The sequence below is a fragment of the Bradyrhizobium sp. HKCCYLRH1034 genome, assembly GCF_051168375.1.
Lineage (GTDB): Bacteria > Pseudomonadota > Alphaproteobacteria > Rhizobiales > Xanthobacteraceae > Bradyrhizobium.
This window is the reverse complement of sequence record NZ_JBNPUW010000021.1, coordinates 1-55,382: the sequence shown is the minus strand read 5'-3', so window position 1 is coordinate 55,382 and position 55,382 is coordinate 1. Positions and strand designations below refer to the sequence as shown.

56 protein-coding genes and 1 riboswitch (1 of these 57 running past the window's edge) are annotated in these 55,382 nt (G+C 65.8%); of the genes, 20 read left to right on the top strand and 36 right to left on the bottom strand.

Translation table 11 applies throughout. From position 1 onward, the window contains the following. The 3 genes from ACQR0W_RS32335 to ACQR0W_RS32325 form a co-directional block, all read left to right on the top strand. Nucleotides 1-548, top strand: partial view of an alpha/beta fold hydrolase gene (locus ACQR0W_RS32335; RefSeq protein ID WP_316166952.1) — the 3' portion only. 235 nt of this gene lie to the left of the window's left edge; 548 of the gene's 783 nt are visible here — the last part of the coding sequence; its start codon lies off the left edge, out of view; its stop codon occupies nt 546-548. A gap of 123 nt (nt 549-671) precedes the next feature. Further along, a complete protein-coding gene (locus ACQR0W_RS32330; protein ID WP_316171932.1) occupies nt 672-1,076 on the top strand; it encodes a BA14K family protein in 405 nt (134 codons plus the stop codon). Between the two features lie 140 nt (nt 1,077-1,216). Next, nucleotides 1,217-1,723, top strand: coding sequence for a hypothetical protein (locus ACQR0W_RS32325; RefSeq protein ID WP_315754485.1), 507 nt, complete (start codon nt 1,217-1,219; stop codon nt 1,721-1,723). Between the two features lie 58 nt (nt 1,724-1,781). Here ACQR0W_RS32325 and cyoB read toward each other — a convergent pair whose 3' ends face one another. The 13 genes from cyoB to ACQR0W_RS32260 form a co-directional block, all read right to left on the bottom strand. Further along, entirely contained in the window at nt 1,782-3,785 is a 2,004-nt protein-coding gene (gene cyoB, locus ACQR0W_RS32320; RefSeq protein WP_316171931.1) for a cytochrome o ubiquinol oxidase subunit I, read from the bottom strand. 15 nt (nt 3,786-3,800) lie between these two features. Further along, on the bottom strand, nt 3,801-5,570 hold the full coding sequence (locus ACQR0W_RS32315) for an SDR family oxidoreductase (protein ID WP_315754489.1): 1,770 nt from the start codon (nt 5,568-5,570) through the stop codon (nt 3,801-3,803). 171 nt (nt 5,571-5,741) lie between these two features. Then, nucleotides 5,742-6,611: a flagellin gene (locus tag ACQR0W_RS32310; RefSeq protein ID WP_315754572.1), complete on the bottom strand. Its 870-nt coding sequence runs from the start codon at nt 6,609-6,611 to the stop codon at nt 5,742-5,744. A gap of 54 nt (nt 6,612-6,665) precedes the next feature. After that, nucleotides 6,666-8,423, bottom strand: coding sequence for a flagellar hook-associated protein FlgK (flgK, locus tag ACQR0W_RS32305; RefSeq protein ID WP_316171929.1), 1,758 nt, complete (start codon nt 8,421-8,423; stop codon nt 6,666-6,668). Between the two features lie 27 nt (nt 8,424-8,450). After that, nucleotides 8,451-8,903, bottom strand: a complete 453-nt coding sequence (locus tag ACQR0W_RS32300; protein ID WP_315718457.1) for a flagellar protein FlgN — start codon at nt 8,901-8,903, stop codon at nt 8,451-8,453. Nucleotides 8,904-8,918: 15 nt separating this feature from the next. Then, the gene (locus tag ACQR0W_RS32295) at nt 8,919-9,188 is read right to left on the bottom strand and encodes a hypothetical protein (protein WP_315754493.1); all 270 of its coding nucleotides are present in this window, start codon (nt 9,186-9,188) and stop codon (nt 8,919-8,921) included. A 2-nt stretch (nt 9,189-9,190) separates the two neighbouring features. Then, nucleotides 9,191-10,429, bottom strand: a complete 1,239-nt coding sequence (gene flgE, locus ACQR0W_RS32290; RefSeq protein ID WP_316171928.1) for a flagellar hook protein FlgE — start codon at nt 10,427-10,429, stop codon at nt 9,191-9,193. Between the two features lie 22 nt (nt 10,430-10,451). Further along, the gene (locus tag ACQR0W_RS32285; protein ID WP_315718454.1) at nt 10,452-11,117 is read right to left on the bottom strand and encodes a flagellar hook assembly protein FlgD; all 666 of its coding nucleotides are present in this window, start codon (nt 11,115-11,117) and stop codon (nt 10,452-10,454) included. Nucleotides 11,118-11,481: 364 nt separating this feature from the next. Next, nucleotides 11,482-11,754, bottom strand: a complete 273-nt coding sequence (locus ACQR0W_RS32280) for a hypothetical protein (protein WP_315754497.1) — start codon at nt 11,752-11,754, stop codon at nt 11,482-11,484. 231 nt (nt 11,755-11,985) lie between these two features. Further along, nucleotides 11,986-12,411 (bottom strand): flagellar export chaperone FliS, encoded by a 426-nt coding sequence (gene fliS, locus ACQR0W_RS32275; RefSeq protein WP_315828418.1) that lies wholly within the window; start codon nt 12,409-12,411, stop codon nt 11,986-11,988. Continuing rightward, complete coding sequence (gene fliD / locus ACQR0W_RS32270; RefSeq protein ID WP_315828419.1) at nt 12,411-14,126, bottom strand: flagellar filament capping protein FliD; 1,716 nt, start codon at nt 14,124-14,126, stop codon at nt 12,411-12,413. The genes fliS and fliD overlap by 1 nt, the downstream gene beginning before the upstream one ends. 61 nt (nt 14,127-14,187) lie before the next feature. Then, nucleotides 14,188-15,012, bottom strand: a complete 825-nt coding sequence (locus tag ACQR0W_RS32265) for a flagellin (RefSeq protein ID WP_315718450.1) — start codon at nt 15,010-15,012, stop codon at nt 14,188-14,190. Between the two features lie 138 nt (nt 15,013-15,150). After that, complete coding sequence (locus tag ACQR0W_RS32260; protein WP_315754502.1) at nt 15,151-15,855, bottom strand: RNA polymerase sigma factor; 705 nt, start codon at nt 15,853-15,855, stop codon at nt 15,151-15,153. 940 nt (nt 15,856-16,795) lie between these two features. Between ACQR0W_RS32260 and ACQR0W_RS32255 the strand changes: the two genes are divergently transcribed. Both ACQR0W_RS32255 and ACQR0W_RS32250 read left to right on the top strand, forming a co-directional pair. Beyond that, complete coding sequence (locus ACQR0W_RS32255) at nt 16,796-18,127, top strand: hypothetical protein (RefSeq protein WP_315828420.1); 1,332 nt, start codon at nt 16,796-16,798, stop codon at nt 18,125-18,127. A gap of 18 nt (nt 18,128-18,145) precedes the next feature. Continuing rightward, nucleotides 18,146-18,871, top strand: a complete 726-nt coding sequence (locus tag ACQR0W_RS32250; protein WP_315828421.1) for a formyltransferase family protein — start codon at nt 18,146-18,148, stop codon at nt 18,869-18,871. Here ACQR0W_RS32250 and bluB read toward each other — a convergent pair whose 3' ends face one another. Both bluB and ACQR0W_RS32240 read right to left on the bottom strand, forming a co-directional pair. Beyond that, a complete protein-coding gene (bluB, locus tag ACQR0W_RS32245; RefSeq protein ID WP_315754509.1) occupies nt 18,872-19,528 on the bottom strand; it encodes a 5,6-dimethylbenzimidazole synthase in 657 nt (218 codons plus the stop codon). Then, nucleotides 19,525-20,865: a cobyrinate a,c-diamide synthase gene (locus ACQR0W_RS32240; RefSeq protein ID WP_315828422.1), complete on the bottom strand. Its 1,341-nt coding sequence runs from the start codon at nt 20,863-20,865 to the stop codon at nt 19,525-19,527. The genes bluB and ACQR0W_RS32240 overlap by 4 nt, the downstream gene beginning before the upstream one ends. A gap of 47 nt (nt 20,866-20,912) precedes the next feature. On the opposite strand from ACQR0W_RS32240, the gene ACQR0W_RS32235 reads away from it, so the two are divergent. Further along, a complete protein-coding gene (locus ACQR0W_RS32235; protein WP_316171926.1) occupies nt 20,913-22,043 on the top strand; it encodes a cobalt-precorrin-5B (C(1))-methyltransferase in 1,131 nt (376 codons plus the stop codon). Here ACQR0W_RS32235 and cobM read toward each other — a convergent pair. From cobM to cbiE, 3 genes are read right to left on the bottom strand one after another with little or no spacing between them, the layout of a single operon-like run. Then, complete coding sequence (cobM, locus tag ACQR0W_RS32230; RefSeq protein WP_315718443.1) at nt 22,013-22,774, bottom strand: precorrin-4 C(11)-methyltransferase; 762 nt, start codon at nt 22,772-22,774, stop codon at nt 22,013-22,015. The genes ACQR0W_RS32235 and cobM overlap by 31 nt on opposite strands. Continuing rightward, nucleotides 22,771-23,175 (bottom strand): cobalamin biosynthesis protein, encoded by a 405-nt coding sequence (locus ACQR0W_RS32225; RefSeq protein ID WP_316171925.1) that lies wholly within the window; start codon nt 23,173-23,175, stop codon nt 22,771-22,773. The genes cobM and ACQR0W_RS32225 overlap by 4 nt, the downstream gene beginning before the upstream one ends. Further along, on the bottom strand, nt 23,172-24,407 hold the full coding sequence (cbiE, locus tag ACQR0W_RS32220) for a precorrin-6y C5,15-methyltransferase (decarboxylating) subunit CbiE (protein WP_315754517.1): 1,236 nt from the start codon (nt 24,405-24,407) through the stop codon (nt 23,172-23,174). The genes ACQR0W_RS32225 and cbiE overlap by 4 nt, the downstream gene beginning before the upstream one ends. A 14-nt stretch (nt 24,408-24,421) precedes the next feature. Here cbiE and ACQR0W_RS32215 point away from each other — a divergent pair, with 14 nt between their 5' ends. Further along, nucleotides 24,422-25,195, top strand: coding sequence for a cobalt-precorrin-6A reductase (locus ACQR0W_RS32215; RefSeq protein WP_316171924.1), 774 nt, complete (start codon nt 24,422-24,424; stop codon nt 25,193-25,195). On the opposite strand, the gene cobJ is transcribed toward ACQR0W_RS32215, so the two are convergent. The 8 genes from cobJ to ACQR0W_RS32175 are packed head-to-tail and all read right to left on the bottom strand — an operon-like array spanning nt 25,159 to nt 34,089. Then, nucleotides 25,159-25,926 carry a precorrin-3B C(17)-methyltransferase gene (cobJ, locus tag ACQR0W_RS32210; protein ID WP_316171923.1) on the bottom strand — a complete coding sequence of 256 codons (768 nt, stop codon included), beginning with the start codon at nt 25,924-25,926 and terminating at the stop codon, nt 25,159-25,161. The genes ACQR0W_RS32215 and cobJ overlap by 37 nt on opposite strands. Continuing rightward, nucleotides 25,923-26,681 carry a precorrin-2 C(20)-methyltransferase gene (locus ACQR0W_RS32205; protein WP_316171922.1) on the bottom strand — a complete coding sequence of 253 codons (759 nt, stop codon included), beginning with the start codon at nt 26,679-26,681 and terminating at the stop codon, nt 25,923-25,925. Before ACQR0W_RS32205 ends, cobJ begins: the two co-directional genes overlap by 4 nt. Then, on the bottom strand, nt 26,678-27,310 hold the full coding sequence (locus ACQR0W_RS32200; RefSeq protein WP_316171921.1) for a precorrin-8X methylmutase: 633 nt from the start codon (nt 27,308-27,310) through the stop codon (nt 26,678-26,680). The genes ACQR0W_RS32205 and ACQR0W_RS32200 overlap by 4 nt, the downstream gene beginning before the upstream one ends. Next, nucleotides 27,303-28,577: a precorrin-3B synthase gene (gene cobG, locus ACQR0W_RS32195; protein WP_316171920.1), complete on the bottom strand. Its 1,275-nt coding sequence runs from the start codon at nt 28,575-28,577 to the stop codon at nt 27,303-27,305. Before cobG ends, ACQR0W_RS32200 begins: the two co-directional genes overlap by 8 nt. Further along, complete coding sequence (cobN, locus tag ACQR0W_RS32190; protein WP_434840889.1) at nt 28,574-31,993, bottom strand: cobaltochelatase subunit CobN; 3,420 nt, start codon at nt 31,991-31,993, stop codon at nt 28,574-28,576. Before cobN ends, cobG begins: the two co-directional genes overlap by 4 nt. A gap of 6 nt (nt 31,994-31,999) precedes the next feature. Next, nucleotides 32,000-33,037: a cobalamin biosynthesis protein CobW gene (gene cobW / locus ACQR0W_RS32185; protein WP_315718434.1), complete on the bottom strand. Its 1,038-nt coding sequence runs from the start codon at nt 33,035-33,037 to the stop codon at nt 32,000-32,002. Between the two features lie 20 nt (nt 33,038-33,057). Continuing rightward, nucleotides 33,058-33,453: a DUF1636 domain-containing protein gene (locus ACQR0W_RS32180; RefSeq protein WP_316171918.1), complete on the bottom strand. Its 396-nt coding sequence runs from the start codon at nt 33,451-33,453 to the stop codon at nt 33,058-33,060. A 3-nt stretch (nt 33,454-33,456) separates the two neighbouring features. Continuing rightward, complete coding sequence (locus ACQR0W_RS32175) at nt 33,457-34,089, bottom strand: HupE/UreJ family protein (RefSeq protein WP_316166981.1); 633 nt, start codon at nt 34,087-34,089, stop codon at nt 33,457-33,459. 119 nt (nt 34,090-34,208) lie between these two features. Next, nucleotides 34,209-34,401, bottom strand: a riboswitch (cobalamin riboswitch). Between the two features lie 34 nt (nt 34,402-34,435). Between ACQR0W_RS32175 and cobU the strand changes: the two genes are divergently transcribed. Genes cobU through ACQR0W_RS32160 form a run of 3 tightly spaced genes read left to right on the top strand, consistent with a single transcriptional unit; the run spans nt 34,436 to nt 37,095 of the window. Continuing rightward, nucleotides 34,436-34,972, top strand: a complete 537-nt coding sequence (gene cobU / locus ACQR0W_RS32170; protein WP_316171917.1) for a bifunctional adenosylcobinamide kinase/adenosylcobinamide-phosphate guanylyltransferase — start codon at nt 34,436-34,438, stop codon at nt 34,970-34,972. 16 nt (nt 34,973-34,988) lie between these two features. After that, a complete protein-coding gene (gene cobO / locus ACQR0W_RS32165) occupies nt 34,989-35,597 on the top strand; it encodes a cob(I)yrinic acid a,c-diamide adenosyltransferase (protein WP_315718430.1) in 609 nt (202 codons plus the stop codon). A 4-nt stretch (nt 35,598-35,601) separates the two neighbouring features. Next, the gene (locus ACQR0W_RS32160) at nt 35,602-37,095 is read left to right on the top strand and encodes a cobyric acid synthase (protein WP_315718429.1); all 1,494 of its coding nucleotides are present in this window, start codon (nt 35,602-35,604) and stop codon (nt 37,093-37,095) included. Here ACQR0W_RS32160 and cbiB read toward each other — a convergent pair. Further along, entirely contained in the window at nt 37,082-38,053 is a 972-nt protein-coding gene (gene cbiB, locus ACQR0W_RS32155) for an adenosylcobinamide-phosphate synthase CbiB (RefSeq protein ID WP_315718428.1), read from the bottom strand. The genes ACQR0W_RS32160 and cbiB overlap by 14 nt on opposite strands. 37 nt (nt 38,054-38,090) lie before the next feature. On the opposite strand from cbiB, the gene cobD reads away from it, so the two are divergent. Beyond that, on the top strand, nt 38,091-39,122 hold the full coding sequence (gene cobD, locus ACQR0W_RS32150) for a threonine-phosphate decarboxylase CobD (RefSeq protein WP_316171916.1): 1,032 nt from the start codon (nt 38,091-38,093) through the stop codon (nt 39,120-39,122). On the opposite strand, the gene ACQR0W_RS32145 is transcribed toward cobD, so the two are convergent. The 3 genes from ACQR0W_RS32145 to cobT are packed head-to-tail and all read right to left on the bottom strand — an operon-like array spanning nt 39,119 to nt 41,483. After that, complete coding sequence (locus ACQR0W_RS32145) at nt 39,119-39,838, bottom strand: adenosylcobinamide-GDP ribazoletransferase (RefSeq protein ID WP_316171915.1); 720 nt, start codon at nt 39,836-39,838, stop codon at nt 39,119-39,121. The genes cobD and ACQR0W_RS32145 overlap by 4 nt on opposite strands. Next, a complete protein-coding gene (locus tag ACQR0W_RS32140) occupies nt 39,835-40,428 on the bottom strand; it encodes a histidine phosphatase family protein (protein WP_316171914.1) in 594 nt (197 codons plus the stop codon). The genes ACQR0W_RS32145 and ACQR0W_RS32140 overlap by 4 nt, the downstream gene beginning before the upstream one ends. Then, on the bottom strand, nt 40,428-41,483 hold the full coding sequence (gene cobT, locus ACQR0W_RS32135; RefSeq protein ID WP_316171939.1) for a nicotinate-nucleotide--dimethylbenzimidazole phosphoribosyltransferase: 1,056 nt from the start codon (nt 41,481-41,483) through the stop codon (nt 40,428-40,430). The genes ACQR0W_RS32140 and cobT overlap by 1 nt, the downstream gene beginning before the upstream one ends. A gap of 143 nt (nt 41,484-41,626) precedes the next feature. Between cobT and ACQR0W_RS32130 the strand changes: the two genes are divergently transcribed. Continuing rightward, complete coding sequence (locus ACQR0W_RS32130; protein ID WP_315828437.1) at nt 41,627-43,984, top strand: Orn/Lys/Arg decarboxylase N-terminal domain-containing protein; 2,358 nt, start codon at nt 41,627-41,629, stop codon at nt 43,982-43,984. A gap of 8 nt (nt 43,985-43,992) precedes the next feature. Beyond that, nucleotides 43,993-44,565, top strand: coding sequence for a GNAT family N-acetyltransferase (locus ACQR0W_RS32125; RefSeq protein ID WP_315828438.1), 573 nt, complete (start codon nt 43,993-43,995; stop codon nt 44,563-44,565). Nucleotides 44,566-44,574: 9 nt separating this feature from the next. Here ACQR0W_RS32125 and ACQR0W_RS32120 read toward each other — a convergent pair whose 3' ends face one another. After that, nucleotides 44,575-44,787: a hypothetical protein gene (locus tag ACQR0W_RS32120; RefSeq protein WP_315754543.1), complete on the bottom strand. Its 213-nt coding sequence runs from the start codon at nt 44,785-44,787 to the stop codon at nt 44,575-44,577. Nucleotides 44,788-45,218: 431 nt separating this feature from the next. Continuing rightward, the gene (locus tag ACQR0W_RS32115; protein ID WP_316171913.1) at nt 45,219-46,268 is read right to left on the bottom strand and encodes a hydroxyacid dehydrogenase; all 1,050 of its coding nucleotides are present in this window, start codon (nt 46,266-46,268) and stop codon (nt 45,219-45,221) included. A 149-nt stretch (nt 46,269-46,417) separates the two neighbouring features. Between ACQR0W_RS32115 and ACQR0W_RS32110 the strand changes: the two genes are divergently transcribed. From ACQR0W_RS32110 to ACQR0W_RS32100, 3 genes are all read left to right on the top strand, one after another. Further along, the gene (locus tag ACQR0W_RS32110) at nt 46,418-46,969 is read left to right on the top strand and encodes a thiamine pyrophosphate-binding protein (RefSeq protein ID WP_315754547.1); all 552 of its coding nucleotides are present in this window, start codon (nt 46,418-46,420) and stop codon (nt 46,967-46,969) included. After that, a complete protein-coding gene (locus tag ACQR0W_RS32105) occupies nt 46,966-47,565 on the top strand; it encodes a thiamine pyrophosphate-dependent enzyme (protein WP_316171912.1) in 600 nt (199 codons plus the stop codon). The genes ACQR0W_RS32110 and ACQR0W_RS32105 overlap by 4 nt, the downstream gene beginning before the upstream one ends. 130 nt (nt 47,566-47,695) lie before the next feature. Beyond that, nucleotides 47,696-48,049 carry a VanZ family protein gene (locus ACQR0W_RS32100; RefSeq protein ID WP_315718418.1) on the top strand — a complete coding sequence of 118 codons (354 nt, stop codon included), beginning with the start codon at nt 47,696-47,698 and terminating at the stop codon, nt 48,047-48,049. A gap of 52 nt (nt 48,050-48,101) precedes the next feature. Here the strand turns inward: ACQR0W_RS32100 and ACQR0W_RS32095 are convergent, their stop codons facing one another. Then, nucleotides 48,102-48,491 carry a DUF1236 domain-containing protein gene (locus tag ACQR0W_RS32095; RefSeq protein ID WP_315718467.1) on the bottom strand — a complete coding sequence of 130 codons (390 nt, stop codon included), beginning with the start codon at nt 48,489-48,491 and terminating at the stop codon, nt 48,102-48,104. Nucleotides 48,492-49,482: 991 nt separating this feature from the next. Here ACQR0W_RS32095 and ACQR0W_RS32090 point away from each other — a divergent pair. The 4 genes from ACQR0W_RS32090 (at nt 49,483) to ACQR0W_RS32075 (ending at nt 52,914) form a co-directional block, all read left to right on the top strand. Beyond that, nucleotides 49,483-49,947 carry a hypothetical protein gene (locus ACQR0W_RS32090; protein WP_315754551.1) on the top strand — a complete coding sequence of 155 codons (465 nt, stop codon included), beginning with the start codon at nt 49,483-49,485 and terminating at the stop codon, nt 49,945-49,947. Nucleotides 49,948-50,296: 349 nt separating this feature from the next. Next, nucleotides 50,297-50,716: a hypothetical protein gene (locus ACQR0W_RS32085; RefSeq protein WP_315754553.1), complete on the top strand. Its 420-nt coding sequence runs from the start codon at nt 50,297-50,299 to the stop codon at nt 50,714-50,716. A 103-nt stretch (nt 50,717-50,819) separates the two neighbouring features. Then, nucleotides 50,820-51,281 (top strand): hypothetical protein, encoded by a 462-nt coding sequence (locus ACQR0W_RS32080; protein WP_315754555.1) that lies wholly within the window; start codon nt 50,820-50,822, stop codon nt 51,279-51,281. 229 nt (nt 51,282-51,510) lie between these two features. Further along, nucleotides 51,511-52,914 (top strand): ABC transporter substrate-binding protein, encoded by a 1,404-nt coding sequence (locus tag ACQR0W_RS32075; protein WP_316171911.1) that lies wholly within the window; start codon nt 51,511-51,513, stop codon nt 52,912-52,914. Nucleotides 52,915-53,085: 171 nt separating this feature from the next. On the opposite strand, the gene arr is transcribed toward ACQR0W_RS32075, so the two are convergent. From arr to ACQR0W_RS32060, 3 genes are all read right to left on the bottom strand, one after another. Continuing rightward, nucleotides 53,086-53,499 (bottom strand): NAD(+)--rifampin ADP-ribosyltransferase, encoded by a 414-nt coding sequence (gene arr, locus ACQR0W_RS32070; RefSeq protein ID WP_316171910.1) that lies wholly within the window; start codon nt 53,497-53,499, stop codon nt 53,086-53,088. A gap of 122 nt (nt 53,500-53,621) precedes the next feature. After that, complete coding sequence (locus ACQR0W_RS32065; RefSeq protein ID WP_316171909.1) at nt 53,622-54,254, bottom strand: glutathione S-transferase family protein; 633 nt, start codon at nt 54,252-54,254, stop codon at nt 53,622-53,624. A 295-nt stretch (nt 54,255-54,549) separates the two neighbouring features. Further along, nucleotides 54,550-55,134: a HEAT repeat domain-containing protein gene (locus ACQR0W_RS32060; protein ID WP_316171908.1), complete on the bottom strand. Its 585-nt coding sequence runs from the start codon at nt 55,132-55,134 to the stop codon at nt 54,550-54,552. Between the last annotated feature and the right edge of the window lie 248 nt (nt 55,135-55,382).

Here is a 55,382-nt window from a genome sequence, read left to right as displayed (position 1 = left end):
TCGTCGCGCTGTTGCAGGCGGTGAACGCGAAGCCCGCTCACCTGATCGGGCATTCGATGGGATCGCTGATCGCGCTGGATGCCGCGGCGCGCCATCCCGATCGCGTGTCGGCGCTCAGCCTGATCGGCACCGCGGCAGCGATGACGGTCGGACCTGACCTCCTGAAGGCCGCCGAAGCCAACGATCACGCCGCCATCGACATGGTCTCGATCTGGGGCCTCGGTTTTGCCGCCGAGCTCGGCGGCAGCCGCGCGCCCGGGCTGTGGATGCATGGCGGCGCGCAGGCGACCCTGGAGCGCTGCGCGCCGGGCGTGCTGTTCAACGATCTCTCCGCCTGCAACGACTATCAGGATGCGCTGGCAGCGGCGGCCAGGATCAAGGTTCCGACGCGGCTGATCCTCGGCGAGAAGGACATGATGACGCCGCTGAAGGCCGGCAAGGCGCTGGCGGCTGCAATCGCGCAATCGCGCACCATCGTGCTGCCCGGCGCGGGGCATACGATGATGACGGAATGTCCGGATGCGCTGCTCGACGCGCTGATCGAGTAGCTTGCGGTCACGGTTCGCTTTTTGCTGCGACCTCGTGCCGCCGACATGCTCCTTTGCAGCGCGGAACGGAGGGCGACGGCGAGCCGTTGCCCTCCGGCACAACGAACAGAAAGGAGCACGCAGATGGATCTGCGCAAACTTTTGACGGTCGCCACCATCGGAACGATGTCGCTCGCGGCCGCATCGCCGCTCGCCGCAGCGCCGTTGCTGTCGAACCACCCGGCGCCGACCCCAGCCGCGCAGAACGCGACCGAGCTGCAGCAGGTGCAATATCGCCACTGGCGCGGCGGTTACGGTCATCGCCACGGCTATTACGGCCATCGCTCTTACGGGCATCGCCACGGCTATGGTGCGGGTGCCGCCGCCCTCGGCGGCCTCGCGGCCGGCGCGATCATCGGTGGCGCCATCGCCAACAGCCGCGCCGAGGCCGCCAACGCCCAGGCCTATTGCGCCCAGCGCTTCCGGTCCTACGACCCGGGCTCCGGCACCTATCTCGGCAATGACGGCCTGCGCCATTCCTGCCCGTAGCGACATCAAGGCCGATGCCGGTCTCCGGCATCGACCGCCGCCTGGACCCATGGCGCGCGACAAAACGTCCGCCGCGACAAATGCAACGAAGTTCGTCTCATCCGGTTGAGTATGAGCCTGAATCAACGGGAGACATCGGGATGGTCACCTTCAAAGCCGCCGCGACGCTCGCCATCGCCGGCGCACTTTCTTTGTCAACGCTGCACTCGGTCTCGGCTGCGCCGCTGACGTCGCTGTCGGCAGCCGCCAAACCGGGCGCCGAAAGCTCGAATGCCGTCCAGGTCCGCTACGGCGGCTGGCATGGCGGCTGGGGCGGCGGTGCCGCGATCGGCGCGGGGCTGTTGGCGGGTGCCCTGATCGGATCGGCGATCGCCGCCCCCTCCTACTATGGCGGCTACGCGCCCTATCCCTACTACGGCGGGTATCGCTACGCCGCCTATCCCTACGGCTATGGCGGCTACTACCCGGCCTACCGCCCCTATTACGGCGGCTACGGCTACAGCTACGTGCCGCGCCCGATCTATCGCAGCTACGGCTATTCCTATGGCCCGCGGCCGTGGCGCCACAGCTACGGCTATTACCGCGGTCCGGGTTGGGGCCATCACCGCCACGGCCATGGCGTGATCCGCGCCCATCATCGCTGGTGATGTGAATTCGCCGGTGCGCGGCTGGCCCGACGCACCGGCAGCTTCCCTTCGATGGGTCTCAGGCCCCGGCAGCCGCTGACGACGAGAATCCCTGCCGCGCTTCGATGATGCCCCGATCGATCCGGGCGACCTCCGCCGCAGGGATGACGTACTCGTCGTGATCGCGCCAGGCAAACACGACGAATGTCGCCAACGCGCCCATTGCGCCGAGCGCCACCATCCACCAGATGTGCCAGATCAGCGCGAAGCCCATGACCGTGGCGAAGAAGGCGCAGACGAATCCCGTGGGGGAGTTTTTTGGCAGCTCGATGTCTTGGTAGTCCTTTTCCCGCGTATGGAGCTGCTGGTCTTTTGCATTTTCCTTGATCCGCCAATACGCATCCTGCCCCGTCACATTCGGCAGCACCGCAAAATTGAACACCGGCGGCGGTGAGGACGTGGCCCATTCGAGCGAGCGGCCGTCCCAGGGGTCGCCGGTCGTGTCGCGCAGGAGATCGCGATCGCGGATGCTGAAGACCAGTTGGAGAATCTGAAGAATGACGCCGATCGCGAGCAGCGCCGTGCCGAACGTTGCAGCTGCAAGCCAGGGACGCCATTCCGCGACATCGTAGTGCTGCATCCGTCGGGTCATGCCGAGCAGGCCGACGACATAGAGCGGCATGAAGGTCACGTAGAAGCCAATGAGGGTGAACCAGAACGCCGCCTTGCCCCAGCTCTCATACAGCCGAAAGCCGAACGCCTTTGGAAACCAGTAAGTGACACCCGCGAACACCCCGAACAGCACGCCGCCGATGATGACGTTGTGGAAATGGGCGACCAGGAACAGGCTGTTGTGCAGCAGGAAATCCGCCGGCGGCACCGCGACAAGCACGCCGGTGAGCCCGCCGATCATGAAGGTGATCATGAAGCCGACCGACCACAGCATGGGCGTCGTGAAGCGCACCCGCCCGCCATACATCGTGAACAGCCAATTATAGATCTTCACGCCCGTAGGCACCGCGATGATCATGCTCGCAATGCCGAAGATCGCGTTCACGTTGGGGCCCGCCCCCATCGTGAAGAAATGATGCAGCCAGACCATGAAGGAGATGACGCAGATCGCCATGGTCGCCAACACCATCGAGCGATAGCCGAACAGCGACTTGCTCGAGAACGTCGCGACCACCTCGGAGTAGATCCCGAACGCCGGCAGAACCAGGATGTAGACCTCGGGATGTCCCCAGGCCCAGATCAGGTTCATGAACATCATCATGTTGCCGCCGGCCTCGTTGGTGAAGAAGTGGAAGCCGAAATAGCGGTCGAGCATCAGCATCGTCAGCGTCGCCGTGAGGATCGGAAACGCCGCGACGATCAGCAGGTTCGTTGCCAGCGTGGTCCAGCAGAACATTGGCATGCGCAGATAGCTCATGCCCCGGGTGCGCAGCTTGAGGACGGTGGTGACCAGGTTGATGCCGCTGACCAGGGTCCCGACGCCGGAGATCTCCAGCGCCCAGATGTAATAGTCCACGCCCACTCCCGGCGAGTAGGTCAACTCCGACAAGGGCGGGAACGGCAGCCAGCCGGTGCGCGCGAACTCGCCGACGACGAGGGACACGTTGACCAGCAGCGCGCCGGTGGCCGTGAGCCAGAAGCCGACGGAGTTCAGCGTGGGAAAGGCGACATCCCGTACCCCGAGCTGCAGCGGCACGACCAGATTCATCAGCCCGATCACGAACGGCATGGCCACGAAGAAGATCATGATCGTGCCATGGGCGGAGAAGATCTGGTTGTAGTGCTCCGGCGGAAGATAGCCGTTGGAATGAAACGCCACCGCCTGCTGCGTTCGCATCATGATCGCATCAGTGCCGCCACGCAGCAGCATCATGAAGGCGAGCAGCATGTACATCACGCCGATCCGCTTGTGATCGACGCTGGTGATCCATTCACGCCAGAGATAAGGGAAGTACCCCTTCGCCAAGACCCATCCGAGGACACCGAGGATCGCCACCAGCACGAGGCCTGCGGCCACGAGCGGGATGGGCTGGCCAAAGGGGATCGCCGACCAATCGAGCTTGCCGAGCATGGACGCCCCCGGGGATCAGCGGGTAATATGTCGGCGCGATGGCCGCGAAGGCCGGCGGGCGCGCGCAAGAGCAACCAACGCGATGCCTCCGAGCCCAAGTGCCAATCCAATTCTGCTGAGCTGCCCGGCCGGCGGCAGCTTCTTGCGCACGAGCCAGCCGCCGCTCACCGCGGTGCCAGCGGCGATCGGCGCCAACACGGCACCTGTGCTGCGTGGTGCGCCCTTCGCGCGCGACAACAGGAAACGGAACGCCGTGCTCAGGAGTCGCTCGGTCGGCCAGCGCGCCAGGGCATAGGAGATCTGCCCGAGCCGCGCCGGCCAGCCGACGGCGACTTCGTCGTGAGGAGCGCGGATCAACTGCAAGAACGTCTCGGCGACGTCCTCGGGCCGATACAGCAGCGGTCCTGGACCGAGATTGCGGCCGGACATGTTGGCGCCATGCACGAAGCCGGGCGTGTCGACCATCGCGGGGAATACGCTGCAGACGTGGATATCCTTGTGACCGGCGAGTTCCTGACGCAAGCTCGCCGAGAAGCCGCGGAGGCCGAACTTGCTGGCGGTGTAGGCGGCGGCGAACGGAGTCGGAGCCCATCCGCCGAGCGAGATGTTGTTGATCAAGGTTCCGCGCTGCTGCCGCAGGAAGACCGGCAGAACCGCATAGGCACCGTTCATCGTCCCCAGCAGATTGACCTCGATGGTCTTACGGTGGAGCGCGATGTCGGCGTCCTGATAGGCGCCGAACACCCCGGTTCCGGCGTTGTTGATCCAGACATCGATGCCACCGAACGTCTGCACGGCCTGATCGGCCAAGTGCATGACCGCGGCTGCATCGGTCACGTCGGTGCCGACGGCGATGGCGCGCCCGCCAAGGGTTTCGCATTCGGCCGCGACATCTTTCAGAACGTCCACGCGCCGCGCGGCCAGCACGATGCTGGCCCCTTCCCGCGCCAAGGCGAGTGCCGTCGCCCGGCCGATGCCGCTCGAGGCGCCCGTCACCACGACGCGCGTTCCCTTCAGATCACGCATCAGCCGGCGCGCCTCGGGGGAGGCATCCAGCAGCCAGCCGAGCGCGCGGCGCAGCTGGTGCGCGCCGCCGGTGTCGAACCATCGGCCATGGGAAAAGATTACGCGTTCGGGCGCCAGCGCAATCAACCGCGCCGCCGCGAGCCGGACGGCACGGCCGCCGAGCCGCAGCAGCATCCGCAGATGGGTCGGTGCCTTGCCATCAGGCGCGGTGATCCCGAGCAGATTCGCCGCGGTCCGCGCCACGATGCCCAGACCTTCCGGTGCCAGGTTCTGCACGAGGTCTGTCAGGACGAGTGTGCGGCTCGGCCCGTGAAACAGCTCCACTTCGGTGAACATCGGTGCGGCAACGAGCACCAACTGGATATCTGCGGACCATTCGTCCGGCGTGACATCGGTCAGCTCACGATCGATACGCAGGCCGCTGCGGCGAACCTGCTGGCGCTCTGCCAAGCCCGGCGCAGCGAAGACCTGCGCATTCGGCAGGGCCGCCTGCCAGTCCGGCAGGAACATCCAGTGCGCGACGTTGGGCGCGAGCAGATATTTGATGGGTCCCAGCTGCTCCAGCTCCTCCCGCAGCGCATGAGTGAAGCGCGTGGGCGAGTGCAGCAGCAGATCACCGCTCGACAGGCGGATCACCGTCATGCGCACGGAGAGCGGCAGTCCGGCGGCCCGAATCCGGCCGCCGTCGACGATCCACACATTGTCCGCCACGGGCCGCAAGCCATGGCCGTCGCTTCGAGGCTGAGTTATCTGGTCCATGAGAGTTCCGCCGACGAGATGCCCGTCAACAAACCTCCGGCGCGGCGCATGGTTTCAATCGGCTGGGAATGCGGATCCCAAGGCCGGCCGCCGGCAAGGTCTATGCCCGCCCGGCAGATCCGGCTCTGCTCGGGTCCCTGCGCCCTGCATCGCCGCGCGATAAGTCGGGGCTCAACGCAGGTAACTGGCCAAGTTCAGGCTCTGGATCTTGGAGATGGCGGTATAACTCGCCGTGAGCTGGGCTTGATAAGTCGAGAGCTGGGCGGTCACCGCCGCCACATCGACGCTGGTCAGGTCGGTCGCCAGGCTCTCGGCATAGCTCTTGTAATCGGTCTGCTGCGACTTCGCGCTCTCGATCCGGGACGCCGCATCGGAGAGCTTGGCCTGTACCGTGGCGACATCGTCGACCGCCTGATCGGCAAGCGACAGCGCGGAGGTGATGTCGGTTCCGGACAGGGTCGAGCTGTTGGCCACGAACTTCAGGACCCGCATGACTTCCTCGAACGCCGGGTTGTCGGCAGTAACGCCATAGGTGACCGACTGCCCATCGGAAACCCGGACCGTGGCAAGCTCGCTGTCGCCCTGAAAATAGCTGGTATCCGTCGTGGTCAACGATCCCGTGCCGGAAGCGAAGCTCGACGTATCGACCGCCGCCGTCGCGGTCCGCGCACCGCCGAACAGATATTGCCCGTCGTACTGGGTGTTCAGAATGCCCGACATCTGCTGCAGCAACTGCTGCGCACTGCTGATCGCGGACGTGGTTCCCGTGCTGCTGCCGGAGCTCGCAGCGCTCAGGGCCGTGCGCAGCTGACTGACGATGTCCGACACCTGCCCCACGGCAGAGTACATGACCTGCACTTTGCTGTCCGCCAGAGTCGCAGCGTCGATGTAGGACTGCGCCCGCGCGACGGAGACCTGCAGATTGACGACGTGCTGGGTGTCGGCGCCGTAACCGGCGAGATACTCGGCCTTCAGCCCCGAGGCCTCCTGCACCTGGAGGTTGGCCATGGTCGCCTGCGTCCGCAGCGCGCCCGTGATCATCTGGTCGGAGTTCGAGAATGTCGCAATCCGCATCGTCATGATGTGCACTCCGGACTAGGTCGATTGCACGGCAGTGAGCAGAGACGAGAACATGCTGTTGACCACGGAGATCAGCTGCGAGGCGGCAGCGTATTTGTTCTGCAGCGAGCTCAGCCGCGCCGTCTCCTCGTCGAGGTTGACGCCCGATTGCGAGGACAGCGAACTGGCATAGCTCGACTGGGCCGTCGACTTCGCGGTGTAGGCAGTGGAGGCCTGCGACGCCTTGCTGGCGACATTGGCGACGATCGCCGCGGCGTAGTCGGCGAACGAGCCGGTCGTTGCGCTCAGGCCGCCAGCCGAGGCGAAGCTGGTCGAGCCGGTCAGCTTGTCAACGAGCGCGTCGATGACCGTCGCCGAGCCGGCCGTCAGCACCTGGCTGCCGGTCGTCAACGTCGCGGAGCCGTCGAGCGTGCCGGTGGGCAAACCGGCCGCGCCGCTCAGGATGCTGCTGTTGACGGCAAAATTGGCGGCGCTCGTGCCGGTGACGAGGTCATTCATGCCGAAATAGTCGGAGAAGCCGCTGCCGCCGACCGCGCTGGTCATGTCGTTGATCGCGATGCCGTTCGACGACGACGTGGCGCTGATCGACAGGTGTCCGCTGGAATCGATCGAGGCAGAGACCCCGGAGATGCCGTTGAGCGCCGTGACCAGATCGCCCACCGTCGCATAGGACGACAGGTCGAGATCCTCGTACGAAACGAGATTGCCGCTCTGGTCAGCCACGGCGATGCGGACCGTTCCGGACGCCGACAGGGCCGTCGTACTGCTGACGCTCGCCGACCCGGTCAGAGCGGTCGGAGGTGGAACGGCCGATGCGCCATTGGTGATCGCATTCAGCGACGATTTCAGCTGCGAGGCCAGCTGATCGAGCTGGGTCTGCGCGGCCGGCAGGGTCTCGTCCCGCAACGTGACCAGCGAACCGATCTTGCCCGACGTGATCTGCGACGTGACGTCGACGCCGTCGACCATGATGCCGCTGAAGCCGCCGGACGCATAGCTCGACGCCGCCGAGACATTCGCCGAGGCCGTATAGCTCAGCGTGTGCGCCGAGCTGTCGACGAGAGCTCGCCCCGACGAGGTATAGACCTGAAGGTCGCCGTTCGACGCCGCGTAGTAGCTGACGTTCATATAGGACGAAAGGTCCTGCAACGCGGCATTGCGCTCGTCCTCGAGATCGGCGGTCGATTGGCCGGACGCCGCCATCTTGCGGATCTCGACATTGAGATCGGCGATCTGTTGCAGGTCGTCGTTGGCGCTCTGAACCGACGACGCGATGTCCTTGTCGGCGTTGGCCCGCAACGTCTGCACACCGCTCGACGTGCTGCGTAGCTGGCTGGCGAAGTCATCCAGCGCGCTGACGACTGCCGATTGCAGCGAAACACTGCTGGGCGAGCTCGCCAGCGACGACAAGGCGGACTCCAGCGATGCCAGCGAGTTTGCCAGCGACGTTCCCGTCGTCGAGGTGCCGGATGTGGACGCGCTGCCGAACAGCTGCTGCAGTTGCGTCAGATAGTTGTTCGTGGTGTCGGCCGCGCCGAGCTCCGAATTGGCTCCGATCAAGGATTTCAGCAGCAGCTTGTCGACATTGCTCGAAATGCCGGTAATGGAAACGCCGGTCCCGATTCCGCCGGTCACGTTCGTGACCTGGTTGGCCGTCTTCTGCGTATACCCCTTCGTGTCGGCGTTCGAGATGTTCGACGACGCCACGCTGATCTGCAGCTCCGTGGCCGAGATGCCGCTGAAGGCGACCAGCCGTGCTATGTCGAGCGACATTGCCCTACTCCCGCTGTTGGCTGGCCATCACGCCCTCACGTTGGTTCCACAGGACGTCGCACGCGCGGTACGACGTCCACCGGCGCCATAGGGCGAGGCATTCGCGATCTGCTCGCGGATCGCCTGCATCACCGCCTCGATGCGACGATTGCTGGCTTCGATCGCAGCCCGCAGCCGAACGAGGTTCTCGTCCATCGCGCCACGAAGGTTGAAGATGTGCTCCATGAGCTGCTCGCGCAGCACACGGTCGCGGACGTCGAGGCTCGCCGTTCGCCTGGCGCATTCGGCGACCCGCTGCTCAAACAGCCCGGCGAGCCGATTCTTGTCGTCGAGCTGCTTGGAACGCGAGGCCGGGAGCCCTTTGGCAAGCTCCGCATTCTCCTCCGACACCACCGCGATGAGTTCGTCGATCAGCGCGATCAAGGTCCGCACTTCATCTTCGCTGGCCGGCCGCTGATCGGCCTGAATTGCGTGTTTCATCCTGTCGCTCCCATCCTACTGTTCACGCTGCGGTCGGCGGCTGATCTGCGCGACACGGGCGTAGGTATTCAGCGCCGTCACCCTCACGGTGGCGACCTTGAGCTCTTCGTCGAGCAGCGCGCATTCACGCAGCAGCTTTCGTCGGACCGTTTCGATATCGTCGATCAAGGCCAGCAGTTGCGCGCGGTCGTCCTTGCCGGCGGTCGCAGCGCGCAGTCTCAGCCGCTGCAGCCTCTTCAGCAGAGCCTCGCCCTCGCCGAGCCGCTCCCTCTTCAGGTCGGCCATGATCACCTCATCGACGAAATCAGCGTGTCGTACATCTTGTTGACGGCCGAGATCACCTGCGATGCCGCCGAATAGGCCTGCTGAGCGGAGATCATGTTGCTGAACTGGCCCGTGGTGTCGGTCGTGCTCGATTCCAGCTCACTGCCGTAGATGGTTCCTGCACCATTCTCGCCGGACGCCTGCAGGGTCGCATTGCCCGACGTCGCCGTCGACGTGTACATGCCGCTGCTATGCGCCACGAGACCATTGGGATCGGCGAAGGTCGCTACCGCGAGCTTGTAGATCGGAACCGTCTGTCCGTTGGAATAGGTCGCCTCGACGAGACCATTCTTGCCGACCGAAATGCTGCTCAGCGTGCCAAACGAGATGCCATCGGAATTGGCGCTGAAGTTGGAGACGCTCGGCGTCGTGCTGCCGGACGACAACTGGGTCAGGCCGTCGGTACCGCCGCCGGTGGTGCCGAAGCTGAGCGCGATCGAGCTCGCCGCGGCGCCGTTGTTCCAGGTGATACCGAGATTGGTCGAGGAGACCGTGCTGAGCGAACCATCTGAGTTGAAATCGATCGTATAGGTGCCGCTCGTCACGGTGCCGTCCGACGCCGTCGCCGGCGCGAAATCGGCGGTCCATTCGTTCGCCGTCGCCCCCTTGGTCCAGGTGACGTTGAGCGCGTGCGATTGCCCCAGCGAATCGTACACGGTCATCGAGCTGCTGAAGGTGTCTCCGCTCGCGGCATCGGCCGGCAGGTTGGCCGCAAGCGACGTCTTGGTCGTCGCCCCACCATTCGTCAGCGCCACCTTCGTATTGACCGGCTCGAGGCCGTTGCCGACCACGTTGCCGGTTGCATCGGTGCGCCAGCCTTCGAGATAGTAGCCGTCGTTCTCGAGATAGCCGGCATTGTCGGTGGTGAACGCGCCGTTGCGGGTGTAGAAAGTCTCGCCTCCGGCCGAAGTCGAGTTGGTCGCGACGAAGAAACCCGAGCCCTGGATTGCGACGTCGGTCGCGTTGGTGGTGGCGGCCAGCAGCCCCTGCTGCGTGATGTTGGCACGGCCGGAGACCGAGACGCCCCCCGAGGAATAGGCTTTCGAACTGCTCGATGCCGTCACCAGCTGCTCGAACAGGCCGGAGGTGGTCTTGTATCCGGTCGTATCGGCGTTGGAGATGTTGTCGCTGATCATGGCGAGCGACGAACTCTGCGCATTGAGCGCCGAGATCGCCGATGACAGGGCTCCAGAAAGACTCATGATTGTACTCCGGGTAATGCCGTCAGGAGGTGACGCCGATGATGTTGCTGGCGCTGACAGGAACGCCGCCGACGGTGAGCGAGGGCGTGCTGGTCGAGGTGTCGATGCCGGTTACGGTCCCGGTGACCGTCGTGTAGTTGAGGACCGAGGTGCCCGCGGAGTCCGTCGCCGTCACGGAGATCGTGTACTGGCCGCCGTCGCTGAGCTGATTGCCGCTGGAATCGGTGCCGTCCCAGGTGATCGAATTGGCGCCCTTGTTGCCGGTCCCGGTGCCGGTCCAGACCGTGCTTCCGGAGGAATCCTTGATCGAGATCGAAACGTTCGATGCCGCCGACGACAGCGAATAGCCGAACGTCGCCGAGCCGTTCGAGAGAACGGCGGTGTCACTCTTGGCCTCGACGGTGTGACCGATGTAGTTCACCGAATTCAGCGTCACCAGGCTCGAGAACGAGCCGGCCAGCGAGGTCATGCTGCTGTTGAGCGACTGCTGCGAGGTGTAGTTGGCGTAGGACGTCATCTGGTTGATGAAGTCGGTCACGCTGGTCGCATTGAGCGGATCCTGGTTCTGGAGTTCGCTCACCAGGAGCTGAAGAAAGTCGGTCGAGCTGAGTGTCGTACGAGATGTGTCGCTGGATGATGAGGTCGATGAGGTGGTCGCAGTCGACGAACTCGCGGCAGAAACGGTCATGGCAGAACTCCGGCTCGCGCCGCGAACGACGGCGGGACACAGCACGACCACGCGGTCGTGAAGGCGTTTGCTGATCAAACGGCCGGAACGCCGATTCCAGGCGCACAATTAGTCGGTCGAATTAGTTGATCCGACGGCAGAATTTGCCGCCGCGCGGTTGCGCTGAGTGGGCAAAAATCGCCTGGTGCGAGGCTCCGATCTGCATCGGCGCGACGGTTCGCCGTCGCCGCACTCGGGCGCCCGGATTCGCGCGCAAGAGAGCTCGACAGATTGAGCGAGATGACTGATGCGATGGTGTTGCGCTTCCAGCGCCGAAGTCCAACCGGCCAAAGCGTAGCCGCCCAAGCTCGGCCCTGGCTAGGGCTCAGCCAGGCTGGTGGGCGTCGGCCGGGGCGGTTGCCGCTTCCTCTTGGGTCAGGCGATGGGCCGCAGCAAGGATGCGCGACGTCAAGCCCGCGGGTGCACGCGCCGGCGGCGACGACAGCGCCTCACGAACAAGACGTGCCTCGGACAGCAATCGATCGGCTTCGGGAGAGGATGCCAGCAGATCAGCAGCTGACTGACGCTGCTCCGCTGGCCAGCGCGAGATGTCCTCACCCAGCCTGCCGATCAGATCCTCGAATTCCCTGACGTCCATCGTCCGCCCAATCCAGCGCTTCCAGCTTGGTCATAAAGCATTCAGCCCGCGAACGAAATTGATATCGGCAATTGTGGCGATCGACCGCAACCGGACACGGAAAACTCCGTACTTTTCGGGAGCCGTATGCACGCGAGGCCGCACTGGATACCGAAACGGGAGACAATGCAGCCCGTTTCTGATCCGTTTCCCAAGATTTCCGCGGTGCGGCAGGGGCCTGATTCGCCAAAGCTACCGAGGGTTGGCCGAATCACCGGCCGCTCGCTTTCCCCGGGTTGCCGCCTCGACAGCCTCCCACGCCTCCCGCAGTTCCAGCAGACTTTCGGTGATCCGCTGGAAATTCTCGCGCATGTGAGGTCGACCGTAGGCCCGCAGCGCGGCCACGATCAGGGCGTTGTAGGTTCCGAACAGCTGGTCGGCGACCGGCCCGCCGCGCGTCGGATCGAGGTGAAGGCTCAATCCGCGCAGAATGGCCGTCGCCCGGGTCACATGGATGTGCCCCTCCTCGAAGCGGCGAGCCTCCTGCGCCTGCAGCGACTTCTGCAAGCTCATCATCGCTCCGTTGAGCAGCATGATGACGGCCCGCAGCGGCGGAACGGCCACCGCAGCGCCGCGATAGGCCTGACTTGCGAATTGCGCCATCGAATTCTGGGTCATCAGTTACTCGAACTCGCGTTGAGAAGGGCTTTCAGATAAGTGAGCGTGTTGTTGGCGCTCTCGATCGCAGCCTGATATTTGGCGTACTGCGCCGTAAGCTGCGTCTGGAACGTGGCGGCCGAGCTCTTGATGTCATCGACCTTGGCCTGCATCGTGTCGTCCTGCGAGGTCAGATTATCGATCAGCGTCTGCAGCGATCCCGTGCTGGATGATGCGGTCTTGGCGATCTGGTAGATCTGGGTCGCGAGCCCCTGTGTGGAGGTCACGGTGATCGATTGCGACGTCGAGCCGGCATAGGTGAAGGCCATCCCGGCATAGATCGTCCCGGAATTGCCCACGATCGTGTTGCCGCTCACCGTGAACAGGGAGCTGTCGCCACCGACGGACGCCGCCGAAAGATTTCCCGACGAATCCACCGTCAGATCAAGGGTGAACGACTGCGGCGACGACCCGGTATTGACCACGCTGAGCTGGCTCGACGAGGTCTTGGTCTGCGCCGACAACAACGTCGTCACGCCGCTCAGATTGGTGCTGAGGATCGTCGACAGCGTGCTGGTATCGAGTTCGAGCTCGTTCTTCTCGTTGAACGACAGGCCAAGGTCGGCCATCGTCAACCCGCCGACCGAGGTTCCGAGCACGGCCTGAAGCGAATTCATGATGTCGCGCATGGTGCCGTCGCCGAACAGGACGGAGCTCGAGGACGCCGTCCCGTCTGAATTGGTGGTCTGCTGCGCGATCACAGCATCGCGGAATGCATTGTAGTCGGTAACGAATGTCTGCAATGCCGACGAGATCTGGCTCGTGTCCGTCCCGATCGTGACGGTCAGCGTCGTTCCGGACGGGGTCGCCTGCAGCAGGTCGAAGGTGACGCCGCTGAGAACGTCGGCGATGTCGTTGGTATCGCGCGTCAGGCTGATCCCATCGAGCGTGAATTCCGCTGCCTGCGCGGTCTGCAGCACCGTCGCGAAGGCTCCCGAGCTGTCGGTCACCCCGAGCTTGTTGAGGATGTCGTCCCCGGACGAGCTTGCATAGGTAATGTCCGCGGCATCCTGGGTCCCCGTCAACACCAGCTGATAGGACCCGCTCGATACCTGGACGATCGACGCCTCGACATTGGTCGTGGAGCTCTGGGCATTGATCGCGTCGACGACATCCTGCAGCGACATGCCGCTGGTGATGGTGATGTCGGCCGTGCTGCCCCCGGACAGGCCGAGCGAGAACGTACCGGAATAGCCGAGTGCCGCGGTCTGGCTCGACTGCGTCGCGCCCGTCACCTTGTGAGCCGTGGCGACCTGGCTGATCGTCAGCGTGTGGCTGCCGGTCGCGGCTCCGTTGCTCACCGACATCGACAGAGCCGATGAGGCGCTGACGTCGCCGGTAGCGCTGATGGTGGCGGCCCGCGTGGCGAAGGCGTTGGTCGCAAGCGAGTTCACCATCGACGTCGCCAGTGACGACAATCCAGATGACAGCGTCTTCAGCGCGGTCTGCAGCGTCTGATACGCCGTGATCTTGGCCTCATTGGCCGTGATCTTGGTCGAGATCTGGGTCGCCTGGGTGAGCTTGACATTGACGGCCGACTCGATCAGCGCGGTCCAGTCGATCGTGCTCGTCGTGCTCGTGCCCGACGTCGTGAGCGAGCTGCTCGAGCTCGTCGACGATGATGAAGACGACGACGTCGTGCTGCTCGTGCTCGAGGTTGCGCTGCTCACCGTCATCCGTCGTCGTCCTCCAAGGAAAAAGCCGGACCGGCGAGGCGCCGGCCCGGCAGATCACGGCTCAGCCCAGCAGCTTCAGGAGGTACTGCGGGATCTGGTTGGCGGCGGCTTCCGCCGACACCGCGGCCTGGGTCTTCACCTGCGCCGACGACAGCTTCGCCTGCTCGGACGCGATGTCGACGTCCTTGATCGCGGAATTGGCCGATTGCAGGTTCTGCGTCTGCGTGGAGATCGAGTCGGCCGAGAAGTTGAAGCGCGACTCCTGCGCGCCGATGTCGGCGCGGGCCTTCGACACGGTGTCGATCGCGGTGTCGAGAGCGGTCAAGGCTGCGGTCGCGCCGGTCTGGGTGCTGACGTCGAGCGACGAGACGCCGAGCGTGCTCGCGGTGAGATCCGACAGCGTGATGTTGATGGTGTCGGACGCGGACGAGCCGACCAGGACCGAGACGCCCGACGAGAAGGTGCTCGTGCCGTCGAGCAGGCTCTGGCCGCTATAGCGCGTTCCGGTCGCGATCGACGAGATTTCACTGGTGAGCTGCGAGAATTCCGACTGGATGTAGGTGCGGCTGGTTCCGACCGTGGTGCCCGATGCGGACTCGGAGGCCAGCGACTTCATGCGCGCCAGGATGTCGCTGATGTTGGATGCGCCACCATCCGCGGTCTGCAGGATCGACGTCGCCTGCGCCGTGTTGGTCGCGGCCTGCTGCAGCGTGGTGATGTCCGACGAGATGCGCGTCGAAATGGCGAGACCGGCCGCGTCGTCCGAGGCTGATGTGATGCGCGAACCGCTCGACAGCTTGGAGAGCGAGCTCGTCTCCTGGTTGGAGTTGATGTTCAGGTAGCGGACGGCGGAGTTGGCGGCGATGTTGGTGGAAATTGCGGGCACGGTGAGGACTCCTGAGTGATCGGCAAAGCACGCCGCATCGTGGAAGGACTGACGGTGCGGATCGGCCCCGTCTGACCGATCAAACGGAAGCGCCTGAGGGAATCAGGCGGGAATTCTCCCGCGACGGGATTTTTATGGTTAGCAATCCGTGAAGGCGCCGCGAATGTCGCGCTCGTGACGCCGCAGCATGTCGCGCAGATGCTGGCGTCCCCGTTTCAACAGCGACTCCACGGCGGCCACTGTCGTGTCCATCACCTCGGCGATCTCACCGTTGCTCATGTTCTCGTGATACGACAGGATCACAGCGATCCGTTGCTGTTCCGGAAGCCGCTGCATCGCTCCCTCCAGGAGGTCGCTGAGCTCCGCACGCTCGATGACGCTCACTGCATCCGGCTTGCCGTCCGCAACCTCGGGCACCACATCGACATTCTCGGTCCGCGGCTTGCGCCGGATGTCGATGCAGCGGTTGCTGACGACGCGATAGAGCCAGGTCGAGAATTTGGCGCGGCCGTGCTGCCACCGCCCGCGGTGCGTCCAGACCTTCAACATCGTATCCTGCACGACGTCCTCTGCATCGGCAGCATTGCCGACGATGCGCAACGCAATCGCATAGGCGCGGTCGATGTGGCGCTCGACGAGGAGACGAAATGCGAGTTCCTCTCCGGTGGCCAGCCGGTCGAGCAGATCCTTGTCCTCGTCAAAGATCGCAGCCTCGCCTGGCGGCGCGGAGTCGGGAACGGTGCTGGCCGACTCGCTCGACAGCAGCGTCGCAACGTCCGGCGCCTCCGGCTCCTTCGAAGATACGCCATCGGCCGGGGCCCAGACGTCCAGCGCGTAGCTCATTTCCGAATCTCCAACCCGCAATGCCGACTACGCAATTCGCAGACGGCTTCCGATCGTTGAACGCTGCGATCGAGAGAAGCAGGCGAAGATTTTTTGTGACTTTTCAGGTAGTTAGATGGAATGTTTTGCCTAGGGACAGGCAAATTCTGCCGCACTCGGATCGAGCGCTCGACGGTCGTTGAGAAGGAAAGGCCGATGTTCGGCATGGCGGGGATTTCATTCCGGAAGACGAATTCAGCAGAAAACGCGAGCCGCAACGCTTACTAACAGCATCCGTGGATGCGTACCGCGCACGCCAAATCCGCGCTCGCGCAAGGTCCGGAATTCTTGCGAAACGATCATCTCGCCCGGCAATTTTTTCCGAATCACCTCGACGAAATTATCTCATTTTTCGACTCTGTCAGTTGCCGCAGACGCGATTTTTGAATCGCGTGACGATTTTTGCGACATGACGCGCCTGATCTGTCGCGTTCTTACGTTGTAGTTGCTGATGACGCGACAAATGAAGCGAACGACGTGATGCGTCGCGCGCCATCGACACGCGCCTGGATGTCCATCGATGTCCATAGCGTCACCGAATGTTGCTGAATGTTTCGATCGATACAGACTCTCCGGAGCGGAGTTGCGTTCAATGTATCAGCGCGAAGCGCGGGATCCGCGCAGCGATCGCTTTTGCGCGCCCAATCGCTCACGTCAGTGCTGGTCAACTTGATCAGACGGGACGCGAATGCTCGTACTTCTGCTCCTGCAATCGCGATGTCGATTCAACCGTTGGGGTTTCGAGCGGCGCGCCCGGCAACATTGCGAAACGAAGTTCGCGTTTTCCGTGCTGAGAGCCTCGTCCTACGCGCATCATCGCAAGTCATCGGCGCAAGCACATGCGCGATCGACGCGCCTGATTGGCTGACGTGGTCCGTTTGATTGTGCAGGAGGACCCGGCATGACGCGACAAGACCCGAAGACCATTGACGACGACCCGGTGCAAGCCCTGCGCGCTCTCGGCGTCAAGCTCGGTCAGCAGCAAGGTCGTCGTCTCCAATGGCTGTCGCGGACGTTCGGGCCGCCGATTCACTGCGGCGACCGTCCGTCGCTTGGCCGTGGCCGTACGGTCGTCCTGCTCGACCCGCCAACGGGCGCGGGTGCCGAACTGCTGCACGGCTCGTTGACAACGTATGACGCCGTGGTCATCCCCTTCGGCGAGAATCCTGCGTTCGATTTCCTGAAATCCAAGTTGACCGCGTTCGGTACCGTCGGCACCTCAGCCGACGGTCCGCATGAATTGTGGTGGGGCGGCCGCGACTGGCCTGCTCCGGAGGCGGCACCCGCAGCCGCGATGCGCGTCGTGTCCTGCCATCCAACGACGGTCGGCGACCTGCACGTCTATCATCTCAGACGCTCGCTGCAGCGGTTCGGGCTCCCATTCGACATCGAGGCGATCGATCGACGCCCCGGCGAGCGTCTGAGCGCTGCCGACAAGGCCGACTTCATCGCGCGGATGTGGCAGCGTCACCGCGAGCCGCTGTTGTACGTCGAGGCCGACGTGATGTTTCAAGCCTCCCCGGACCTTCCTCATCTGACGGGCTGCGACTTCGCCGTCCATAAGTGGAACGGCTGGGAGATGTCGCCGCGCACCCTCTATTTCGGTCGCTCCGAGGCGGCCGAGACAATGCTGACGACCTGGCGTCAGATCGCCTCGTCATACCCCGATGTCTGGGGCGGCTATCTGATCGACCAGGCCTGGAGTGCGGTAACGTCTCAGATCGCGCTCGACACGGTCTGGCTTCCCCGCAGCTTTCATGCCGTTGCAGGGGAAGCCGGGGTCCGCAACGCGACGATCGTGCACAATCTGAAGCCGACCAAGGCTGATCTTGGTCCCGACCCGGACTTCGCCGAGGTGGCGCGGTCGCCGCGGCGGGCTGGGCGCGTCGGCGCGCTGGAGTCGCTGCTCGTGGTGCGCTCGAGAGTGAAGTCCGACCGGGGCATCACGGTCATCCTGCGCGACGTCGAACGCAGTAGCGCACGCGCAACGGCTGACAGCATCGAGAGGCTGACGAGCGCCTTCGTCGCCGATTGCGGCGGCTTTGGCCGCCTCGAGCTTTCGCTGTGCTCGTGGCCGCCGGAGGTTCGCATCGCGAGGGAGGCCGCTTTGCTGGCCGACAACATGGTGCTCGAGATCATCCCCGGTCAGGAACTGCCGGCGGATCTGTTCGCCGCCACCGCCGCCTCGGAAGCGACGCGCCGGCCCGCCAGCTTCAACGCCCATCGCCACTGACGCCAGCCAGGACAAATCATGTTCGACACCATCATCCTTCTCACCGGCAGCCGCGACCAGCAGCTCGCATTGTCGGAGCTCCTGCGGGCGCACAACCCTGCCCTCGCATTCCGTTTCGCGGTCAGCCTGCAGGACATCGAAGCCATCGAGCGCGACGTGCTCGGCAGATCCCGCCTGCTTGCCTTCACGACCGGCGTCATCGTGCCCGCCGCCATCCTTCAGGCGCTCGGCCACGGCGCGTACAATTTTCATCCGGGCCCGCCGGATTATCCCGGCTGGGCACCGGCCCATTTCGCGATGTACGACGGTGCGACGCGCTTCGGCGCGACGGCCCATGCGATGGAGACCCGGGTCGACTGCGGCGCGATCGTCGGTGTCGAGACGTTCGACATCCCGCAAGGCGTGGATGTCCGCGGCTTGGAACAGATGACGTTCGTGCGGCTCGCCTATCTGTTCTGGCGGATGTCGCGCGACCTCGCCTGCCATGCCGGCCCCCTGCCGGCACTCGGCACCGGTTGGAGCGGCGCGAAGAGCACCCGGCAGATGTACGCCGCCATGTGCGACATGCCCGTCGACATCGATCCGGCCGACATGGCGCGCCGCATCCGCGCCTTTCACGACGATTTCCGCGGCATTCCACTGACCCTCAACCTGCACGGCACACGGTTTCAGCTCATGCGCGCCGCGGACGCTGTCGGCGAGCCGATGACGGTTGACGCACCGGCGCTGGCGCTCGCATCGTGACTAGCGCTTGAGCGGCTTGATCACGGTCTGGTCGAGCCGCGTTTCCCAGCCGTGACGTTCCAACTCGGGATCGTCATGCTCCTCCTGCGGCCAGCCGACGCAAAGATACGCAATCAGGCTCCAGTCGGACGGCAACTCGAGTTCACGACAGACAGCCGCCGGGTCCAGGATCGACACCCAGCCGACGCCGAGACCTTCCGCGCGCGCTGCCAGCCAGAACGTCTGGATCGCGGCCACCACCGAGTAGCGGAGCGTTTCCGGCATCGTGGCGCGGCCGAGACGATGACCGGTGGCAGCGCCCTCGTCGGCACAGACTGCGAGATGGACCGGCGCCTGCGTCAAGCCTTCCAGCTTGAGCCTTGCATAGAGCGCGCGGCGCTCACCATCATAGCCGGCGAGCGCGGCCTGGTTCGCGTGCTGGAAGTTCTCGATGACCGTCGCGCGGCGTTCAGGGCTCTCGACGAGCACGAACCGCCAGGGCTGGCAGAAGCCGACGGATGGCGCATGGGACGCGAGCGCGAGCAACTGTTCGATCAGCTCTGGGGAGACCGGATCGGCGCGGAAACGGCGGACGTCGCGACGCCAGCGCACCAGCTCGGCAAAGCGCTGCCGGAATGTCGCGTCGAACTGCGGAGGGCTTCGGCCTGGCTCGCTCATGCGCCCTCCCCGCTCAGGACATGCAGGAACGATCCGGTCACCGACCCGCGCCGGGCGCCGCGCTCGGCGACAACGCCGCCCGACGCATCGCGGCACGCGATCAGCGGATCGTCTGCCTCGCTCAGGATGGTTGCATAGTGGAATTCGTGACCGTGAACGACGGCCCCTCTTCCGCCGAGACTGCAGTCGGCCAAGAGCGTCGCTTGACGATAGCCGAGATGCAGGCGGCGGCGCGCGAACGACGTTTCCAGCGACAGCAGCCCGGCCATCGCATGCCGGACACCGTGAGCATCCTCGAGTCCTGTCCCCAGCGTCATGTAGCCGCCGCACTCACCGTGGATCGGCACGCCGCGTAACGCCATCGCGCGCAACGCATCGAGGAACGACCGCGCCGAGGCCAACCGTCCCGCGTGCAATTCGGGATAGCCGCCTGGCAGCCAGACCGCGTCGGCTGCGGGATCGGGAGCCTCGTCGTTCAACGGCGAGAACGGAATGGTCTCCGCGGCCTGAGCGCGCCAGTGCCGGAGGAGGTGCGGATAGCTGAACGAGAAGGCGGCATCTGCTGCGAACGCGATGCGCTGTCCGGGCGGTTTGAGGCCGAGGCTGGATGTCTGCGCCGCCAGATCGGGCGCGCGGATCGGGTTCGCGAGAGCGAGCAGCGCGTCGAGATCGACCGATCCGGACACGCTGGCCGCGAGACGCTCGAGATGGGCCTCGATGGCCGTGATCTCCTGGGCCTGGACCAGGCCGAGATGACGTTCCGGCAAGGTCAATTGCGCGTCCCGCGCCAGAGCGCCGAGGACCTTGATTCCGATAGCCGCGAACGCCGGCTCGATGAGCGCTCGGTGGCGCTCGCTCGCGACCCGATTGAGGATCACCCCGGCCACGCGAACATCGTCGCGAAAACGCGCGCAGCCGAGCGCGACGGCGGCGGCCGTCTCGGTCTGTCCGCTGACATCGAGAACGAGCACGACCGGCCAGCCGGTCAGGGCTGCGAGATCCGCGGCCGAGCCGCTGCCCGCGCGCCCGGGATGTGACGCACCATCGAACAGGCCCATGACGCCCTCGATGATGGCGATATCGGCGTCGGCGGCAACGCTGCAGGCAAGCCCGAGCAGTTGCCGCGCCGACATCGCCCAGCCGTCGAGATTGTAGCTCGTCCGTCCTGCAGCGGCCGTGTGATAGGCAAGATCGATATAGTCCGGGCCGCATTTGAAGGGTTGCACGCGCGCGCCGCGCCGGCTGAGCGCACGCAACAGCCCGAGCGTGACCGTCGTCTTGCCGGCGCCGGAACGCGGCGCGGCGACGATGATTCCGTTGGGCGCCACCATGGTCATGGCCGCAACGCCGCCGAGGCATGGCAAAATGTGCTATGCGAACGGACATGAAGGAAACTGCGGATCCGCCGAACCGACCGCTGAAGCGTGGCTGGACGACCGGCAGCTGCGCCACGGCTGCGGCGCGCGCCGCCTACGAGCTGCTGATCACGGGCAACTGTCCTGCCATGGTCGAGATCGCCTTGCCCGGCGGACGTCGCGTCGGCTTTGCGATCGCGATGCATGAGGCCGACGGCACCAAGGCAACCGCGGGCGTGGTGAAGGACGCCGGCGACGATCCCGATGTCACGCACGGTGCGCTGGTCAAAGCGACTTTGCGGCGCGGTGCAGACAATTCCGGCGTGACGTTCCGCGCCGGCCCCGGCGTCGGCACAGTGACGCGACCGGGATTGCCGCTGCCGCCGGGAGAACCTGCGATCAATCCGGTGCCGCGCGAGATGATCGCGGCGGCGATCAATGAGGCCGCTGCAGCGCTCGGCGCGGCGCGCGATGTGGCCGTCGAGATCTCCATTCCCGGCGGCGAGGAGCTCGCCAGGAAGACGCTGAACCCGCGGCTCGGCATTGTCGGCGGCCTGTCGATCCTCGGAACCACGGGAATCGTGGTGCCGTTCAGTTGTGCTGCCTGGATCCACTCCATCTATCGCGGTATCGACGTCGCGCGCGCGGCTGGCCTGCCGCACATCGCCGGCGCGACGGGAAGCACGTCCGAGAAGGCCGTGCAGCAGCTCCATGGCCTGCCGGAGACGGCGCTGATCGACATGGGCGATTTCGCCGGCGGCATGTTGAAATATCTGCGCCGGCATCCGGTCGCCCGCGTCACCGTGGCCGGCGGCTTCGCCAAGATGACCAAGCTCGGCCAGGGCCTGCTCGACCTGCATTCGCGCGCCGGCGAGGTCGATCTCGGCTGGCTCGCGAACACGCTGCATGACGCGGGGGCGCCGGCCACGCTGGTCACGAGCGCACGCACGGCCAACACCGCGCTGCAGGTGCTGCAGGAGGCCGAGCGGGTCGGATTTCCCGCCGGCCAGGCCGTCGCGCTCGCCGCCTGGAAGACGGCGCGGCGTGCGCTGGGCGACAACGACATGGTCCTCGACGTCGCCGTGTTCGACCGTGACGGCCGGCTGGTGGGACAAAGTCAGGGACCGGCTCATTCGCCCCTCCCGCGGAAGCGCCGCTGATAGCCGGTATCGTACAGCGCGCTGTCGCGAAAATCCTCGGCTGCGAGCGCGCGGCCCACGAGGATCAGCGCGGTCCGCTCCACGGCGGAAGCCGCGGCTTGTCCGACGATCGTCGCCAGCGTGCCGGTCAGGACCAACTGATCCGGCCAGCTCGCGCGATAGACGATCGCCACCGGGCAGTCGTCGCCGTAATGCGGCCGCAGCTCGTCAACGACTCTATCGAGAACGTGGATCGAGAGATGGATGGCGAGCGTGGCGCGCGACTGCGCGAACAGCGAGAGCTGCTCCGTCTCCGGCATGGCCGACGCGCGGCCGGACGTCCGCGTGAGCACCACCGATTGGGCGAGGCCCGGCAAGGTCAGTTCGCGGCCAAGCGCGGCGGCAGCCGCCGCGAACGACGGCACGCCCGGTGTGATCGTGTACGGGATCCGCAACGCATCGAGGCGCCGCAATTGCTCGCCGAGTGCGCTCCAGATCGAGAGATCGCCGGAATGCAGTCGCGCCACATCTTCGCCCGCGAGCGTGGCGCGCTCGATTTCGGCGACGATCTCGTCGAGCGACATCGGTGCCGTGTCGACGATACGCGCGCCGGGTGGACAATGATCGAGCAGCGCCCGAGGGACCAGCGAGCCCGCATAGAGACACACCGGGCAGCGCGCGATCAGGTCGCGGCCGCGCAAGGTGATCAGGTCCGGCGCGCCTGGACCCGCGCCAACGAAATGCACCGTCATGAGGCAGGCTCCGCAACAATGGCGCCGTCGCCCTCCGCCACCGCGCAGGTCGCTACGGCGTTTGCGACGCGCACGAGGATCAGCCGGGCATTCACGCCGGCGGCAGCGAGCGCCGCCGTCTCGGCAACCGAAGGTACACCCTTCAAGCACCTGACGCGATCGCTCCGCGTGATCGCGCGATCGGCAACAGCCGCCATGTCAGCAGAGGCGATGGCGACGAGCGGACGGCCAAGCCGCTGCGCGGCGCAGATCACGCCAGGCTCACTGGCCTTGTCAGCCGCAGTGGCGAGCACCGCCACGTCTGCGGGCGCGAGACGCGCAAGCGAGAGCGCATGCGCGATGACCGCCTCGATATCTGCGACGTCGGCGGCACGCCGGCAACCAATCCCGAGCGCGATCATGGCTTCGTCACCCGCCACTGCGTGATCGGCATGGCCTGCCGCCAGCCATGCATGCGGCCAACCGGCTCGATGCGCGAAACGGCGATGCGGATCAGTTCACCGCCATGCTGGCCGAACAACGCGCTCAGCCGCGTCTCGCCTTCGAGCGACACCACGTTGGCGACGAGGCGGCCGCCGGGTTTCAGCCGCGACCAGACGGCTTCGAACACCCCCGCTTCCGAAATGCCGCCGCCGATGAAGACCGCATCCGGCGTTTCGAGATCCGCCAGCACCGCTGGCGCGCGCCCCGTCACCAGTGTCAGCTCGGGAGTGCCGAGCGCCAGCGCGTTGCGCATCGCCCGGTCGGCCCGGTCCTGGCGCGCCTCGATGCCGATTGCGCGCAACGAGCCATGACGCAGCAGCCACTCGATTGCCACCGAACCCGAGCCCAGCCCGACGTCCCACAACAGCTCGCCCGGACGCGGCGCCAGGGCCGACAACGTCACGGCGCGGACCTCGCGCTTGGTCAACTGGCCGTCATGCTCGAACAGGTCATCGGCAAGACCGGCGGTCAGCGGGATCACGGGCGCATCAACCTCCGCGTCGACATCGATCGCGATCGTCGTCAGCGGATGAATATCAGAGAGATCGAACGCGTCGGCCGACGCGCTGCGCACCCGTTCGTGCGCGCCGCCGATCGCTTCCAGCACCGTCAGGCGCGAGCGTCCCATGCGGCGTGAGGTCAGCAGCGCGGCGAGCCGTGCGGCAGTGGAACCGTCCCAGGCCAGGGCCAGAATGCGCGCCGCCGGCGCGAGATGGCGGATGATCCCTTCGAGCGGGCGGCCGTGCAGCGTCACCTGCGCCACATCCTGCAGCGGCCAGCCGAGCCGTGCCGCCGCGAGGCTGAAGGCCGAGGGCTGCGGGACGCAAAGCATCTCGGCGGACGCGAAACGCTGCATCATCTGCTTGCCGACGCCGTAGTTGAAAGGATCGCCGCTTGCGAGAACGACGACGGGCTCTCCCCGTCGCGCCGCGATCTGGTCGAACGCGAGCTTCAGCGGGCTGGGCCACGCCAGCCGTTCCCCCGCAATCAACGGCGCCGCAAGCTCGAGATGGCGCGCGCCGCCGACCACGAGCGCCGCCTGCGCGATGAGACGTCGTGCAGACGTTGAGAGACCGTCAACACCATCCTCGCCAATCCCGACGATGGACAGCCAGCGCTGCGCGTTGCAAGTTGCGGCCGAGTTCACCATGGATCCTGCCCCGCATGCGCATCCTCATTCTCGGCGGGACGACCGAGGCTTCGGAGCTGGCGAAGCTGCTCGCCGGCGACGACCGGTTCGCAGCGACGCTCTCGCTCGCCGGCCGCACCGCTTCGCCCAAACCGCAGCCGCTGCCGACGCGCATCGGCGGCTTCGGCGGCATCGCCGGACTGGAAGCCTGGCTGCGCGATCATGCAATTGACGCCGTCGTCGATGCCACGCATCCCTACGCCGACCAGATCTCGCGACATGCGGTTGCAGCCTGCCATGCGCTGTCGGTGCCGCTGGCGTCGATCCGGCGCGCGGCATGGCAACGTCAGGACGGCGACCGCTGGATCGAGGTCAGCAGTGCCGACGACGCGGCTTCCGCGCTCGGAGCAGATACGGCGCGTGTGTTCCTCAGCCTTGGTCGCCTGGAGCTCGCAGCCTTCGCAGCAGCCCCTCAGCATCACTACGTCGCGCGAACCATCGATCCGCCTGGCGACGTCGCGTTGCCGCCCGACATTCGCTTCGTCCACGATCGCGGGCCTTTCGACGAGGCGACAGAGGAAGCCTTTCTGACCCAGGAGCGCATCGCCTTCGTGGTGTCGAAGAACTCCGGAGGCGCCGCGACCTATCCGAAGATCGCAGCCGCGCGGCGGCTCGCGATTCCCGTGGTGATGATCGCCCGACCCGACAAGCCGCAGGGCGTCGCGCTGGGCGGCGCGCGAGCCGCGTTGCAATGGCTGGAGGCACGACTGGCTCATGCACCGCCCTCGACCTCGCGGCGCAGCGTATAGACGTAGGGCGCCTTTCCCTCGCGCGCGATCAGGCGCGTGGCGGTCGATCCGATCAGCACGAGCGTTCGCATGTCCGCCTTGCCGGGATCGACCTCGCCCAAGGTGGTGATGATCCGTCGGACATCACCACTGCCGGCGGCCCGCACCATGACGACGACGGTCGACTCCAGCTTGATCCGCCGCAACAGCGCGAACGCCTCGCCCAGCTGATGAGGTCGCGCCTTGGACAGCGGATTATACAGCGCGATGACGAAGTCGGCGGCGGCAGCCGCCTCGAGGCGGCGGCGGATGGTCGTCCAGCTCTTGAGATTGTCGGACAGCGAGATCGCGCAGAAGTCGCCACCGAGCGGCGCCCCGACCTCGGCCGCCGCCGCCAGCATCGCGGTGACACCAGGCTCAACGCGGATGTCGAGGTAACGCCACGCCGCCGGTCCCGCCTCGACCGCTTCGAACACCGCCGCGGCCATCGCGAACACGCCGGGATCACCGCCCGACACCACCGCGACCTGCTTGCCGTCGCTTGCGAGCGCGAGTGCGTGGCGGGCGCGGTCGAGCTCGACGCGATTGTCGCTGGCGTGCCGGATTTGACCCGGACTCGTCGTGGTCACCCTGTCGAGATACGGTCCATAGCCGATCAGATCGGTCGCGCCTGCGATGGCGGCCGCGGCGGCCGGCGTGATCAGTTCGGCCCGCCCCGGGCCGACGCCCACGATCGTCAGCGTACCCGTCATAGCCGACGCCCTTGTCCGGGGATCAGGATCATCGAGAAATAGGGGCCGCGGTCCAGTTCGACCTCGGCCAGCGGCGCGACACGTTGCGCCTCCATCGTGCCGCGCTCGACATAGAGCGCGCGATCGAGCAATCCGGCGCTGATGATCGCGCGCTTCACTTTAGCAAGGTTGCGCCCGACCTTCATGATGACGGCGGCCTCGCAACGCGTCAGCCGGTCATGCAGGACGTCCTCGCCCAGCGTGCCCGGCAGCACGGACAGGACATCGTCGCCCCAGGTGATGGGAACATTGGCCTTGGTCCAGCAGCCGGACATGCCGGTGACGCCCGGGACGACCTCGACCGGATGATCGCGCTCGAGCCGCCGCCACATATGCATGAACGAGCCGTAGAAGAACGGGTCGCCTTCGGACAGCAGACCGACCGATCGCCCCGCCGCCAGATGCGCGGTGATGCTCTCCGACGCGCGCCGGTAGAAATCGGCGATCTGGGACTGATAGGACAAGTCGGCGACGGGCAATTCCTCCGTGACCGGATATTCGAGCCGCAGCTCGTGGCGGCCGGATTCCATCAACGGCGCTACGATCCGGCGCGCGTTGCCTTCCATGCCGCGCTTGGCAAAGAACGCCACCACGTCGACGGACCGAACCAGACCAGCGGCGCGCAAGGTCAGATAGCGAACGTCGCCCGGACCGACGCCGATGCCGTACAGCGTACCCGGATCGGCCGAGCCCGCGATGGTGTCGAGCAGGATCATTCGACGTCGCTCGCGATCGCATTCACCGCCGCAACCGCCATGGCGCTGCCGCCCTTGCGGCCCTTGACGACCAGATACGGTACCCGACCATCGGCCGCGAGCGCCTCCTTGGACTCGCGGGCTCCCACGAACCCCACAGCCGTTCCGATCACCGCCGCCGGTCGCGGCGCGCCCTGATCGAGCATGTCGAGCAGATGAAACAACGACGTCGGCGCATTGCCGATCGCCACCAGGGCGCCGCCGAGGTGCGGCCGCCACAGCTCCAGCGCTGCTGCGGATCGGGTCGTGCCGAGCTGCGCGGCGAGCGCCGGCACCTCGTGCGCATCGAGCGTGCAGATGATCTCGTTCCTCGCCGGCAACCGCGCCCGCGTGATCCCCTGCGCCACCATCTTGGCATCGCACAGGATCGGCGCGCCACGATCGAGCGCCTCCCGCGCCGCGGCGGCGAAGTGTTCGGACATCGCGATGTCGGAGGTGATCTCGACCATGCCGCAGGCATGGATGATGCGCACGGCGATCTTCTCTTCCAGTCCGCGGAAGCGCGACAGATCGGCCTCGGCGCGGATGGTCGCGAACGAGCGGCGATAGATCTCCGCGCCGTCCTTGATGTAGTCGCGCAGCTCAGACATCGGCCTTTTCTTTCGTTTCGAACAGCCCGTCGACGTCGATCTCGGTGGGATCGAGCATGCCGCAGGGCTCGCTCTTCACCGTGCCGTTGCGGACGACGTGATAACCTTCGCCCTCGCCGACCAGCACGACGTCCGCGGCTGCCGAGCGTGCGCAGCCCTTGGCGCAGCCGGAGACGTGCAGCGTACCGTTGAATCCGGTCCGAGCCATCGCATCCGCGAGCAGGCCGGCATGCTGTCGCGTCGCCAGTCCAGTCGATGGACAGCAGCCGACGCCCGAGCAGGCGTCGATGCGCATCAGTGGACCGGCATCGTCGACGACCAGGCCGAGCCGGGCGGCATCCGCCGCCAGTTGCTCCGCGGTCACGGCACCCGCGGCGACATAAAGCGCGCGCCATGGCGACAAGCGGACCTCGGCGACATCATGTGCCGCAAGCATGGCCGCGAGCCGCGCCAGCGTGCCGCTATCAATGCGGCCGAACGGCACGCCGAGACCGACGGCGCAGATTTGATCCGTCAGAGCGATGACGCCGCAACGTCGCTGCGAAATGGTTGCTGACGCCGTCGCGACGGCGTTTGAAACATCGAGGCCCAGTTCGGCGCGGATGGCAGCGCTCGCTTGCGGCTGCAACGTCGCGGAACGCCGCGTCGGGCTGTGTTGCAGCACCAGCCGCGCGAGGTGAACGGCCGTCGACGCCGCGTCGGTCACGGCTGCCGTTCCCAGCCACACATAGTCGTTCGAACCGGCAATGCCGACGGCGATCCGCCTCGCCTCAGTACCACCACAGGCGACGAGACGAACGTCCGCGGCGAGCCCGGTCAGCGGCAGCCTGCCGCCGCCGTCCAGCGCAAAGCCGAACTTGGGCGGCAGCGCATGGAGCGCCGGATCCGAGGTCAGCAGCGTCTCCAGCTCGGCGGCGACGGGGCGCATGTCGACCCATTCGGCCGGGTCGAGTCCCGCCAGCGGGTTGACGACGATGTTGCGGATGGCCTCGAGCTCGGCGCTGTCATCGAGCAGGCCGAGCGATGCCATCAGCTCCCACAGCGGCGCGAGCGTCTCGGACGATACGCCGCGTATTTGCAGATTGGCGCGGCGCGTGAGGTCGATCTGGCCGTTGCCGTAGCGCCGAGCGGCCTCGGCAAGCTCACGCAGCGCCGACACCGGCAACGCGCCGCCATGCGGCCGGACACGAACGATGAGGCCGTCGCCGCTCGGCATCGGCCGCCGCGCGCCCGGGCACCAGCCCTTGATCTCGACCGAGGCGGTCATGACGCGCTCTCCGCTTGCGTCAGGCGCGTGCGGGCATGCGCAAGCTCATCGGCGACGGCATTTCGGCGTGGCACCCACAGCTGCCGACGCAGCGCGTCTTCGAATCGCGCCACGATCGCGGCGACGGCCGCGGGATTGCGTGCGGTCATGCCGTCCAGCACGGCCTCGTCACGCAGCAGCGCGCCATGCGCCAGATCGAACAGGTGCTCGGCAACGGTGTCGGAGGTAGCCGCAAAGGCGTAGAGCGCGTCGACGCCCTGCGCGATCTCGGCGACGCCGCGATAGCCATGCGCGAGCATTCCCGAGATCCAGCGCGGATTGGTGAGACGGCCGCGCACCACGCGGGCAATCTCCTCGCTGAAGCTCCGCGCCGCGGGCGCCTCCGGACGGCTGGTGTCGAGATGCAGCAGTACGGGCGACGCGCCGAGCGACGCTGCAGCGGCTGCGAAGCCTCCGGCGAAATCGGCCACCTCCTCGCCATCGAGGAGGTCGCGCTCACGATCGTCCTGCGGATGCACGAGGGCATCGGCGCTGCGGACGCGGGCGCGGAACGTGTCGGAGGCCGACACGCCGTCATGCGCTCCGCCGAAACTGTAAGCGGTGCTCTCAAGATACGCTTCGCCGAGCTGCGACCGGCTCGTCCAGTCCATCCCGAGCGCGAGGTCGGCGGCAACGGCGCCGTAGCTGCCGGGCGCGCCGCCGAACACGCGCGCCAAGCTCTCGCCGCGCCGCCGTGCCGCGGCCAGCGGATTGTCGGCATCGTCCTCGTCGAGTGACGCCACCTTCTGCACGGCGAGATCAAACAGCGCGATCTGCGCTTCGAACAGGTCGCGGAACAGCCCCGAGATCCGCAGCGTCGCATCGATGCGCGGGCGGTCGAGCATCGCCAACGGCAGCACGTCGACGCCGGTGACCCGATTGGAGTTGAGGTCCCAGCGCGGCCGCGCGCCGAGATAAGCCAAGGCCTGGGCCAGATCGTCGCCGCCCGTGCGCAGCGATGCGGACGCCCAGAGATCGAGCATGAGCGCGCGCGGGTAGTCGCCATGATCCTGCAAATAGCGCCGGATCACCTCATCAGCCGCGCGTACGCCGATCAGGGCCGCGGTCCGGGTCGGGATCGCGCGCGGATCGATCGCGGTCAGATTGCGGCCCGTGGGCAGCACGTCGAGACGGCCGCGGCTCGGCGCTCCGGCGGGACCGGCAGCAACGCGCCGGCCATCGAGCGCGGCGAGCAACGCGCTGCGCTCGGCCGCAGCGCTCGCGGCGATCCGTGCGGCGATGTCGGCGCGATCGACCGTCACCGCCTGCCCCATCGCCGCCGTGATCGCATCGGCCAGCAGGGCGGTCGCCGCCGTGTCGGGCGCCTCCCCAAACACGTGCAGGCGGTCGCGCACCGCGAGCTCCTTGATGTCGCAGAGCTGCGCATCGAGCTGCGCGATCGCCTCGCGTCCGGTCATGGCACGGTCGAGCCCGCAATCGGCGGCCAGGCCGCCCTGCCAGGCCCGCGCGACGATCTCCTCCTCGAGCAGTTTCAGGCGGCGTTTGTCGAGGCCATCCGCCTCGGCATATTCCTCGACCAGCCCCTCCAGCTCCAGCAGGGATCCGTGCAGACCGGCCTGCGACAGCGGCGGCGTCAGATGCCCGAGCGTCAGTGCCGACAACCGCCGCTTGGCCTGCATCGCTTCGCCGGGATTGTTGACGATGAAGGGGTAGATCACCGGCAGCGGGCCCAGTACGGCCTCGGGCCAGCACGCATTTGACAGCGCCAGCGCCTTGCCCGGCAGCCATTCCAGCGTGCCATGCGCACCGAGATGAATCAGCGCATCGATCCGCTCGGCCTCTCGCAGATATGCATAGAGCGCGACATAGGCGTGCCGCGGCGGCACGCTGGTGTCGTGATAACCGGACTTGCGATCGGCGCGACTGCCACGATCCGGTTGCAACAAGATCAGGAGTTTTCCCGCACGCAGCACCGGAAAATGGAAGGCGCCATCCCGGAACGCCGGGTCCGCTTCCGCCTCTCCCCAGATGTCATGTAGCGCACGCTGCAGATCGTCCGGCAACGGCGCCAGAGCACACCGATAGGCCGCGAGCGGCACCACGAGCTGATCTGCCTCGTCCCGCAGCAGCGTTTCGATATCGTCCGCGGTCGGCGCTACACGGCCGATATCGTACCCCGCCTCCGCCAACAACCGCGCAATGGCGGCTGCGCTTGCGCTGGTGTCGAGACCGACGGCGTAGCCGCGACGCCCGCCGCGCGACGGATAATCGGAGAGCATCAGCGCCACGCGCCGCTCGCTGGCCGGCAGCCCCCGCAATTGCGCCCATCGCGCCGCCAGTTGCGCGACGTAAGCAATGCGGTCCTGTTGAGGCACATAGCGCATCGCGCTGAACTGCAGACGCTCATCCGCCGGCGCCTCGCCCTTGAACGCAATCGGGCGCGCCAACAGCCGGCCGTCGAGCTCCGGTAGCACGACATTCATCGCAAGGTCCGTCGGCGACAGTCCGCGCACCGACGAGGCCCAGGCCTCTTCCGTGCTCTGCGCCTGGATGATTTGCAGAACTGGTGCATCGGCCACGTCGAGCACCGTGGTGCCGTCGTCGCGCAGCGCCGAGAACGCGGTGGCGTTCAAAATGATCGCAGGACGCCGGCGCTGGACGAGTCGCGCCAGTGCATCCCCAATATTGGGATCCTTCAGGCTGGTCACCGCGACCGCGACTGCCGCCAGCCCTTTGGCTTCGATCGCCCGCATCAGCTCAGCAATCCCGGCCGTATCGGCAGCGAGCAGGCTCGCACGGTAGAACACGATCAGCGCGCACGTCCGCGCATCATCATGGCCGCAGAGATCATCGATGCCGACGGCTCCGCGATCGGGCCTGAAGCCGACGATCGAACCGATCGCGATCGGTTCGGCAAACTGCGCGTCGCGCCCGAGCAGCGTCGCGAGATAGCGCAGGGCCTCGCGCGCATTGCCGACACCGCCCTCGTGCAGATAACCGTAGAGACGCGAGGTCGCGTCCTGCGGCAAGGTCGAGAGCTCAGCAAGCCTGTCGTCGGCGCGATCGTCACCCGGCAGTGCCGCGAACAGGATGTGGCGGCTGCGACAAAGCGATGCGATGCGCTCCAGCCCGTAGCGCCAATAGTCGAGCCCGCCGAGACAGCGCACGACGACGGCGCGCGCGCCCAGCACGACACGGTCGACATAGAGATCGACCGACATCGGATGCTTCAGCCGTTTCAAGCTGGCGAGGCGCAGGCTCGGCAGCTCATCCGACGACGCGGTCCAGGCTTCGGCCAGCGCCGACAGGTCGGTGTCCGAGAACGACAGCACGACGATCTCGGCCGGCGACTGTGCAAGATCCACGGCCTGTTCGAGGTCGTCGAGATCCGCGCCCGTTGTCGCCAGCAGGTGCATCGGTGACTATCCTGTGATCAGGCTCTGGATGGCAGCGGCATCGAGGCCGCGCTCGCCGATGATCACCAGCCGCCCCTGCCGCGATTCGCCCGAGCGCCACGGGCGCTCGAACTGATGCTGGATGCGGCTGCCAACGGCCTGCACCAGGAGGCGCAGCGGCTTGCCGGCGACTTCCACGAACCCTTTCACCCGCAACACATCATGTGCGTCGACGGCGGCCGCGATGCGGTCGACGAGCGCATCGGGCGAAGCCTGCGCCGGAACGTCAAGCACGAAACTCTCGAAATCGTCGTGATCGTGCTCGGCCTCGTTGTCGTGATGCGACGGCCGGGCCGCGAGATCGTCCTCCGCGGCGGCACCGAGCCCGAGCAGCACCGAAGCCGACAGCCTGCCGTGCTCCGTCGCGATCACCTTGACGGCACGCTGCACCTTCGCCGCGATCTCGGCGGCGACGTCCTTGCGCTGCTCCTCGCTCATCAGGTCGCTCTTGTTCATCACGACGAGATCGGCGCACAGCAGCTGGTCCTCGTAGACCTCCTCCAGCGGATTGTCGTGATCGAGCGACGCATCGGTGGCGCGCTGCGCGGCGAGCGCTTCGGGATCGTCGGCGAAGCGTCCCGCGACCACCGCCGGACCATCGACGACCGCAACGACGCCGTCGACGGTGACGCGCGTCGCGATCTCGGGCCAGTTGAAGGCCTGCACCAGCGGCTTCGGCAGCGCCAGCCCCGAGGTCTCGATCACGATATGCTCAGGCGGCTCCTTCTGATCCAGCAGGCTCCTGAGCGCGGGGACGAAATCATCGGCAACGGTGCAGCACAGGCAGCCGTTCGACAGCTCGACGATGCGATCCTCCGGACAATCCGGCACGCCGCAACCCTTCAGGATGTCGCCGTCGATGCCGACATCGCCGAACTCGTTGACGATGATGGCGAGCCGGCGACCGTTCGCGGTCTCGATCAGGTTGCGCACCAGCGTGGTCTTGCCGGCGCCGAGGAAACCGGTGACGATGGTGCAAGGCGTCTTGGCGAACGACTTCGTCATGGCGATACGATCTCTCGTTTTCAGCGTGGCGCTGACAGCGCAGGCACGCGCGCGACGGTGTTCTTGCGAATGTATTCGGGACGCTCGCGCCAGGCCGGCAGGCCGGCGTCATGGCGCTGATGCAGTTGCGCAAATGTCAGCACATCCCGCGCATGCAGATCGGGATCGAGGGCGCCGAGCACATAGGTCCATTTGCCCGGCGCCGTCACCGCAACCGTGCACGCACGATTGCAGTTCGACAGACACTCGACACCGACAACGGTGACACCGGCGCGCTGCGCGGTCGGCAACGTCTCGATCGCGGCGAGCAAACGGGCTCCGGCCCGCGGCTGATCAGGCGGCGTAGGTTCCGTCGCCTGCGAACGGCAAGTGACGCAGACGAACAGCGTCGTCTCATCAGTCTCTGATGCGGTCATCAATCAGCCGATCACGCCGGCCGCCGTCGCCGCGGCGACCCCACCCACCAGCACGATGGCAGCGCCCGCGAGCCGCAGCGCCAGCGGCGCAGCCGCTTTGGCCTTCGCCGACAGCAGCCTGGTGCCAAGGAACGCGCCGGCGGCGATGATGGTCTGGATCACGAGCAGACCGACGAGATAGGCCCCGAGCGGGGTGTTCTCGGCCCCGACGATCGATTCACCCAGCGCATATCCATGGACGAGGCCGGTCACGGCGAACAGGCCGGCGACGGGCAGCACACCGAAACGGCCACGCATCACCACCACCAGCCCAACCACGACGGTGGTCAGGCCGACCAGCAGCTCGGCAGCCGGGATGTTGGCCTTGGCCACATGAAGGCCGACGCCCGCGATCATCGCGGTGGCGAAGGCGAGCACCGGCGCGAAGCCGCGGCCCAGAAGCGCTGCAACGATGCCCGCGCCCACGATCGCCGCCAGATGGTCGATTCCGATGACAGGATGGCCGAGGCCGGACAGCATCCCCTGTGCAAACGTCTGCGGCAGCTTGCCCCCCATCATGTGATGCGCGAAGGCGGGATCGGTGGCGAGCAGCATCAGGCTCGCGGCTGCAAAGGTCGTGGTGCGGGTCAACTTCATGGCCGTCTCCGTCGCTTGCCGGCTCCCCAGAGGACCGGACGATGCGCTGCATCCGACGGCACCCCGCCCATCCCGGCGGGATCAGAACCAGCATCGCGACTCCCCGCGCGACGGGTCGGCCAACAGCAATATCGACGGCAGGTCTCCTGGCTCTCGGGTCACCGCATGAAGCCACCTTCCCGGTTTCCCAGTGGTGTCTTGGCCTCACACTCGCCGATTACAGTTGCGGGGGCAGCCACGGCCTTGGGTCAAGAACCCGCACCGTGTTCCCTAAATCTCTCCTTTCGGAGAACCGTCATCTGTTAGATACGGGTCGCACCAAAGCCCGTCAATCGGAATCGTCCCCATGGTCCCCGCCCCGCCGCATCCCGCCCTGCCGCGCCTGACGCTGGTGCTCGGCGGTGCGCGCTCGGGCAAGAGCCGCCATGCCGAGGCCCTCGTCACCGCCCTTCCGCCGCCTTGGACCTATGTTGCGACCGCGCAGGCCTTCGACGCCGAAATGACCGACCGGATCGCCCAGCACAAGGCGCGCCGCGCCGAGGGATGGCAGACGCTGGAGACGGCGCATGATCTCGCGGGCCTCGTCCGGTCAAGTGGAGAATCGGGCGTACCGATGCTGATCGATTGCCTGACGCTCTGGCTCAGCAACGTGATGCTCGCCGACATGAACGTGGCGGCAAGATCAGCCGAGCTGATCGACGCGCTCAGGAACTCGCATGGCCCGATCGTGGCCGTGTCCAACGAAGTCGGACTGGGCATCGTGCCGGACAACGCGCTCGCGCGCGCCTTTCGCGACGCCCAGGGGCGACTGAACCAGGACATCGCGGCCTTAGCGGATCGCGTGATCCTGATGGCGGCGGGACTGCCGCTGACGTTGAAGTGACGAGGAGACAATGCCGATGACCGGAAGCGCCGACGATTCACGCCACAAGGCGAAGATGGAGAACCGCAAGGCGGTGCAGGATGCCGAGGTCGCCTCCAAAACCGTGGAGAAGGGCCTGCTGATCGTTCACACCGGCAAGGGCAAGGGAAAATCGACGGCGGCGTGGGGCCTGATGCTGCGCGCACTCGGCCGCGGCTTTCGCATCGGCGTCGTGCAGTTCGGCAAAGGCGCGTGGGAAACCGGCGAGCGCAAGGCGATCGAGAAGTTCGGCGATCAGGTGTCGTGGCACACGCTCGGGGAAGGCTTTACGTGGGAGACGCAGGATCGTGCGCGCGACGTCGCCGCGGCCGAGCGCGCCTGGGCGAAGGCTAAGGAGCTGATGGCGGATCCGTCGATCCGGCTGCTCGTCCTCGATGAGCTCAACATCGCGCTGCGCTACGATCACCTTGATATCGCAGACGTCGTCGCCACGCTCGCAGGGCGCCGTCCCGATCTGCACGTCGTCGTCACCGGGCGCAACGCCAAGCCGGAGCTGATCGAGGCCGCCGATCTCGTCACCGAGATGAACCTCGTGAAGCATCATTTCGCGGCCGGCGTGAGGGCGCAGGAAGGCATCGAGTACTGAGCTCATGAGCGCGCGGGCCATCATGTTCCAGGGCACCGGCTCCGACGTCGGCAAATCGCTGATCGTCGCGGGGCTCGCGCGCGCGCTGACATTGCGCGGCCTCAAGGTGGCGCCGTTCAAGCCGCAGAACATGTCGAACAACGCCGCCGTCACCGCTGATGGCGGCGAGATCGGCCGTGCCCAGGCGCTGCAGGCGCGCGCGGCGCGGCGGCCGATGACGGTGCACATGAACCCGGTGCTGCTGAAGCCACAAAGCGAGATCGGGTCGCAGGTCGTGGTGCAGGGCCGCGTCATCGGCACCGCCAAGGCGTCCGCCTATCAGGCGATGAAGCCGCAACTGATGGCGGCCGTGCTCGACAGCTTCCATCAACTCGCGGCGGATGCCGACATCTTGCTGGTCGAAGGCGCAGGCTCCGCCTCCGAGATCAACCTGCGCGGCGGCGACATCGCCAACATGGGTTTCGCGCAGGCGACGCAGATTCCGGTGGTGCTGATCGGCGACATCGATCGAGGCGGCGTGATTGCGAGCCTGGTCGGCACCAAGACGGTGATCGCGCCCGACGATGCCGCGCGCGTGGCAGGTTTCCTCGTCAACAAGTTTCGCGGCGACCCCGCCTTGTTTGCGTCGGGCATGAACGAGATCGCGCAGCGGACGGGGTGGACATCGCTCGGGCTCATTCCGCATTTTTCGGATGCGCGCCGCCTGCCAGCGGAGGACGCGCTTGGCCTGGCTGAACGCGGATCATCGGGAGGACAACGGCCGAAGGTCGTCATCCTCGCCTACCCGCGCATTTCCAATTTCGACGAGTTCGATCCGTTGCGGCTGGAAGATGGAATCGATCTGCAGTTCTTGCGGCCAGGCACGCCGATCCCCGGCGACGCATCGATGGTGATCCTGCCGGGCTCGAAGGCGACGATCGCCGATCTCGCCGCCCTGCGTGGCGCCGGCTGGGACATCGATCTTATCGCGCATCTTCGCCGCGGCGGTCGCGTGCTCGGCATCTGCGGCGGCTATCAGATGCTGGGGCGCGTGATCAGCGATCCCGATGGGCACGAGGGTGCAGCTGGTTCCGTCGCGGGACTTGGCCTGCTCGACGTCGAAACGACCCTGACCGATGACAAGGCGTTACGCGAGGTCCAGGGCACGCTGACGCACGATAAGCTCTCGTTCCGCGGCTACGAGATGCACATCGGCCGCACGGAGGGACGGGCGACACAGCGCCCCTTCCTGACCTTCTCCGATGGCCGGCGCGATGGCGCCATCGCGCCTGATGGCCTGGTAGCCGGCTGCTACGTGCATGGCCTGTTCGCCGACGACGGCCTGCGCAGCCATTGGCTGCGCGGCCTCGGCGCGACGACCAGCGGCCTCTCCTATGAGATCGATGTGGACACGACGTTGGATGCACTCGCGGCGCATCTCGAGCGCTACGTCGACGTTGACCGTATCCTGGCATTGGCGAGCAAGCCCGCGCCGCCCGTGGCGGCTACAGGATCCTGACCAGGACGAGTCCTGCGACGACCAGGGCCTGAACCAGACAGGCCAGCCGATACAGCCGCAAGGCCTGCCGGATGTCGGACGCGTCGAGATCGGCGCGCCCGTCGCCCATCCAGGCATCGGTGACGAGATGACCGTGATAGACGCGCGGCCCCGCCAAGCGCAGTCCGAGCGCACCGGCCATCGCCGCTTCGGGCCAGCCGGCGTTGGGCGAACGGTGCTTCGACGCATCGCGTGCAACGGCTCGCACCGCGGCCGAAGCCGAGGCGCTCGGGATGCAGGCCGCGGCGGCTGCGATCCACAGCGCGGACAGGCGCGAGGCCGGCAGGTTGACGAGATCGTCGAGCCGCGCCGCCGCCCAGCCGAACGCGCGGTGACGGTCCGAGAGATGACCGATCATGCTGTCGGCGGTGTTGAGAGCCTTGTAGATCAGGATGCCCGGCAGCCCGCCGACGACGAGCCAGAACACGGGCGCGACGACGCCATCGGAGAAGTTTTCTGCCAGGCTCTCGACCGCGGCCCGCGCAACGCCGGCTTCATCCAGCCGATCGGGATCGCGGCCGACGATCATCGAGACGGCTCTGCGGCCGCCCTCGAGCCCCTCCTGCCCCAGTCCCTCTGCAACCGCGGCGACATGCGTGTCGAGACTGCGCTGGGCCAGCAGGCTGCTTGCCGCCACACCAAGGATGATGGTTGCGACCGGTTCGCCGACGAGCGCCTGCATGACCCATGTTGCGGCGAGACCGGTGGCCATCATCCCCGCGACGAGCAGGCACACGAGCGCAATGCCGCGCGCGCGTCGTGCGGCAAAGCCGTCTGCTGCCCTGTTCCAGCGGCGGTCCCCCCATGCTATCAGCGCGCCCACCCACATCACGGGATGACCGATCCGCTGCACCAGGACCTGGGGATAACCGACCGCCGCCTCGACGAGGAGCGCCGTGAGCGCGAGAGAGACGAACATCGATCTCCGCTGAAGGAAAGACATGTAAAGGAAAGAGATGGACGACAGAGCGACTAGCATGCGCGCGGACGAGCCGGAAGCGATCCTTCACGGCGGCGATCTCGCTGCGATCAGCCGTCGCTATCCGGATGCGCCAGCGCCGTGGATCGATCTGTCGACCGGAATCAACCCGATCCCCTATCCCGTGCCGGCGATCCCGGCTGAGAGCTGGGCGCGTCTGCCTGGCAAATACGAGAATGACGCTTTACGCGCAGCGGCCGCGGCTCGCCATGGCGTGGCAGAGCCCGACATGATCGTTGCCGCGCCCGGCACGCAGGCGCTCTTGCAGATCCTGCCCAGACTGCGCCCACCCGCGACCGTCGCCGTGCTCGCGCCGACCTATGAGGAGCATGCGCTGTGCTGGCGCCGTTGCGGTCATCGCGTCAGTCTGGTCGATGATCTCGATGCGCTCGCTGGCGCCGATGTCGCCGTGGTCGTGAATCCCAACAATCCGACCGGCCGCCTGCTGCCGCGCGACGCACTGGTCAGCATCGCAGCGGGGCTGCGCCGGCGCGATGGTCTGCTGATCGTCGACGAAGCATTCATCGATCTTTATCCCGCCGATGCCAGCCTGGCAGCCGACTTGCCGCCGGCGACGATCGTGCTGCGCTCGTTCGGCAAGGTTTACGGCCTTGCCGGCGTCCGCCTCGGTTTCGCGATCGGCTCCGTCGACATTGTACGGCAACTCCGTGATGCGCTCGGGCCTTGGGCCGTGTCCGGACCGGCGCTCGCGATCGGAACGACGGCGTTGGCGGATGAAAACTGGTTGCACCAGACACGCGCCCGTCTCGCGAAGGATTGTTCGCGCATTGACGATCTTCTGAGCATGGCCGGCTGCGCGGTCCTCGGCGGCACGCCGCTGTTCAGACTGATCACATCGCCGAGCGCGCCTGACATTGCCGAGCGGCTCGCCCGCCATGGCATCCATGTCCGGCGTTTTCCGGCTCAAACAAGCTGGCTGCGCTTCGGCCTGCCGGGCCATGAGACAGGCTGGCAGCGGCTGGCGCAGGCGCTCGGCAGCGCGTCCTAGCCGAGAACGCAGGCGGCAAGCAGCAGCGTTTCCGTGACCTCGATGCTGGCGCCATGGCAATCGCCGGTGATGCCGCCGAGCCGCCATTGCCAATAGAACGCGATTCCCGGAACCAGAGCGATCGCGATCAGCGTCGGCACCGCACCGGCCAGCGCGCCGATCGCGAGCGCGCCGCCCCAGGCGACGATGACGTTCCAGCCGACGCTGTTCGAGATGCTCGCCCCCAGCCCTGGCTTCAACGACAGCAGGGTCTTATTGCAGATCAAAGTCCCCCAGCGTGCCCAGGCCGGGATCAGCACCAGCGCCCAGGCCGTCGGGCCCGTCGCCAGCTCGGCGATCAGCACCAGCTTGGCGGCGATCTGCAAGCTGATCGCGACGACGGCAAAGCTGCCGGCATGGGGATCGCCCAGCACGGCGATGAAGCGTTCCGGCCTGCCATGCGAGGCGCCGAACGCGTCGGCGACGTCGCCGAGCCCATCGAGATGCAGCGCGCCGGTGATCCCGATCCAGGCGACCAGCACGGTCAGCGCGACGATCCAGGGATCGGCATCATGAAAAAGGCGGGCGACCAGCGCCAGACAGGCGCCAATCACCAGTCCGGCTGCCGGAAACCAGACCGACGCCCGTGCAAGATCGTCCGGTCGCGACTCAGCGACCCGCGGTGTCGGCAGCCGTGTCAGGAACTGCAATGCGATCCAGAATTCACGCAGACTCATGGCTGGATGATCTCGACGATTTCGCCCCAAGATACACCATCACCGCCCTGCCCGGCTTCGAGCGTGATCCGCGTGCCGGGCCGGATGCGCAGGCTCCACAGCTGGCGCAGCGGCCAGCCGAGCAGATGCGAGAGCGCTGCGCGCATGGCGCCGCCATGCGCAACCACCAGAACCGGCGCAGGCTCGGGCCGGGTAAGGATACGATGTGTTGCGCGCGCCACTCGCGCCTGCAAATCGGACCAGCTCTCACCGCCCGGCGCCCGGACCTCAGCATCGGCATGGAAGGTGTCGAGCAAGGCTTCGCCTCCGGGCTCCGCGGCGATGTCGCGATGCGTCCGCCCGTCCCAGAGGCCGAAATCGAGCTCGCTCCAATCCGCGTCGATGTCCAGCGCGCAGCCGGTCAGCCGGGCATAATCCTCCGCTGCCGCACGTGCGCGCGCCAACGGCGAGCTGACGACGCTGCGCCAGATCCGACTCCGCGTCTGCCGCCGGAATTGATCCCAGCCGGGCTCGCTGAGCGGCGGGTCGGTGCGGCCGTCGAGATGGCCGTCCCGTCCTGTCGTCCCGTGCCGCAGCAGATCGATCCGCATCAGGACTTGGCTCCCGAGACGGCGGCCTCCGCAAAGGTGGCCATGCCCCCGTGGAGCGCGCAGGCCAATCGGATGATCGGCAGCGCAGTGGCGGCGCCCGAGGCCTCGCCAAGCCGCAGATCGAGGTCGATCAGCGGACGGGCACCGAGCGCGTCGAGCACGATGGCGTGGCCGCGCTCGGCCGAGCGATGCGAGAACAGCAGCCACGGACGGCAGGAGGGATTGAGGCGGACGGCGACCAGCGCCGCGACCGAGACGATGAAGCCGTCGACCAGCACCGGCCAGCGCCGCTGCGCGGCGGCGACGATCGCGCCGGCCATCGCAATGATCTCGAAGCCGCCGACGGCAGCCAGGACGTCCGCGACGGCCGCTCCCGCCGTGAGCCCGTGTCGCCCCAACGCATCGGCAATCACCGCAGCCTTCCTCGCCCGCCCGGCGGCGTCGAGCCCGGTGCCACTGCCGACGATGTCCGCGGGCGCGCATGACAGCAGCGCGGCGGCGATGGCTGCCGCCGACGTCGTGTTGCCGATCCCCATCTCGCCGAAGATCACGAGCTGCGGCGCGTGATCGGCCTGCCGCGCCACCGCGCGCCGTCCGGCGTCGGCCGCGAACGCGACCTCCTCCGGCGTCAGCGCCGCCCCGGTGCTGAAGTCGCGCGTGCCGCGCCGCGGCTTGTCGACGACGACACCGGGCACCGGCTCATCCGCCAGCGTACCGACATCGACCACCTCGAGCGGACAGCCCAGGCTGCGCGCCAGCACCGAGATCGCCGCGCCACCGGCCGCGAAGTTGTGCAGCATCTGCACCGTCACTTCCGGCGGATACGCCGACACGCCCCGTGCCGCGATGCCATGGTCCCCCGCGAACAGCACCACCGGGACCCTATCGGCCCCCGGCCGCTCCAACGCCTGCAGCGCCGCCAGCTCGACCGCCACCTGCTCCAATCGCCCAAGGGCGCCAATCGGCTTGGTCAACTGGGCCTGGCGTTCCAGCGCCGCCTGCCGATGGAGCTCGGACGGGGCCACACAATCAAGGCTGATCCATTCGGGAAGCACCACGGATCCTTTCAGCATCACTCGGGTTCAGGACGATTGCCACTGCGAGGCGGCCGAGACAAGCTCCGTGAGGCGCCCTATTGTCATCGAACCGTCATCGAACGTGACGACAGGTGGCTGCCCACGCAGCCCGAAAGACTCTCATGGAATACTTCCGCCGTTTCACCTTCTTGTTCGCCGCGCCCGTCTTCGAGACCGACGACCTTGCGGGCGTCCGCTTCAACCAGATCATCGAGGAGATCCAGCGCTCGGGCTTCGAGGTGGTGCGCGCCCGCAAGCTGGAGGACGCCGAGATCGCCGTGCAGACGGATGCCGCGATCGGCTGCATGGTCGTCGATTGGGGCAAGAAGGGCCTGGAAGGCAAGACGGCGTCGCTGATCAACCTGATGCGCCGTCGCGGACTGGACTTCCCGATCATCCTCCTGATCCGCCGCAAGCGGTTCGAGGATCTGCCGGTCGAGGTGCTCGACTTCATCGACGGCTATGTCTTCCTGTCGGAGGAGACGCCCGCCTTCATCGCCAAGAACCTGGTCAGCCGGCTGAAGCAATATGCCGAGACACTGAAGACGCCATTCTTCGGCGCGCTGGTCGACTACGCCGAGGAAGGCAACCAGCTCTGGACCTGCCCCGGGCACAATGGCGGCGTGTTCTATAGCCGCAGCCCGATCGGCCGGGTCTTCGTCGAGCATCTCGGCGAGGCCGTGTTCCGGGACGACCTCGACAATTCCGTGCTCGATCTCGGCGATCTCCTGACCCATGAGGGGCCGGCGCTGCGCGCGCAGAAGGAAGCGGCGCAGATCTTTGGCGCCGAGAAGACCTATTTCGTCCTCAACGGTACCTCGACCTCCAACAAGGTCGTGCTCGGGGCCCTGGTCACCGACGGCGACCTCGTGCTGTTCGACCGCAACAACCACAAGGCCGCCCATCACGGCGCGCTGCTGATCTCCGGCGGAGTCCCGATCTACGTCCCAACGGTTCGCAACCCCTGGGGCCTGATCGGCCCGATGCGCTGGGATCTGCTCGATGAGGAGCACCTCCGGCAACAGATCCGCGACAACCCGCTGGTCAAGGATCCTGACGCCTGGCGCAAGCCGCGCCCGTTCCGCGTCGCGGTGGTCGAGCAGTGCACCTATGACGGCACGATCCACAGCGCCGAGATGATCCTGAAGCGGATCGGGCACCTCTGCGACTACATCATGTTCGACGAGGCCTGGGCGGGCTTCATGAAATTCCACCCGCTCTACGCCGGCCGCTTCGCCATGGGCCTCGGCGATCTCGGGCCCGACGCTCCCGGCATCATCGCCACGCAATCGACCCACAAGCAGCTCGCGAGCTTCTCCCAGGCATCGCAGATCCACGTCAAGGACCGCCACATCAAGGGGCAGCGGCGGCGGATCGAGCATCGCCGCTTCAACGAAAGCTTCATGCAGCACGCCTCGACATCGCCGTTCTACCCGCTGTTCGCCTCGCTGGACGTCGGCGCACAGATGATGAAGGGCCGCTCCGGTGAGGTGCTGTGGGACGACACGATCCGGCTCGGCATCGAGTTGCGCAAGAAGATCCGGGCGATGCGCCGCGAATTCGAGGAGAAGGAGAAGGATCCGGCGCGGCGCTGGTTCTTCGAGCCATTCGTTCCGGATCGCGTATCGATCCCCGATGCGGCCAATCCCGGGGCTAGCCACGACGTGGCCTGGGAGGCGCTCTCGACCGACCAGCTCTCGACCGATGCCGCGCTGTGGCAGCTCGCGCCCGGGGCGGCATGGCACGGCTTTCCGGATCTCGCCGCTGGCTTCACCATGACCGACCCCAACAAGCTGACCCTGCTGACCCCCGGCTTCGATCGCACCACCGGCGGCTATGCCGATCACGGCATCCCGGCTCCGATCGTCGCGCAATATCTGCGCGAGAACCGCATCGTGGCGGAGAAGAACGACCTCAACTCGTTGCTCTTCCTGCTGACGCCGGGGGTCGAGGCGAGCAAGGCCGGAACCCTGATCAGCGGTCTGGTCGCCTTCAAGCGGCTCCACGATGACAACGTGCTGCTGGAGGACGCGATTCCGGAGTTCACCCGCAAGCGCTTTGCGCGTTACGGCAAGCTGCGGCTGCGCGACCTCTGCGCCGAGATGCACCGCTTCTACCGCGAGGCCGAGGTGAGCGCGCTGCAGGCGAAGCAGTTCCAGCCGCAGCACTTGCCCGAGATCGCGATGTCGCCGCGCGAGGCGGCGCGTGCGTTGATGCGAAACGAGGTCGACTACCTGCCGATCGACCAGATCGCCGGGCGCATCGCGACGACGCCGTTCGTGGTCTATCCGCCGGGCATCGCCACCATCGTTCCGGGCGAACGGCTGTCCGAACGCGCCCAGCCGATGATCGATTACCTCAAGATGTTCGAGCGGGCGTTCAACGCCTATCCCGGTTTCGACGTCGAGATCCAGGGGCTGTACAAGGAGCTCGACGAGTCCGGCCGGATCCGGCTCCATACCTATGTCTGCGCAGAGTAATTCGAACCATGGACAGCGCGATCACGGCTCGCGAGACCGAGCCGCCGGTCCTCGTCAGGCCGTCACGCGACGAAGATGTCGAGGCCATGCTCTCGATCTACCGGCGGCACGTCCGCCGCGGGGTCGAGGACAGCGCCGCCGGTTCCGGGGCGCCCGAGCCGGACGATCTCAAGCAGCGGCGCAAGAATCTGCGCAATCATCGGCTGCCACATCTGGTCGCGACATTCCGCGGCGAGGTCGTGGGCTATGCCTATGTCGTCCTGTTCAGGAAGCGGCCAGCCTATCGGTTCGCGGTCAAGCATTCGATCTATGTCCACCATGAGCATCTCGGCCGTGGTGTCGGCCGGCTGCTGATGCAGGCGCTGATCGATGCTTCCGCAGCGGCCGGATATCGCCAGATGATCGGCTATATCGACGCCGACAACGTCGCCTCGCTCGGCATTCATGAGCGCTTCGGGTTCGCCAGGGTGGGGCTGCTTCCGGGCGTCGCCTACCGTTACGGCCGCTGGTGCGACACCGTGATGGTGCAGCGCTCGCTGGGCCCCGGGGCCAGCGACGCACCGGCTGGGCTGCGCCGCTGAGCCGCAGGGTCAGGAGGGAAAGTCGGCCGCCTTCACCTCGATGCGGTCGGCATGCAGCGACCAGTCGCGCAGCTCCTGCTGTTCGCAGAACCGGGACTTTGCGATCTCTGCGGCTTCGCCTTCGCTCTCGGCCTCAACCTCCAGCGTGCTCTGGCAAATCTCGCACTGGCGGCCGTTCTCGCCCAGCACGTCCTTCATGAAATGGATGACATAGCGCGACATGCAACCTCCTGTCTCTCACGGAGTGCTCGGAGGTGATGTTACCGCGCTTCCCAGCTCGCTGTTGACCGATATCAAGCGGTCGCTGCAAATATTTGACGCAGCTCGTGGAACCGGCGCTCAGGCACCGACCGAAGGCAGGCTCGCCGCGGCGATTGCGACGAACTGCGAGACGGCGCGACGGACGCGGCCGTGGGTCGACTTCAGGATCGCGTTCAGCCTGCGCATCGGACCAACTTCCCTTCCGCGCCGAGCGAAAAACGTGGCCTAAGCTCATGGCGCCACAGGAAAAATGATCAGCCTCCATCGTGCTGTCGAGACAGCTCGGAAAATAGCAATGTCCGCTTCGCGGAAGCCGCCCGGGAGAGAAGATTTGTCGCCACCTCGCGGCTTGCGACGCATGAAATCTTCTCCTCGCAATTCCCCTCTCCCGGCTAGGCGGGTGTCACTCCGAATGCCTCGCGGAAACGGGCGCTGTAGCGCGGCCAGGCCTCGGGGTTGATGAGGCGCGGCGGCCGCCCGCCGTCGAGCGCGGCGAGCAGTTGCTCGGCGGCGATCCGGCCCATGTTCTGCCGCGCTTCGCGAGTCACGCCGGCCGTATGGGGACTCGCCAGCACGTTGTCGAATTGGAGCAGCGGATGGTCCGGCGGCGGCGGCTCCTTGGCCCAGACGTCGAGGCCGGCGCCGGCGATGCGCTTTTCGCTGAGGGCGGTGAACAGCGCCTCCTCGTCATGGATGAAGCCGCGGGCGGTGGTGACGAAATAGGCGCTCGGCTGCATCAGTGCGAACTCGCGGGCACCGATCATGCCCCGGCTCTCCCTCGTCAGCGGGCAGTTGATCGAGACGAAATCAGAGCGCCGCATCAGGTCATCGAGTTCCACCTTCTCCGCGCCGCGTGCCGCGATCTCCTCCGGCGAGAGATACGGGTCATAGGCCAGCACCGTCATGCCGAGGAGGCCGCGGCACAGCTCGGCAACCCGGCGGCCGACATGGCCAAGCCCGACGATGCCGATCGTCCGCCCCTGCACCTCGTTGCCGATCAGATCGTTGCGGTTGACGTCGCGCTCCCGGCGCAGCCGGCGGTCGGACTGGATGATGCGCTTCGACAGGGTCAGCATCATGCCGAGCGTGTGCTCGGCCACCGAATGCGCGTTGCCGCCGGACTGGTTCACGACGAGAACGCCGGCCGCGGTGCAGGCGTCGACGTCGACCGGGTCGTATCCGGCCCCGTTGCTCGACACGACGAGGAGGTTTGGGGCGCGGCGCAGCAGGTCTGCATCGACATGGAAGCGCGGCGCGAGCTCGTCGCGGGCCGCCCCGATCTGGTAGGCGTGAGCCACCGCGAGGATCGGCGCCGTCTCGGCCTCGGAGCTCTCGTTCTCCAGCCGGTCGAGCCGGACGTCGGGGCGTGCGGCGAGCAGCTCGCTGAAGATCGGGTGGGCCAGATATTTGACGTAGAAGACGCGCTTGGAATTCGCGGCCATGAACAGGCGACCTCCTGGTGTCTTGGTTCTTGATGTCGGACTTGAAAGGCGGATGCCTGACCGGCCGGGCCGGCATGTTGACAATCGTCCCGGTGCCGTCAAGCTCAGCGCCAACAGCGCCCCCATCAGGGACGACCGGAGGAACAGCAATGGCCGCCGATGCCGATGCGGCGCGATCCGCAAGCACCGTGCCGAATTGGCACGAGATCGTGCTGCAGACCTTCAAGCGCAACGCCGTCGACCTCATCCCCTACGTTCCCGACCGCGTCCTGACGCCGCTGATCCACAGCCTGCACGACGATCCGTTCTTCACGACGTTTGCGACGGCGCGCGAGGAGGAAGCGGTCGGCATTCTCGCAGGCGCCTGGATGGGCGGGCGGCGCGGCGCGCTCCTGATGCAGACATCGGGCTTCGCCACGCTCGCCAACGTGCTGGCCTCGCTGGTCGTGCCCTGCCAGATCCCGCTGATCATGATCGTGTCCGAGCGTGGCACGCTCGGCGAATTCAACTACGGCCAGTCGCTGGTGTGCCGAACCATGCGCCCGGTGCTCGACGCGCTGGCGATGGAGCATCACACCACGACGCGCCTCGACGAGCTCGAATTCATCATGGACCGCTCGATCAAGCAGGCGGTGGCGACGCAGGCGCCGGTGGCGCTCATCCTGTCGCCGCTGCTGACCGGCGGAAAGGTGTTCGCATGAGCGCGACCATCAGCAACACCAAGATCATGAACCGCACCGACCTCACCTGCCGGCTGGTCGCGAAACTCAAGCACGAGGAAGCTGTCATCGGCGGCATCGGCAACACCAATTTCGATCTGTGGGCGGCGGGCCCGCGGCCGCAGAATTTCTACATGCTCGGCAGCATGGGGCTTGCCTGTCCGATCGCGCTCGGCGTCGCCCTGGCGCAGCCGCAGCGCCGGGTGTTCGCGCTCGAGGGCGACGGCTCGCTGCTGATGCAGCTCGGCTGCCTGACCACGATTGCGACGCTGGCGCCGAAAAATTTGGCCATCATCGTCATGGACAACGGCATCTACCAGATCACCGGCAGCCAGCCGACCTCGGCCCGGCAGGCCGACATTGTCGCCATTGCCGCCGGCTGCGGCATTGGCGCCAGCCATTGGGCTGTAGACGAAGAGGATTTCGAACGCTTGATCGATCTTGCGTTCGAGGCGCCCGGTCCGGTGCTGATTGCGGCGAAGATCGACGACAAGCCCGGGATGGGCGCCACGAGGCGCGATCCGGCCCAAATCCGCGAGCGCTTCATGCAGGGTCTGGGAGTCCGGCAGCCGATCTGAGGCGCCTGACGAAAGCTGTCTGCGGTACGATGGGAAGGCCAACGTCCGGCTTCCGAGCCGCATTAACTACACCGGTGCCTCAAGCGACCGTGACCCCGGTTCGTGGCCCGGAACGTGCTAAGCAGCGTCCATGAAGATCGCGATCCGCCTCTCGGCCTGGCTGCTCGCCGCAGCCGTTGCCTTCGCAACGCTGGGCCCGCCCAGCTATAGGCCCCATTCGCAGCTTGGACAGGACGGCGAACACGCCCTCGCCTTCATCCTGATCGGCCTTGCGTTCGGCCTCGCCTATCGCAGTCATCGGCTGCTGACCACCGGGATTGCGGTGATCCTGATCGGTGCACTCGAACTCGCGCAGTTCCTGGCGCCAGGGCGTCACGCACGGCTGGAAGACTTCGTCGTCGACGCCGCGACCGCCTGCATCGGATTCGGCCTGTCCGCGGCCATCGACTGGCTCATCCGACAGATCCGCACGCAAACCGCATGACAAGAGGCCCCGCCGCTGATGCGACGAGGCCCCTGCCTGTCAGAATGTCAGATCACTCGATGATCTTGATGACGCGGCGGGTGCGCGGATCGACGATCACGCGGCGATCGTTCACGACGGCATAGCGATACTCGGTGTAGCGCGGTACCGGACGCAGTTCGACGGTGGCGGGCAGCGGCTCGCCGACCACGACACGCTCATGGACGACCACCGACGGCGCGCGCTCGGCCTCGATCGAGTTGATGACCGCGTTCGGAATCTCCAGGCCCGCACCGACGGCAGCGCCGACCGTGCCACCAACCATGGCGCCGACCGGACCGGCAACGGCGCCGCCGGCCGCAGCACCATTGGCGGCACCTTCGACGGTCGTGGACTGGGCGAACGCAGCGGTCGACGCCAGCAGCGAGGTGGCGATCAGCGAAACGGCAAGACGGGTTCTCATCATTGTCTCTCCTCCAGTGCTTTCGAGATGCCGTTCAACACCAAGGGATCGCCTGCAGTTCCGGTTCCAAATGGCCGAAACTTCATCATGCCAAGGGAACCATCATGCCAAGGGAACCAAACCTCGAACTCTTCACCATCGTCGGAGATGATGGAGAGATTGCTCAGTTGCTATCCACGTTTCAAACAACCGCGCGCAGGTTCGCACTCTCGCGGCGGATCACGCCCGAGTCCCGCGATCGACGGCCCTCCGATGAATCGAGAGGGCGCAGGGAATGCCGGGTGAAGGCCTCACCCATGGCCCGCCTGCTGAAAGAATGCAGGCGGCAGGTACCACAGGTTCAGCCGATCAACCGGCATTCCCTGCGCGGCAGTCTTAACGCTTCTTTCGCGCTCTCCTCGGGGACCGGCTGATTGACCCCGTCGCCCGCGCGAGGGCATGAGCCCTCGTCGCGCGCTTGACCTCGGCACCGGGAGGCCAGGACCACACGACTTCGCGTCCGTGCTGCGTCGTTCGTCCACATGCGCGTAAGCGCATGCTGCGACACCTCACGGCCACCGCATCCCTGCCCCACGTGTCGTGACGATCGCGCGCTACGCCCCTCTCGGCGAGACAGGATGCGCACATCATGCACGATTTCTGAAAAATGGAAAGCGATTTCTTGGCGTCGCAGCGATGTGCGCGAGATCAGCTTGATTTCGTGGACGAATTCGATTCGTCCGATGCGGCGTGTCGTAGCCCTGACGGCGCGCGTTTCAACCACGTGCGCACAAAGTGCCCAGACTGATTTGCCCGACGAGCGCGTGCAACCCTTGTCCTTCGGATCGCTTCTGGCCCGTCACGACCTTCCCGGTCGATGGCGGCGATGTCCGCGCTGGAGGCCACATCGGAGCAAATCGTGGAATGGTCGGCAGACAGCTCTTGACCAAAGTGGAACCGGCAGCCGTTATTGCGCAAAGCGATGGAGTTCGATCGATCGGATGATGGACAGATGAAGCTGGTGAGGGTGACGCTGGTCGCAGCGTTCATGCTTGGGAGCATGCAACCGAGTCATGCCGCCGTGCGCATTGTTTTTGATCAGGGCGGGCGGATCGGAAACTACATCGACAGGTTCAAGGTTTTACGCGACTTCGGCGCGTCCGTCATCATCGACGGGATCTGCGCCGGCGCCTGCACGCTCGTGCTGGCGTACATTCCCCACGACAGCATCTGCGTGACCCCAAGAGCCGTATTCGGCTTCAGGGTCGCCGACAATCCTGGGCCCGATGGGAAGGCTATTCCCAACCCTGAAGCCACGCAGATGCTCTATGATCGTTACCCACCCGCGGTCAGGCAATGGATTACGCGGCACGGCGGCATGACCGCGCGCGCGATCTACCTCCGCGGCCGGCAACTCCAAGCGCTGTATCGGCCCTGCACCACCGATGTCGAAGGTGGACGCGGCCAGCCACGGTAGCCAATGCCCACGGATGATGCTGCGCCGGGTCACCATGACGAGGCGATCCCGCAGTGGCCGGGCTCGAGGCCACCCAAGAGTTCTCGGATTCAAATCCCGACTCTGAAGCCGAGCCGCGTCTTGAATTGCTAGAGGACTGTAAACGCGCCGGTGATTTTGACGGCTTTACGCCTCAACGGCAGCTTGCGTTTTGTCGGCGATATTACGGGCTCACCTCGTGAAGCTGCCATGTCTGCTTCGGACCATGTCGGACCTTCCCGTCTGCGGGGCAGGTCCGTTGTTAGGGTCGAATCGGAAGCAAGCGGTCGGGCGCGTGGAGGGCGCGTTTGCCCCATTGCCGACATCAATGATGGCTGGCACTATTGTCGTAATGACGAACGACTGGCTTGCAGACATTGTGATTGTGAATGAGAGCCGCGACGAGGCCACGGCTGGCGACGTCTCCGTCTTTCGGAGCGCGGGAGAGGCTCGCAATTGTCTGGAGCATTGGTGGGTCGATCGCAGTGAGGGATTTGCGTTCACCGCCGCCGGACATCGCCTCACACTTGGTGTGGACGAGGAGAGAAGAGTAATTGTCACCCGCCAACAAGACGCGCCGGCCGGCACGGAGCTGGTGCGGGGTTGGCTGCGCGCCCAAGCCGCTGCCGTTTTGGATGTGCGAAGGAGCCGGGCGAGAGAAGGCAAAGCGACGCTTAGCCGTTCCGAGGAACAAGGGCTGCTTCCCACGTCCGTTGAGGGACTAATCGCCTACATCGGATTCAACACGTGACATCCGCTCATGACCCACAGCGGTCATTTGCCATTGGCCATGATGGATGGCAGGATTCGCCACGGGGTCGCGGTGTCCGTATTGCCTACCTGAGAAAAGTCCGATGGTAGATGACCTTCAAGTGGAAATGTTACCTCCGATCCGTGGGGGAATGGTGCTGCGGTTCTCCTCGGGCTCGCAAAAATTCGAGGCCGACTTCACAACGCGCGTTTTTCCTTTCTTCGAAGCATTTTGTGATGCGATTCGCGTTTTGTATGATGGCTTCCTAGACGATAGAATCCGCCTTCTAATAGGCGCATCTGAGTGCGATCTGTGCCTGCAAGCTGCGGCTCAATCCTCGCAGGCTGTCCTGAAGATAAATCTCTGGCCGGATCACAAGCGCAGCGCCTTAGTCCCGGAGCCGACTGTGTTCAAATTCGCCGGTGCGCGGCAGGAAATTATATCGCCGTTTGTCGCAGCTCTCAGGCACGTGCGAGCTAATATAACCGATGCGAACTTTAAGCGGGAATACGGGGCGCCCTTCCCAACATCGGCGTATGCCGCTTTGATGCAGCGTGCACAATGACCGAATTTGGCCCTTTCCGGACCTTCCGGAGTGGCGCTGAGAATGTCCGCTCTCGGGCCCGATCGGAATAGGCGCCGGAGTGCCTAAGGGCCCCTTTTGACCCCAAGCGACCCACCAAGGCTTGCTTTCATCAACTCTCGCCAGCCGACGGAACATTCCGGGTTGACACCGGTTCGCCCAAGTTCCAGTGCGCTTGGAGCCGACACGCGTTTTCTCAAGGGGTCCGCTGATGTCATCGTCCGATGTGGTCAGGAGTGCTCACGACCGCCGTCAACGAAGGCTGCTGATCGTGTTGGCCTTGGGATTTGTCGCCTTTGGCGCCGCTGCGGCCGGCCTGTTCTACGTCTTGCAACCCGAGACTCTCCGGATCGCCGTCGGACCGGCGGCGAGCGACGACCACAAGGTGGTCCAGGCGATGGCCGACGCCTTCGGTGAGGAAAGCAGGACCGTCCGGCTCTCCCCGATCACGACCGGCGGAGCGGCTGAATCCCTGGCCCTGCTGGCCGCCGACAAAACCGATCTGGCCGTCGGCCGCGGTGACCTCGGCATGCCGCCCGACGCGCAAACGCTGGCGGTCCTGCGCAAGAACTATGTCGTGCTGTGGTCGCCCTCCGGGCGACGCGGCAGCGAGCCCAAGCAGAAGGCCGGCGGCAAGATCGCAGATATCGCCCATCTGGCAGGTCACAAGGTCGGCATCATCGGGAGGACCGGAGCAAACGTCGCAGTGCTCCAGACCATTCTGGAGGGGTCCGGCGTGCAACCCGATAAGGTTGCCACGGCTCAATTCGGGACAGACGAGATCGAGAAGCTTGCGCAAGACCCCACCCTCGATGCGTATCTCGCCGTCGGTCCGCTCGACAGCAGGATCACGGTGGACGCCATCACCGCGACCTCCCGAGCCCGCGGAGCTCCGACGTTTCTTCCGATCGAAGCATCGGAGGCCATTGCCCTGAAGCATCCGCGCTACGAGGCCGAGGAAATTCCAGCCAGCGTCTTCAACGCGAAACCGGCCTGGCCGGAGGACAAGGTCGACACGATCAGCGTCAATCACCTGATCCTGGCCAAGAAGGAGCTTTCAGAAGCCAAGGCGGCGGCCTTCTACCGGCAGCTTTTCGCGGTCCGCGACACGATCACGCAAGGCCTCGCCGGCGCTTCGCACATCACGAAGCCCGATACCGAGAAGGAGACCGAGCCTTCCGTACATCGAGGCGCCGCGGCGGTGATCAACGGCACGGAGCGAACCTTTCTGGACAAGTACAGCGATTATTTCTGGTTCGCCTTGCTCGTACTTTCCGGCATCGGTTCGGCCGCCGAATGGCTGCGCCGCTATCTGAACCGGGATGAACTGGAGGACGACACCAGCGGCCGCAACCGCATTCTTGCGGTGGTTTCGGAGGTGCGCAATGCCGGCTCGGAACACGATCTGCTGAGCTGGCAACGAGAGGTCGACGGGATCGTCGCCGAGACACTCAAGGGCTATGACGATGGAGCCATCGAACCAGAGGACTTGGCGGCATTCGGCCTGGTCCTCGAACTCTTCAACCATGCCGTCGCCGAAAGGCGAGCGACGCTGCCGAGCGGCGCCCCCGATCAATCATGGACGCCAAGTCCAACCCTCGCCTCTCGGCGATAGGCTCGGCTCATGAGGAGGAGATTTCGTGCGTCGACACCAGTTCGAACGCACCTTGCCACCGGACTTTTTCGATGTTCTGGACGGAGGGCGCCGCGTGGCGAGCGCGTCGCAGCATCCGCAAACAGCCATCGGGCGCGACGGATCGACGGCAGTGCGATGCCGCCGCGCCGTTCAGTCGATGATGCCCGGCCCTTCGGTCATTGCGCGCGCAACGCCCTCCTTCATCTGCCTCACCACATCCGGCGCGTGCCCCTGCCAATGAACGACCTCGGCAATGACGCGCAGCGGCGCGCGGGATCGATGAGACCGCGTCGGATTCCCCGGGAACTTCTTGTCCGTTAGGTTCGGGTCGTCAACGAACGGACCTGTGGGCTCGACGACGTAGATCCGTCCCCGTCCGTCACCGGCAGCCAACTCGGCGCCCCAGATCGCCGCATCCAGCGTGGCCGTGAAGTAGACCCAGGACATCGGCTCCGCCTCGGTGAAGTTGGACGTATGGCCGACAGCGATCAGGTCGCCCGGCCGCAGATCGGCGCGCGTGCCGTGGAAGAAGGATTGCGCAAACACGGTCGCAACAGATGACATCGGTGACCTCGGATCGGTTTCCAGCACTCGTCATCTGCCGCGGAGCGACGGTCGAATGCAAATGATCGTTTCGTCTGTTGAAGACATTGTCGGCGACCTACTCGCCTCTCTCGTTCCGCAACCTAGCTGGTCCACCAGCGCCGCGTGGCCTGGCACGTCTCCAGCGCCCGCTGGTAGCCGGCGCGGACTCGCAGCCGGGTCATGTATGCTTGCTCCGCATCACCGAACACCACACCGACGTTCTTCCGCGCCATCTCGAGCGCGTAGCCCACCGAAATGTCCGCCGCGGTGAACGCATCGCCGGCCATGTAGGGCCCGCGCTCCAGCCGTCGCGTCACCAGGCTCAATCGGGTCGTGAACACGTCCATCGCCTGCCGCGCGCTCCAGTTGTTGCGCTCGCTTTCAGGCGCAAGGTGCCGGGCTCCCGAAACGAAATAAAGCGAGGCTGCGAGGCCCGCCTCACCGAGGTGGAGAAACTGCTGATAGGCAGGAAAAGCAACATCATGTGCCGTGGGCGCCAGCGCTGTCGGCCCATACCGCCCCAAGATGTACTCCATGATCGCAACGGACTCGACCATCGTGACGTCGCCATCGCGGATCGCCGGAATGAATCCGGCGGGATTGATCGTCAGGAACTCGGCGTCGTTCTCGACCCCGGCCAGGAGATCCACGTCCCGCAGCCGGTACGGCAGCCCCATCTCTTCGAGCAACCAGACGACGCGGAAGCCTCTGCCCTCTCCGAACACAGTGATCATCGCTCGCAATCTCCTCCGTTGTCCGCTCCCAGGACGGCCCTCCGTTCGTCAGCCCGACATGCGGCCGGAGATTTTCTCAGCGGCTCCTCGAACTCCGGCTTGGCGCAGCACATCGTGATCAGACTCGAAGATGAAAAGACGCACTAAAGATGTCGGCGGCTAGCCCATCCCAAACCGTCCAAACAGGTGGGAGCACAGCCCGCTTTCAGGTCTGAAGCAGAAGCAGGCGACCAAGGCCCTCAATGGCTGCATTTGGCCCGCAGCGGGCATCCTAAGCCTACGAAACGAGCTGGGATCAGCGGCTCGAAAGTGTTTGGATAGCCCGCCAGGCTGCCTTTCGAACGTGACCGTCGACGTCCGAGGACAGCTGTGACAACACTGGTAGAATGTCAGGGACTGAAAACTTCTCGGCTAACTCGCAAGCCCATTGCCGGTGTCGGGCAAGCTCATCAACTTGGAATGCATCGAAAAGCGTTCGCCAATGGGCAGACTGGGCTCGCTGCCGCAGGACCCAAGCAGCTTCGCGCCGAATTTCATTTTCCGAGGCGTCGTTGTAGATGCGAAACACCGTCGGAAAATCTGCATCGACCCAGATTGTACCCAGCGTGCGAATAGCGGTTTGCCGTGTCGCTTTGGATGGATTTGCCAGTAGAGCTACCACAAGCTCGTGCGCCTCTTGCAAATCCCATTGTGCGACGACTTCACACGCTGTGCGCACAACGTATTCTGATGGATCACGGAGAGCCCTCAAAATGATAGAGCGCAACTCGCGCCCATGTGGGTGACGTCCGATTGCATCAATAGCCGCCCGTCGTTCAAATTGATCTTCGAGTCCGGCTGCGTTGGCCAGTGCCTTTAGTGCCGCCGCACCTTCTTGCAAGGCGAGTTTGCGTATGACTTGGTGGGTAGTCGGCGGGTGCGCGCCGGAGGGCGAATTGCAGGACACGACAGCGTTCCAATGTAGGATTGTTCTACTGTTGCACCAAGCGGGGCAGTTCTGCAATTGGCCGATTCCGTTGAAAAAGTCGCCAGTTGCGACGCAGGGATATCAGTGATTCAGTCTGTCTAGTTGGCAGGACTGAAGGTCATGATGGGGCATCGGCAAGTCGAACAGGCTGCGTTGTTCTA

Coding starts and splice junctions, on each gene's coding strand:
- ACQR0W_RS32330 (WP_316171932.1), top strand. CDS start 672: ATGGATCTGCGCAAACTTTTGACGGTCGCCACCATCGGAACGATGTCG.
- ACQR0W_RS32325 (WP_315754485.1), top strand. CDS start 1,217: ATGGTCACCTTCAAAGCCGCCGCGACGCTCGCCATCGCCGGCGCACTT.
- cyoB (WP_316171931.1), bottom strand. CDS start 3,785: ATGCTCGGCAAGCTCGATTGGTCGGCGATCCCCTTTGGCCAGCCCATC.
- ACQR0W_RS32315 (WP_315754489.1), bottom strand. CDS start 5,570: ATGGACCAGATAACTCAGCCTCGAAGCGACGGCCATGGCTTGCGGCCC.
- ACQR0W_RS32310 (WP_315754572.1), bottom strand. CDS start 6,611: ATGATCACGGGCGCGCTGCGGACGCAGGCGACCATGGCCAACCTCCAG.
- flgK (WP_316171929.1), bottom strand. CDS start 8,423: ATGTCGCTCGACATAGCACGGCTGGTCGCCTTCAGCGGCATCTCGGCC.
- ACQR0W_RS32300 (WP_315718457.1), bottom strand. CDS start 8,903: ATGAAACACGCAATTCAGGCCGATCAGCGGCCGGCCAGCGAAGATGAA.
- ACQR0W_RS32295 (WP_315754493.1), bottom strand. CDS start 9,188: ATGGCCGACCTGAAGAGGGAGCGGCTCGGCGAGGGCGAGGCTCTGCTG.
- flgE (WP_316171928.1), bottom strand. CDS start 10,429: ATGAGTCTTTCTGGAGCCCTGTCATCGGCGATCTCGGCGCTCAATGCG.
- ACQR0W_RS32285 (WP_315718454.1), bottom strand. CDS start 11,117: ATGACCGTTTCTGCCGCGAGTTCGTCGACTGCGACCACCTCATCGACC.
- ACQR0W_RS32280 (WP_315754497.1), bottom strand. CDS start 11,754: ATGGACGTCAGGGAATTCGAGGATCTGATCGGCAGGCTGGGTGAGGAC.
- fliS (WP_315828418.1), bottom strand. CDS start 12,411: ATGACCCAGAATTCGATGGCGCAATTCGCAAGTCAGGCCTATCGCGGC.
- fliD (WP_315828419.1), bottom strand. CDS start 14,126: ATGACGGTGAGCAGCGCAACCTCGAGCACGAGCAGCACGACGTCGTCG.
- ACQR0W_RS32260 (WP_315754502.1), bottom strand. CDS start 15,855: ATGAGCTACGCGCTGGACGTCTGGGCCCCGGCCGATGGCGTATCTTCG.
- ACQR0W_RS32255 (WP_315828420.1), top strand. CDS start 16,796: ATGACGCGACAAGACCCGAAGACCATTGACGACGACCCGGTGCAAGCC.
- ACQR0W_RS32250 (WP_315828421.1), top strand. CDS start 18,146: ATGTTCGACACCATCATCCTTCTCACCGGCAGCCGCGACCAGCAGCTC.
- bluB (WP_315754509.1), bottom strand. CDS start 19,528: ATGAGCGAGCCAGGCCGAAGCCCTCCGCAGTTCGACGCGACATTCCGG.
- ACQR0W_RS32240 (WP_315828422.1), bottom strand. CDS start 20,865: ATGACCATGGTGGCGCCCAACGGAATCATCGTCGCCGCGCCGCGTTCC.
- ACQR0W_RS32235 (WP_316171926.1), top strand. CDS start 20,913: ATGAAGGAAACTGCGGATCCGCCGAACCGACCGCTGAAGCGTGGCTGG.
- cobM (WP_315718443.1), bottom strand. CDS start 22,774: ATGACGGTGCATTTCGTTGGCGCGGGTCCAGGCGCGCCGGACCTGATC.
- ACQR0W_RS32225 (WP_316171925.1), bottom strand. CDS start 23,175: ATGATCGCGCTCGGGATTGGTTGCCGGCGTGCCGCCGACGTCGCAGAT.
- cbiE (WP_315754517.1), bottom strand. CDS start 24,407: ATGGTGAACTCGGCCGCAACTTGCAACGCGCAGCGCTGGCTGTCCATC.
- ACQR0W_RS32215 (WP_316171924.1), top strand. CDS start 24,422: ATGCGCATCCTCATTCTCGGCGGGACGACCGAGGCTTCGGAGCTGGCG.
- cobJ (WP_316171923.1), bottom strand. CDS start 25,926: ATGACGGGTACGCTGACGATCGTGGGCGTCGGCCCGGGGCGGGCCGAA.
- ACQR0W_RS32205 (WP_316171922.1), bottom strand. CDS start 26,681: ATGATCCTGCTCGACACCATCGCGGGCTCGGCCGATCCGGGTACGCTG.
- ACQR0W_RS32200 (WP_316171921.1), bottom strand. CDS start 27,310: ATGTCTGAGCTGCGCGACTACATCAAGGACGGCGCGGAGATCTATCGC.
- cobG (WP_316171920.1), bottom strand. CDS start 28,577: ATGACCGCCTCGGTCGAGATCAAGGGCTGGTGCCCGGGCGCGCGGCGG.
- cobN (WP_434840889.1), bottom strand. CDS start 31,993: ATGCACCTGCTGGCGACAACGGGCGCGGATCTCGACGACCTCGAACAG.
- cobW (WP_315718434.1), bottom strand. CDS start 33,037: ATGACGAAGTCGTTCGCCAAGACGCCTTGCACCATCGTCACCGGTTTC.
- ACQR0W_RS32180 (WP_316171918.1), bottom strand. CDS start 33,453: ATGACCGCATCAGAGACTGATGAGACGACGCTGTTCGTCTGCGTCACT.
- ACQR0W_RS32175 (WP_316166981.1), bottom strand. CDS start 34,089: ATGAAGTTGACCCGCACCACGACCTTTGCAGCCGCGAGCCTGATGCTG.
- cobU (WP_316171917.1), top strand. CDS start 34,436: ATGGTCCCCGCCCCGCCGCATCCCGCCCTGCCGCGCCTGACGCTGGTG.
- cobO (WP_315718430.1), top strand. CDS start 34,989: ATGACCGGAAGCGCCGACGATTCACGCCACAAGGCGAAGATGGAGAAC.
- ACQR0W_RS32160 (WP_315718429.1), top strand. CDS start 35,602: ATGAGCGCGCGGGCCATCATGTTCCAGGGCACCGGCTCCGACGTCGGC.
- cbiB (WP_315718428.1), bottom strand. CDS start 38,053: ATGTTCGTCTCTCTCGCGCTCACGGCGCTCCTCGTCGAGGCGGCGGTC.
- cobD (WP_316171916.1), top strand. CDS start 38,091: ATGGACGACAGAGCGACTAGCATGCGCGCGGACGAGCCGGAAGCGATC.
- ACQR0W_RS32145 (WP_316171915.1), bottom strand. CDS start 39,838: ATGAGTCTGCGTGAATTCTGGATCGCATTGCAGTTCCTGACACGGCTG.
- ACQR0W_RS32140 (WP_316171914.1), bottom strand. CDS start 40,428: ATGCGGATCGATCTGCTGCGGCACGGGACGACAGGACGGGACGGCCAT.
- ACQR0W_RS32130 (WP_315828437.1), top strand. CDS start 41,627: ATGGAATACTTCCGCCGTTTCACCTTCTTGTTCGCCGCGCCCGTCTTC.
- ACQR0W_RS32125 (WP_315828438.1), top strand. CDS start 43,993: ATGGACAGCGCGATCACGGCTCGCGAGACCGAGCCGCCGGTCCTCGTC.
- ACQR0W_RS32120 (WP_315754543.1), bottom strand. CDS start 44,787: ATGTCGCGCTATGTCATCCATTTCATGAAGGACGTGCTGGGCGAGAAC.
- ACQR0W_RS32115 (WP_316171913.1), bottom strand. CDS start 46,268: ATGGCCGCGAATTCCAAGCGCGTCTTCTACGTCAAATATCTGGCCCAC.
- ACQR0W_RS32110 (WP_315754547.1), top strand. CDS start 46,418: ATGGCCGCCGATGCCGATGCGGCGCGATCCGCAAGCACCGTGCCGAAT.
- ACQR0W_RS32105 (WP_316171912.1), top strand. CDS start 46,966: ATGAGCGCGACCATCAGCAACACCAAGATCATGAACCGCACCGACCTC.
- ACQR0W_RS32100 (WP_315718418.1), top strand. CDS start 47,696: ATGAAGATCGCGATCCGCCTCTCGGCCTGGCTGCTCGCCGCAGCCGTT.
- ACQR0W_RS32095 (WP_315718467.1), bottom strand. CDS start 48,491: ATGAGAACCCGTCTTGCCGTTTCGCTGATCGCCACCTCGCTGCTGGCG.
- ACQR0W_RS32090 (WP_315754551.1), top strand. CDS start 49,483: ATGAAGCTGGTGAGGGTGACGCTGGTCGCAGCGTTCATGCTTGGGAGC.
- ACQR0W_RS32085 (WP_315754553.1), top strand. CDS start 50,297: ATGGCTGGCACTATTGTCGTAATGACGAACGACTGGCTTGCAGACATT.
- ACQR0W_RS32080 (WP_315754555.1), top strand. CDS start 50,820: ATGGTAGATGACCTTCAAGTGGAAATGTTACCTCCGATCCGTGGGGGA.
- ACQR0W_RS32075 (WP_316171911.1), top strand. CDS start 51,511: ATGTCATCGTCCGATGTGGTCAGGAGTGCTCACGACCGCCGTCAACGA.
- arr (WP_316171910.1), bottom strand. CDS start 53,499: ATGTCATCTGTTGCGACCGTGTTTGCGCAATCCTTCTTCCACGGCACG.
- ACQR0W_RS32065 (WP_316171909.1), bottom strand. CDS start 54,254: ATGATCACTGTGTTCGGAGAGGGCAGAGGCTTCCGCGTCGTCTGGTTG.